The organism is Comamonas testosteroni, assembly GCF_014076415.1.
GTDB lineage: Bacteria > Pseudomonadota > Gammaproteobacteria > Burkholderiales > Burkholderiaceae_C > Comamonas > Comamonas testosteroni_F.
Window position 1 is genome coordinate 450,790 of record NZ_CP043568.1, and the last position, 56,570, is coordinate 507,359.

Annotated in this window: 49 protein-coding genes (2 of these 49 only partly in view); 29 read left to right on the forward strand and 20 right to left on the reverse strand. The window is 63.3% G+C overall.

Annotated elements, in window-relative coordinates; all coding sequences use genetic code 11:
• The 3 genes in view from recC to recD are tightly spaced (each overlapping or abutting the next) and all read left to right on the forward strand, a layout consistent with a single transcriptional unit that may run on beyond the window.
• A protein-coding gene (gene recC, locus F0P97_RS02050) for an exodeoxyribonuclease V subunit gamma (protein ID WP_182285414.1) crosses the window boundary here: on the forward strand, positions 1–2,295 show its 3' portion. Its footprint begins 1,293 nt before the window's first position; 2,295 of the gene's 3,588 nt are visible here — the last part of the coding sequence; its start codon lies beyond the left edge, outside the window; the stop codon is at positions 2,293–2,295.
• Positions 2,292–6,104 carry an exodeoxyribonuclease V subunit beta gene (gene recB / locus F0P97_RS02055; RefSeq protein WP_182285415.1) on the forward strand — a complete coding sequence of 1,271 codons (3,813 nt, stop codon included), beginning with the start codon at positions 2,292–2,294 and terminating at the stop codon, positions 6,102–6,104. The genes recC and recB overlap by 4 nt, the downstream gene beginning before the upstream one ends.
• Positions 6,101–8,191, forward strand: a complete 2,091-nt coding sequence (gene recD / locus F0P97_RS02060; RefSeq protein WP_182285416.1) for an exodeoxyribonuclease V subunit alpha — start codon at positions 6,101–6,103, stop codon at positions 8,189–8,191. The genes recB and recD overlap by 4 nt, the downstream gene beginning before the upstream one ends.
• Before the next feature lie 231 nt (positions 8,192–8,422).
• On the opposite strand, the gene F0P97_RS02065 is transcribed toward recD, so the two are convergent.
• Both F0P97_RS02065 and F0P97_RS02070 read right to left on the reverse strand, forming a co-directional pair.
• Positions 8,423–8,836, reverse strand: coding sequence for a VOC family protein (locus F0P97_RS02065; protein WP_182285417.1), 414 nt, complete (start codon positions 8,834–8,836; stop codon positions 8,423–8,425).
• Positions 8,837–8,885: 49 nt separating this feature from the next.
• Positions 8,886–9,545, reverse strand: a complete 660-nt coding sequence (locus tag F0P97_RS02070; protein WP_182285418.1) for a glutathione S-transferase — start codon at positions 9,543–9,545, stop codon at positions 8,886–8,888.
• A gap of 255 nt (positions 9,546–9,800) precedes the next feature.
• On the opposite strand from F0P97_RS02070, the gene F0P97_RS02075 reads away from it, so the two are divergent.
• The 4 genes from F0P97_RS02075 to F0P97_RS02090 all read left to right on the forward strand — a co-directional run bounded on the left by F0P97_RS02075 (position 9,801) and on the right by F0P97_RS02090 (position 13,126).
• A complete protein-coding gene (locus tag F0P97_RS02075) occupies positions 9,801–10,157 on the forward strand; it encodes a DUF2946 family protein (RefSeq protein WP_182285419.1) in 357 nt (118 codons plus the stop codon).
• A gap of 139 nt (positions 10,158–10,296) precedes the next feature.
• Positions 10,297–10,812 carry a copper chaperone PCu(A)C gene (locus F0P97_RS02080; protein ID WP_182285420.1) on the forward strand — a complete coding sequence of 172 codons (516 nt, stop codon included), beginning with the start codon at positions 10,297–10,299 and terminating at the stop codon, positions 10,810–10,812.
• A gap of 127 nt (positions 10,813–10,939) precedes the next feature.
• On the forward strand, positions 10,940–11,803 hold the full coding sequence (locus tag F0P97_RS02085) for a PhaM family polyhydroxyalkanoate granule multifunctional regulatory protein (RefSeq protein ID WP_182285421.1): 864 nt from the start codon (positions 10,940–10,942) through the stop codon (positions 11,801–11,803).
• A 72-nt stretch (positions 11,804–11,875) separates the two neighbouring features.
• Positions 11,876–13,126: an FIST signal transduction protein gene (locus F0P97_RS02090; protein WP_182285422.1), complete on the forward strand. Its 1,251-nt coding sequence runs from the start codon at positions 11,876–11,878 to the stop codon at positions 13,124–13,126.
• A gap of 192 nt (positions 13,127–13,318) precedes the next feature.
• Here F0P97_RS02090 and F0P97_RS02095 read toward each other — a convergent pair whose 3' ends face one another.
• The 5 genes from F0P97_RS02095 to F0P97_RS02115 form a co-directional block, all read right to left on the reverse strand.
• Entirely contained in the window at positions 13,319–14,473 is a 1,155-nt protein-coding gene (locus tag F0P97_RS02095) for a CMD domain-containing protein (RefSeq protein WP_182285423.1), read from the reverse strand.
• Positions 14,474–14,488: 15 nt separating this feature from the next.
• Entirely contained in the window at positions 14,489–15,949 is a 1,461-nt protein-coding gene (locus tag F0P97_RS02100; RefSeq protein WP_182285424.1) for an NAD(P)-binding domain-containing protein, read from the reverse strand.
• Between the two features lie 212 nt (positions 15,950–16,161).
• Positions 16,162–17,172: a Bug family tripartite tricarboxylate transporter substrate binding protein gene (locus F0P97_RS02105; RefSeq protein WP_182285425.1), complete on the reverse strand. Its 1,011-nt coding sequence runs from the start codon at positions 17,170–17,172 to the stop codon at positions 16,162–16,164.
• A gap of 209 nt (positions 17,173–17,381) precedes the next feature.
• Positions 17,382–17,786 (reverse strand): YXWGXW repeat-containing protein, encoded by a 405-nt coding sequence (locus F0P97_RS02110; protein WP_182285426.1) that lies wholly within the window; start codon positions 17,784–17,786, stop codon positions 17,382–17,384.
• A 200-nt stretch (positions 17,787–17,986) separates the two neighbouring features.
• Positions 17,987–18,718, reverse strand: coding sequence for a helix-turn-helix domain-containing protein (locus F0P97_RS02115; RefSeq protein WP_003065639.1), 732 nt, complete (start codon positions 18,716–18,718; stop codon positions 17,987–17,989).
• 110 nt (positions 18,719–18,828) lie between these two features.
• Between F0P97_RS02115 and F0P97_RS02120 the strand changes: the two genes are divergently transcribed.
• Both F0P97_RS02120 and F0P97_RS02125 read left to right on the forward strand, forming a co-directional pair.
• A complete protein-coding gene (locus tag F0P97_RS02120; protein ID WP_182285427.1) occupies positions 18,829–19,629 on the forward strand; it encodes a hypothetical protein in 801 nt (266 codons plus the stop codon).
• Between the two features lie 105 nt (positions 19,630–19,734).
• Complete coding sequence (locus tag F0P97_RS02125) at positions 19,735–21,687, forward strand: MFS transporter (protein WP_182285428.1); 1,953 nt, start codon at positions 19,735–19,737, stop codon at positions 21,685–21,687.
• Between the two features lie 10 nt (positions 21,688–21,697).
• On the opposite strand, the gene F0P97_RS02130 is transcribed toward F0P97_RS02125, so the two are convergent.
• Positions 21,698–22,471, reverse strand: a complete 774-nt coding sequence (locus F0P97_RS02130) for a DUF3047 domain-containing protein (RefSeq protein WP_232538094.1) — start codon at positions 22,469–22,471, stop codon at positions 21,698–21,700.
• Positions 22,472–22,701: 230 nt separating this feature from the next.
• On the opposite strand from F0P97_RS02130, the gene F0P97_RS02135 reads away from it, so the two are divergent.
• The 3 genes from F0P97_RS02135 to F0P97_RS02145 all read left to right on the forward strand — a co-directional run bounded on the left by F0P97_RS02135 (position 22,702) and on the right by F0P97_RS02145 (position 25,215).
• Entirely contained in the window at positions 22,702–23,166 is a 465-nt protein-coding gene (locus F0P97_RS02135; protein ID WP_182285429.1) for a hypothetical protein, read from the forward strand.
• Positions 23,167–23,187: 21 nt separating this feature from the next.
• Positions 23,188–24,045, forward strand: a complete 858-nt coding sequence (locus tag F0P97_RS02140) for a DUF2145 domain-containing protein (protein WP_182285430.1) — start codon at positions 23,188–23,190, stop codon at positions 24,043–24,045.
• A gap of 69 nt (positions 24,046–24,114) precedes the next feature.
• On the forward strand, positions 24,115–25,215 hold the full coding sequence (locus tag F0P97_RS02145; protein WP_182285431.1) for a serine endopeptidase: 1,101 nt from the start codon (positions 24,115–24,117) through the stop codon (positions 25,213–25,215).
• 47 nt (positions 25,216–25,262) lie between these two features.
• On the opposite strand, the gene F0P97_RS02150 is transcribed toward F0P97_RS02145, so the two are convergent.
• Entirely contained in the window at positions 25,263–26,684 is a 1,422-nt protein-coding gene (locus tag F0P97_RS02150; protein ID WP_182285432.1) for a GGDEF domain-containing protein, read from the reverse strand.
• Between the two features lie 273 nt (positions 26,685–26,957).
• Positions 26,958–28,130, reverse strand: coding sequence for a tRNA guanosine(34) transglycosylase Tgt (tgt, locus tag F0P97_RS02155; protein ID WP_182285433.1), 1,173 nt, complete (start codon positions 28,128–28,130; stop codon positions 26,958–26,960).
• A 121-nt stretch (positions 28,131–28,251) separates the two neighbouring features.
• Between tgt and F0P97_RS02160 the strand changes: the two genes are divergently transcribed.
• Complete coding sequence (locus F0P97_RS02160; RefSeq protein ID WP_182285434.1) at positions 28,252–28,725, forward strand: universal stress protein; 474 nt, start codon at positions 28,252–28,254, stop codon at positions 28,723–28,725.
• Positions 28,726–28,779: 54 nt separating this feature from the next.
• On the opposite strand, the gene F0P97_RS02165 is transcribed toward F0P97_RS02160, so the two are convergent.
• The gene (locus F0P97_RS02165) at positions 28,780–29,259 is read right to left on the reverse strand and encodes a hypothetical protein (RefSeq protein WP_052084858.1); all 480 of its coding nucleotides are present in this window, start codon (positions 29,257–29,259) and stop codon (positions 28,780–28,782) included.
• Between the two features lie 38 nt (positions 29,260–29,297).
• Positions 29,298–29,822 (reverse strand): MarR family winged helix-turn-helix transcriptional regulator, encoded by a 525-nt coding sequence (locus F0P97_RS02170; RefSeq protein WP_371878512.1) that lies wholly within the window; start codon positions 29,820–29,822, stop codon positions 29,298–29,300.
• Positions 29,823–29,953: 131 nt separating this feature from the next.
• Here F0P97_RS02170 and F0P97_RS02175 point away from each other — a divergent pair, with 131 nt between their 5' ends.
• From F0P97_RS02175 to F0P97_RS02210, 8 genes are all read left to right on the forward strand, one after another.
• Positions 29,954–32,266, forward strand: coding sequence for a bifunctional salicylyl-CoA 5-hydroxylase/oxidoreductase (locus tag F0P97_RS02175; RefSeq protein ID WP_182285435.1), 2,313 nt, complete (start codon positions 29,954–29,956; stop codon positions 32,264–32,266).
• A 50-nt stretch (positions 32,267–32,316) separates the two neighbouring features.
• On the forward strand, positions 32,317–33,087 hold the full coding sequence (locus F0P97_RS02180) for an SDR family NAD(P)-dependent oxidoreductase (RefSeq protein WP_182285436.1): 771 nt from the start codon (positions 32,317–32,319) through the stop codon (positions 33,085–33,087).
• Between the two features lie 21 nt (positions 33,088–33,108).
• Positions 33,109–33,963, forward strand: coding sequence for an enoyl-CoA hydratase family protein (locus F0P97_RS02185; RefSeq protein ID WP_182285437.1), 855 nt, complete (start codon positions 33,109–33,111; stop codon positions 33,961–33,963).
• A gap of 1 nt (position 33,964) precedes the next feature.
• Positions 33,965–35,128, forward strand: coding sequence for an acyl-CoA dehydrogenase family protein (locus tag F0P97_RS02190; protein WP_182285438.1), 1,164 nt, complete (start codon positions 33,965–33,967; stop codon positions 35,126–35,128).
• A 53-nt stretch (positions 35,129–35,181) separates the two neighbouring features.
• Entirely contained in the window at positions 35,182–36,792 is a 1,611-nt protein-coding gene (locus F0P97_RS02195; RefSeq protein ID WP_182285439.1) for a benzoate-CoA ligase family protein, read from the forward strand.
• Positions 36,793–36,869: 77 nt separating this feature from the next.
• Positions 36,870–37,331 carry an acyl-CoA thioesterase gene (locus tag F0P97_RS02200; RefSeq protein WP_182285440.1) on the forward strand — a complete coding sequence of 154 codons (462 nt, stop codon included), beginning with the start codon at positions 36,870–36,872 and terminating at the stop codon, positions 37,329–37,331.
• A 2-nt stretch (positions 37,332–37,333) separates the two neighbouring features.
• Positions 37,334–37,726 carry a RidA family protein gene (locus tag F0P97_RS02205; protein WP_182285441.1) on the forward strand — a complete coding sequence of 131 codons (393 nt, stop codon included), beginning with the start codon at positions 37,334–37,336 and terminating at the stop codon, positions 37,724–37,726.
• A gap of 179 nt (positions 37,727–37,905) precedes the next feature.
• The gene (locus tag F0P97_RS02210) at positions 37,906–38,577 is read left to right on the forward strand and encodes a GDSL-type esterase/lipase family protein (RefSeq protein WP_182285442.1); all 672 of its coding nucleotides are present in this window, start codon (positions 37,906–37,908) and stop codon (positions 38,575–38,577) included.
• Positions 38,578–38,615: 38 nt separating this feature from the next.
• On the opposite strand, the gene F0P97_RS02215 is transcribed toward F0P97_RS02210, so the two are convergent.
• From F0P97_RS02215 to F0P97_RS02225, 3 genes are read right to left on the reverse strand one after another with little or no spacing between them, the layout of a single operon-like run.
• Positions 38,616–39,818 carry a phospholipase A gene (locus F0P97_RS02215; protein WP_182285443.1) on the reverse strand — a complete coding sequence of 401 codons (1,203 nt, stop codon included), beginning with the start codon at positions 39,816–39,818 and terminating at the stop codon, positions 38,616–38,618.
• A 50-nt stretch (positions 39,819–39,868) separates the two neighbouring features.
• Positions 39,869–40,297: a hypothetical protein gene (locus F0P97_RS02220; protein ID WP_182285444.1), complete on the reverse strand. Its 429-nt coding sequence runs from the start codon at positions 40,295–40,297 to the stop codon at positions 39,869–39,871.
• Positions 40,298–40,306: 9 nt separating this feature from the next.
• Positions 40,307–42,379, reverse strand: a complete 2,073-nt coding sequence (locus F0P97_RS02225; protein ID WP_182285445.1) for an ATP-dependent helicase — start codon at positions 42,377–42,379, stop codon at positions 40,307–40,309.
• Between the two features lie 228 nt (positions 42,380–42,607).
• Between F0P97_RS02225 and F0P97_RS02230 the strand changes: the two genes are divergently transcribed.
• The 5 genes from F0P97_RS02230 to F0P97_RS02250 all read left to right on the forward strand — a co-directional run bounded on the left by F0P97_RS02230 (position 42,608) and on the right by F0P97_RS02250 (position 45,884).
• Positions 42,608–43,396: a hypothetical protein gene (locus F0P97_RS02230; RefSeq protein WP_182285446.1), complete on the forward strand. Its 789-nt coding sequence runs from the start codon at positions 42,608–42,610 to the stop codon at positions 43,394–43,396.
• A complete protein-coding gene (locus F0P97_RS02235; protein ID WP_182285447.1) occupies positions 43,393–43,959 on the forward strand; it encodes a GTP-binding protein in 567 nt (188 codons plus the stop codon). The genes F0P97_RS02230 and F0P97_RS02235 overlap by 4 nt, the downstream gene beginning before the upstream one ends.
• Complete coding sequence (locus F0P97_RS02240) at positions 43,956–44,357, forward strand: roadblock/LC7 domain-containing protein (RefSeq protein WP_182285448.1); 402 nt, start codon at positions 43,956–43,958, stop codon at positions 44,355–44,357. Before F0P97_RS02235 ends, F0P97_RS02240 begins: the two co-directional genes overlap by 4 nt.
• An 89-nt stretch (positions 44,358–44,446) precedes the next feature.
• Positions 44,447–44,806 carry a hypothetical protein gene (locus F0P97_RS02245; RefSeq protein ID WP_182285449.1) on the forward strand — a complete coding sequence of 120 codons (360 nt, stop codon included), beginning with the start codon at positions 44,447–44,449 and terminating at the stop codon, positions 44,804–44,806.
• A gap of 127 nt (positions 44,807–44,933) precedes the next feature.
• Positions 44,934–45,884, forward strand: coding sequence for an AEC family transporter (locus F0P97_RS02250; RefSeq protein WP_182285450.1), 951 nt, complete (start codon positions 44,934–44,936; stop codon positions 45,882–45,884).
• Positions 45,885–46,082: 198 nt separating this feature from the next.
• On the opposite strand, the gene F0P97_RS02255 is transcribed toward F0P97_RS02250, so the two are convergent.
• The 3 genes from F0P97_RS02255 to hemE form a co-directional block, all read right to left on the reverse strand.
• A complete protein-coding gene (locus F0P97_RS02255) occupies positions 46,083–47,204 on the reverse strand; it encodes an asparaginase (protein WP_182285451.1) in 1,122 nt (373 codons plus the stop codon).
• Between the two features lie 195 nt (positions 47,205–47,399).
• Positions 47,400–49,586, reverse strand: coding sequence for a replication restart helicase PriA (gene priA / locus F0P97_RS02260; protein WP_182285452.1), 2,187 nt, complete (start codon positions 49,584–49,586; stop codon positions 47,400–47,402).
• A gap of 657 nt (positions 49,587–50,243) precedes the next feature.
• Positions 50,244–51,359, reverse strand: coding sequence for a uroporphyrinogen decarboxylase (gene hemE / locus F0P97_RS02265; RefSeq protein WP_182285453.1), 1,116 nt, complete (start codon positions 51,357–51,359; stop codon positions 50,244–50,246).
• Between the two features lie 216 nt (positions 51,360–51,575).
• Between hemE and F0P97_RS02270 the strand changes: the two genes are divergently transcribed.
• The gene (locus tag F0P97_RS02270; protein ID WP_182285454.1) at positions 51,576–52,442 is read left to right on the forward strand and encodes a GNAT family N-acetyltransferase; all 867 of its coding nucleotides are present in this window, start codon (positions 51,576–51,578) and stop codon (positions 52,440–52,442) included.
• Positions 52,443–52,504: 62 nt separating this feature from the next.
• Here F0P97_RS02270 and F0P97_RS02275 read toward each other — a convergent pair whose 3' ends face one another.
• Positions 52,505–53,020 (reverse strand): hypothetical protein, encoded by a 516-nt coding sequence (locus F0P97_RS02275; RefSeq protein ID WP_182285455.1) that lies wholly within the window; start codon positions 53,018–53,020, stop codon positions 52,505–52,507.
• Between the two features lie 348 nt (positions 53,021–53,368).
• On the opposite strand from F0P97_RS02275, the gene F0P97_RS02280 reads away from it, so the two are divergent.
• Complete coding sequence (locus F0P97_RS02280) at positions 53,369–53,755, forward strand: VOC family protein (RefSeq protein WP_182285456.1); 387 nt, start codon at positions 53,369–53,371, stop codon at positions 53,753–53,755.
• Positions 53,756–53,785: 30 nt separating this feature from the next.
• On the opposite strand, the gene F0P97_RS02285 is transcribed toward F0P97_RS02280, so the two are convergent.
• Complete coding sequence (locus F0P97_RS02285; RefSeq protein ID WP_182285457.1) at positions 53,786–56,074, reverse strand: protein-disulfide reductase DsbD family protein; 2,289 nt, start codon at positions 56,072–56,074, stop codon at positions 53,786–53,788.
• Positions 56,075–56,278: 204 nt separating this feature from the next.
• Between F0P97_RS02285 and F0P97_RS02290 the strand changes: the two genes are divergently transcribed.
• Positions 56,279–56,570 carry the beginning of a Bug family tripartite tricarboxylate transporter substrate binding protein gene (locus tag F0P97_RS02290; protein WP_182285458.1) on the forward strand. It continues 683 nt past the right edge of the window, so only the first 292 of its 975 coding nucleotides appear in the window; it begins with the start codon at positions 56,279–56,281; its stop codon lies off the right edge, out of view.

Below are 56,570 nucleotides of genomic sequence, written 5' to 3' on the forward strand. Positions count from 1 at the left end.
GTCATGCTGCCGTCGATTGAAGAAGCTGCACCCGCCATCCGCGCCGTGTTCGGTCAGTACGGCCGCCACGATGCGCGCCATATCCCGTTTGACATTGCCGACGTGGGCGCGCGCGCCAGCAGCCCGCTGGTGACCGCGCTGCAATGGCTGCTCAAGCTGCCTCAGCAGCGCTGCCGCCTGAGCGAGTTGTGCGATCTGCTCGATGTCCCCTCCGTGGCGGCGCGGGTGGGGCTGGCGGCCGACGATCTGCCCCAGCTCACGCACTGGATGGCCGGCGCAGGCATTCGCTGGGGGCTCAACCATGCGCAGCGCGCCCAGTTGGGCCTGGCGGCCTGTGGTGATCCCAACAGCGCCTGGTTCGGCCTGCGCCGCATGCTGCTGGGCTATGCCAGCGGGCCGGCGCTGCAGGCCCCCTTCGACGATGCACAGGCTTTTGCCGGCATGGAGCCCTATGACGAAGTGGGCGGCCTGACGGCCGAGCTGGCCGGATCGCTGGCCAGCTTGCTGGGGCGCATGCTGCAGTGGTGGCAAACGGCTGCAACGGCCGTGGCTCCCGAGGTCTGGGCCCAGCGTTTTCGCAGTCTGATGGATGACTTCTTTGTCGCGCAGGGCGATGAGGACCAGGCCTTGTGCGCCGCACTCGACACGGCCCTGGTCGGCTGGCAGTCCGCCTGCGAGCAAGCGGGCTTCGATGCCCTGATTCCGCTGGAAGTGGCGCAGGAGGCCTGGCTGCAGGCCCTGTCCGAGCCCGCGCTCAACCAGCGCTTTCGCGCCGGCGGCGTGACTTTTTGCACGCTGATGCCCATGCGCGCCATTCCCTTCGATGTGGTGTGCCTGCTGGGCATGAACGATGGCGACTACCCGCGCCGCGCCATGCGCGTGGACTTCGATCTGATGGCCTTGCCCGGCCAGCAGCGCCCCGGCGACCGCGCGCGCCGCGACGATGACCGCCAGCTGATGCTGGATGCCTTGCTGTCGGCCCGCAGCAAGCTCTACATCAGCTGGGCCGGCCGCCATGTGCGCGACAACAGCGAACAGCCCCCCTCGGTGCTGGTCTCGCAGCTGCGTGACTATCTGCGCCAAGGCTGGCAGGGCGAAGGCAGCGCAGGCCTTTGCGCCAGCGAGCGCGGAGATCTGCTGCTGGCCCAGCGCACCCGCCAGCATCCTTTGCAGCCTTTCAGCCGCCGCTATTTTGAACAGGCTTCGGGGCTGTCGACTTTCGCGCGCGAATGGTATGGCGCGCATGAAGAGCGGGAGGCGCAGTCGCTGCCTGTCGTGGCCGCATTCGAACCTGACCCCGAAGTACCGCTGACGCTGGCACGCCTGACGGAATTTCTGCGCCATCCTGCACGCAGCTTTCTGCGCAACCGCCTGCAGGTACGCTTCGAGCAGGACGAGGAACTGCTGGAGGACGACGAGCTTTTCAGCGTCGATGGTCTGACCGCCTACGGCCTGATTCAGCAACTGCAGCAAGGCGTGCGCACGCAGCTGGCGCATGATGCGGCGCTGGACGTGGGTCTGCAGGTGCAGCGCCAGGTGCAGCGTCTGGGGCGTGCCGGCGTGCTGCCGCTGGCGGGTCTCGGCAGGCGCGAGGCCGAGGCCTTGCAGGTCCAGGCCACGCCGTCGCTGCTGGCCTGGCAGCAGCAGATGCGGTTATGGCCCCATGCGGCGCCGCGCGAGCGGCTGTTGCTGCACTGCGATGCGGTCACGTTGGATGACTGGGTGGATGGCTTGCAGGAGCGCGAAGAGCCGTCCTCGGATGCGGGCCACAGCCGTTGCTGGTTTGCGCTGGAGCCGCGCACGCTGCTGAACAAAAAAGGCGAGCTGCAGGCCTACAAGCTGCTGCCCATCTATGTGCGCAGTCTGGCGCTCTCCAGCACGGGCACCGACACGCTGATGGGCGTGATCGCACGCGACACCCTGGTCTGGGTGCAACCGCTGGAGCCGCAGGCGGCCACGCAGCGCTTGCAAGCCTTGATGCAGCTGTGGCTGGCGGGCCAGAACGAGCCCTTGCCGTTGCCTCTCAAAAGCGCCATCGCAGCCGGCCTGGACGATCTGAGCGCCGCAGCACAGGCCTATGAGGGCGGCTACATGCTGGGCGGCGAATGCGAAGACCCCAGCTGGGCGCGCTGCTACCCCGGCTGGGAGGCGCTGACGGCCGATCTGCGCTTTCACGCCCTGGCCAAGCAGGTCTATGGCCCGCTGCATGACTGGCTGGCCGCGCAGGTGCACACCGAGAGCCTGCCCCTGATACAGCGTGCAGACCAGAACGAACAACCAGGAGAGCTGGCATGAGCACGCCCGCCAACCCCATGAAGCCCGACAGCCAGGCGCTGCAGCCCCTGCATTTCCCGCTCTGGGGCTCGCGTCTGATCGAAGCCAGCGCGGGCACAGGCAAGACCTGGACGATTGCCGCGCTCTATCTGCGGCTGGTGCTGGGCCATGGCGCAGAAAATGGCTTTGCCCGCGCCTTGATGCCGCCCGATATTCTGGTCATGACCTTCACACGGGCCGCCACGCGCGAGCTGTCGGACCGCATTCGTGACCGCCTGATCGAGGCCGTGCAATGCTTTCGCGGCGAGGCCGAACCGGCTGCGCACGACAGCTTTCTGCGCGATCTGCGCGATGCCTATGCCGAAGGCAGGGAGCGCGATACCGCCGCCTGGCGGCTGGATATGGCTGCGCAGTGCATGGACGATGCCGCCATCCACACCATAGATGCCTGGTGCCAGCGCATGCTGCGTGAGCATGCCTTCGACAGCGGCAATCTGTTTGATGAAACACTGGAGGCCGATGAAAGCCAGCGCCAGACCGAGGCTGCACAGGATTACTGGCGCCAGCAGTGCTATCCGCTGTCGGGCGAGCTGCTGGAGACGGCGCTGCAGGTCTGGCCCGATGTGCAGGCCCTGGTCAAGGATATGCAGTCGCTGCTGCGTGAAGACATCGCCGCCACGGCGGGCGCCGGGACCTTGGGTGAATGCATTGCACAGACCCAGGCGGAGCGTGCGCAGCGGTTGCGGGCACTGGCCGATGGCTGGGACGCCAAGGCCGGGCGCATGCTGCGCTGGATCGAAGGCGAGCTTGACGGCCGCGCTGCGCTGTGGGACAAGCGCAAGCTGCAGGCCCGCTACTATCAGGGCTGGTTCGACAGCCTCATCGTCTGGGCGCAAGACCCCTTGAACCGGTCGCTGGAACTCAGCGATTCCGCCCGCAAGCGCCTCCGCCCCGAGGGGATGGCCGAGGCCTTCAAGGGCTCGACCATGGACTTGCTGCTGCCCACTGAATTTTCCGAGCTGGAGCAATTGCTTAAAGCGTTGACCGAGCTGCCGTCGATCAAGGTGGCGCTGCGCCTGCATGCTGCAGTCCATGTCCAGCAGCGCCTGCTGTGGCTCAAGCGCCAGGCCGGCACTTTCGGCTTTGCCGATATGCTGCAACGCCTGGACGCTGCCCTGGCCGGAGATAACGGGCCTGCGCTGCAGGCCGGCATTCTGGCCCAGTACCCGGTGGCGCTGATTGACGAGTTCCAGGACACCTCGCCGCTGCAATACCGGCTGTTCGACCAGATCTACCGTACGGCAGACAACCGCGCGGACAGCGCATTGCTGCTGATTGGCGACCCCAAGCAGTCCATCTACGGCTTTCGTGGTGCGGATATCTACAGCTATCTGCAGGCCAGGCAGGCGACCGAGGGCCGCCACTATGTGCTGGACACCAACTTCCGCTCCACCGAGGCGCTGGTCGATGCGGTCAACCAGTGGTTTGTGCAGGCTGAAGTGCGCGAAGGCGAGGGCGCGTTCATGTTCCGCGCAGGGCAGAGCAATCCGCTGCCGTTCGAGAGCGTCAAGGCCAATGGCCGCAAGGAGCGGCTGATGCAGGGCAGCCAGCGCATGGCAGCGTTGACCATCGCCTGGGATGGCAGCAGCGAAGAGCCGCTGAGCAATGACGACATCCGCCGCCGTGGGGCGGAGTTCTGCGCCAGCCAGATCGTGCAGTGGCTGATGGACGCTGCAACTGGCTTTGCCGAGGGCGACCAGCCGCTGCAGCGCCTGCGCCCGGCCGATGTTGCGGTGCTGGTGCGCACTGGCAAGGAAGCCACAGCCGTGCGCCGCGCGCTGGCGCGGCGCAATGTGGCCTCGGTCTATCTGTCCGATCAGGACTCGGTATTCGCCAGCAGCGAGGCGCAGGATCTGCTGCTGTGGCTGCGTGCCGTGGCCGCCCCCCTGGACGGACTGGCCGTGCGCGCCGGCCTGGCCACGCCCATGATGGGTCTGTCGTTTGACGAGCTGGCCTGGCTGGCCAGCGATGACGAGGCCTTCGATGCGCGCAGCGAGCTGCTCAAGGAGCTGCACAGCCTCTGGCTGCGCCTGGGCGTGCTGGCCATGCTGCGCCAGACGCTATACCGCTTTGAATTGCCGGCGCGCTGGCTGCAGGATATGGGCGGCGAGCGCCGTCTGACCAACTATCTGCACCTGGCCGAGCTGCTGCAGGGCGCGAGCGCCCAGCTGGAGGGCGAGCAGGCGTTGATCCGCTGGCTGGCCACCCAGATCGAGAGCCCGGGCGCGGCCGGCGATGCGCAGATCGTGCGGCTGGAATCGGATGCCGATCTGGTCAAGGTCGTCACCGTGCACAAGAGCAAGGGGCTGGAGTACCCACTGGTCTGCCTGCCGTTTGGCGGCAGCTTCCGGCCTGTGGACGGCAAGGCGGCCTATCTTTCGCTGCCCGTGCAGATCGATGGCGCACCCGCGCGCGAGCTGGTGCTGGACTACGACGATGCACAGTTGGCGCAGGCCGACAAGGAACGCCTGCGCGAGGATCTGCGCCTGCTCTATGTGGCGCTGACCCGTCCGCGTCATGCGCTGTGGATGGGGCTGGCCCCCATGAAGCGCGGCAACAGCAAAAACTGTGCGAACGAACAGGGTGCGGCGGGCTATCTGCTGGCCGGAGCTGTTTCGCAGTCCGCAGCCCGCTGGCGCGCCAGCATCCAGGCCCTGAGCGAGCGTTGCACGCAGATCGCCGTGGTGGATTTGCCGGCCGAACTGCCCGTGGCCTCGCGCTATGTTGCCGCTCAGGCCTTGCCCGCCCTGGCCGCCGCGCCGGTGTACGAGGCGCAGTTCGACCGCCGCTGGGGCATTGGCAGCTTTTCGTCGCTGACCCGCGCCATGGCCGCACCCAGCCTGCCGGTCCTGCCGGTGGCCGCACAAAGCCCTGCCGAGGACGAGCGTGCGCTGCAGGCCCAGGAGGCCGGTGAAGCTGCGCTGGATCTGGGCGTCATCAACGAGGTCATGACCACCCTGCCCACCTTGACCAGATTCGCCGCCGGTGCGCGCAGCGATGCGGCGGTCTGGCACCGCTTCATGCGCGGCCCGGTGGTGGGCAATTTCCTGCACGACCAGCTGGAATGGCTGGCTGCCGAGGACTTTGCGCTGCAGCCCGAGGATGATCCCGACAACAGCGAGCCCCTGGCGGCCCGTCTGCTGCGCCGCTGCGAGCGCGCGGGCCGCAAGGAGCAGGCCGCCGATGTGCTGCAGTGGCTGCGCGCCGTGGTGCACCAGCCGCTGGCGCCGCTCGGTGTCTCGCTGGCCCAGCTGGGCGGAGGTGATGCGCTGTTGCCCGAGATGGAGTTCTGGCTGCCGGCGCGGCGCCTGTCGGCACCGCGCATCGACGCGCTGTGCCGCCGGCACATCCTTGCCGGCCAGCCGCGCCCGGCGCTGCCCGAGCGCGAGCTGCACGGCATGCTGATGGGCTTTGCCGACCTGGTGTTTCATCATGGCGGTCGTTACTGGGTGCTGGACTACAAGACCAACCACCTGGGCCAGGACGGCGCGGCCTACGCACCTCAGGCGCTGGAGCAGGCCATGCTCGAACATCGCTATGACGTGCAGGCGGCGCTGTATCTGCTGGCTCTGCACCGCCTGCTGCAAAGCCGCCTGGGCGCGGCCTACGACCCCCGGGAACAATTGGGCGGCGCGCTCTATTTCTTCCTGCGTGGTCTCGATGGCGAGGCCGCCGGCATGCATGTGCTGAAGCCGCCGCTGGCGCTGCTGCAAGGGCTTGATGCGCTGCTTGGCGACTGCGAGCAAGAATCGAAGGAGGAGCAGCCATGAAGGGCCGCCGCAAAGCCGATCTGCAGACGCTGGACCTGTTTGCCGCCCCCGTGGATGGGGACCGGATTGCGCCGGACACCACGGACTGGCTGGCCGCTCTGGAGCGCCTGGCAGATGCCGGCCTGCTGCGCCGCCTGGACAGCGCCCTGGCGGCGTTTGTGGCAGCGCAGGACGCCGAGGCCGGGCCCGCGCTGCTGGTGGCCACCGCCGTGCTGGCGCAGATGGAGGGGCGCGGCCACAGCTGTCTGCCCTTGCAGGCGCTGGCTGGCGATCCCAATCAGATTCTCGCCTGGCCCAAGGAGGCCGAGCGACTGCAGCATTCGCTATGGGAGCAATTGCCCGGCCGGCTGGCCGACTGGCTGCAGGCCCTGCGCCGCAGCCCCGTGGTGCGTGTCGTGCAGCCGGGTGCGGTAGCGGCAGACCGAGGTCAGCCGCTGGTGCTGCTGGACGGCGCTGCGCCCTTGCTGTATCTGCGCCGCTACTGGGACTACGAGCGCAGTGTCGCCGCGCATATGGCGCAACGCACGGCGGCCGATGCGGTGGCGCTTGACGAACCCAGGATCCGCGACTGGCTGGGACGGCTTTTCACCGCGTCTGCCGTTGCCGCGAATGCGGTGGACTGGCAGAAGCTGGCTTGCGCGCTGGCGCTGCGGGGGGGCATGTCCGTCATCACCGGCGGGCCGGGCACGGGCAAGACCTATACGGCCGCCCGCCTGCTGGCGCTGCTGTTTGCCACGGCGCCGGATGCCGCGCAGCTGCGCGTTGCGCTGGCTGCGCCAACTGGCAAGGCGGCGGCGCGGCTCAAGCAGTCCATCGACAGCTCGCTGCTGGAGCTGAAGGAGGCGGTGGGCCGCGAGCTGGATCTGGAAGCCCTGGTCAAGCGCATGGGGGCGGCACGCACCCTGCATTCGCTGCTGGGCGCAAGGCCCGACACGCGGCGCTTTGCCCACCATGCGGGCAATCCGCTGGATGTCGACGTGCTCATCGTCGATGAGGCCTCCATGATCCACCTCGAGATGATGGCCGCGCTGCTGCAGGCCCTGCCGCCCACGGCGCGCCTGATTCTGCTGGGCGACAAGGACCAGCTCGCCTCGGTGGAGGCCGGTGCCGTGCTGGGCGATCTGTGCCGCGATGCGCAGCGGGGCAATTACGCGCCGGACACCGCGGCCTATGCCGGGCGCGTGACGGGCCAGCGCCTGCCAGAGCAGTACCTGGCGCCAGCCAGGGCCTTGCCGCTGGCCCAGCACACCGTCATGCTGCGCGAGAGCCGCCGCTTTGGCGGGCCTATCGGTCAGCTTGCACAGGCCGTGAATGCCGGCGATGCACCTTCTGCCATGGCGCTGCTGCGCATGCAGACCCAGGCCGGCCTGCATGCCGAACTCTGGGCACGTGAAGGCGGTGAGGTCGAGGCCGTGGTGCGCAGCGCCGTGCAAGGCCGTGGCAGCATGGCCAGCTATGCCGCCTACGCCGAGGTGCTGGAAAGACATGGTCAGGGCAAGGGGCGCGGCTTTGCCGCCGAGGCCGATCACCAGCAATGGGTGAGGGACGTGCTGGCCGCCTTCGACCGCTACCGCCTGCTCTGCGCCATGCGCGATGGCAGCTGGGGCGTGGCGGGCCTGAACCGCGCGGTGGAGCAGGCATTGCAGGCCATGGGCGCCATACGCAAGGAGGGCGAGTGGTATATGGGCCGTCCGGTGATGGTCACCCGCAACGATGCGCAGCTGGGCGTGTTCAATGGCGATATCGGCATGGCACTGCCCAGCTTTGCCGACCCGGCGCGGCTGCGCGTGTACTTCATGCAGGGCGAGCATCTGCACCATGTCAGCACGGCGCGCCTGGCCCATGTGGAGACCGCATTTGCCATGACGGTGCACAAGAGCCAGGGGTCGGAGTTCGAGCACACGGCGCTGGTGCTGGCCGCGCAGGGCGGCAATGTGCTCAGCCGCGAGCTGGTCTACACCGGCATCACGCGGGCGCGCAAGGCGTTCTCGCTGTGGACCGAAGTGCCCGGCCTGTTGGTGTCGGCGATGGGCAGTCCCACGCAGCGCAGCAGCGGTTTGCTGGGATTCATGGAGCGTGCTCAGTAGCCTATGGGGGAGACTCTGTTTTGATAGCCGCTACCGCAGTTCAGGTAAGCACTGGAGGCTTGTTTCGCTCAAGCTGTACAGGTTTCCCATTTGGCCTGGCTCGAAGTGATGAGCCTGTGACGCCGGCGAAGTCCAAGCGCGAGACGGCCAGCAAGGGCCGCCCCGCAGCCAGGGGTGTCGCCCCTCTTCGGGGGAAGGCGCGGGGCCGCCCAGGCGAAGCGGCTCAGGGGATCAGTGTTCGTAAACCGCTTCCCAGTTGGCAAATCCCTTGACCTCGATCGGGTTGCCGCAGGGGTCGGTGAAGAACATCGTCCACTGCTCGCCGGGCTCGCCTTCGAAGCGCACCTGCGGCTCCAGAATGAAGGCCGTGCCAGCGGCTTTGAGGCGTTCGGCCAGGGCCAGCCAGTCGGGCTTGAGCAGGATCACGCCCAGGTGGGGCATGGGCACCATATGGTTGCCGACCTTGCCGGTGTTGCTCACGGCAAAGGGTTTGCCCAGGTGCAGGGAGATCTGGTGGCCGAAGAAGTCGAAATCGACCCAGGTGTCGGTGCTGCGACCCTCGCGGCAGCCCAGCACGCTGCCGTAGAAGCGGCGGGCCTGGTCAAGATCGGTCACGTGGTAGGCGAGATGAAAAGCGCTTTGCATGATGGAGCCGAGCGTAGCATCACCGGATCGAGCCAGGCGCCCAGGCGCATCAGCGCGCAGCCTTGGCCTGTATCCGTGCCATCAGTTCCTCGGTGTTGCTCTTGCGGTCGGCGTTGACCTTCTGCACCGTGGGACGTTCGCCCATGCGGGCCAGATAGTCGCGCACCGGCAGCTTGGCCAGCAAATCGCTGCCGCCCACGATCTTGCAGGCGCTGCTGACCAGGGGCAGGTGCACGATGGCGCTGCAGTCGGCCAGCGTGAAGCTGTCGCCCGCGATGAACGGGGTGTCGAAGCGGGCCAGCTTGGCGAAGGCTGCAATGTTCTTTTTCAGCTGCTCCAGCGTCTTGTCGCGCGCGCCGTCACTGATCTTGCCGCCGAAGAAGGCCTGGGGGTAGAGGTTGCGCGCCACCAGCTCCAGGTGCAGGTTCAGATAGACGCAGAGTTCGCGGACCTTGGCGGCAGCAAAGGGGTCCGAGGGCAACAGCGGCACCTTGCTGGACAGCGTTTCCACATATTCGATGATGGCGTCGGACTCGCTGATGGCGCCATGCTGGGTGCGCAGATATGGCACCTTGCCCAGCGGCGATTCCTCGGGGTTGGTGCTGCCCAGCCAGGCGAGTTCCTCCGCGAAGGGAATCTGCTTTTCCATCAAGGCCAGCTTGACCTTGTTGTAGTAGTTGCTGGCCGAAAATCCGCACAAAGTCAGCATGCTTGTCTCCTGATCGGTTGCTGTGAATAGGTCACGACTTACGCAAAACGGGTCCAGCCAAGACGACTGCCTTGGGAGGCAGGCCGATGCTGCATTCTTGTTTGCGTCAGTCCCATAGAGATAGGTATCCGTGGCCACGCTATCGTAGAGGCAAGTGGTGCAAGCCCTGCGTCGCCAACCGGATAGCGGGCCAGCTCCTACAATCGCCCCATGCATTGGCGCGCACACCCTCCTCGGCACGAACCGGCAGCCCTTATGGCGCGCTGGGCGCTGGGGGCATGGTTCTGCGTGCTGCTGGTCAGCATGATCACGCCCTGGGCGCGCGCCACGCCGCCTGCCGGCTGGGAGGCTGTGTGCACGGCCAGCGGCAGCACACACTGGGTGCCCAGCCCCGCCAGCGACGATGCCGCCACCCCGCATGGACTGGATTGCGCGCTGTGCCTGCCGCTGCTGGCGCCGCCGCCAGCGCAGCAGCCAGATCCGGGCAGTCACCGTGCCATTCTCGATGCCCTGCCTTGGGCCGATGTTGCTCGCAGAGCTTTTGTCTCCACCCTGCCGCCCGTACGCGCACCGCCCTTTGAGACTCTGAAAAACATAGCTGAGGGCGCTTGATGGTCAAGCGCTTCAGATCGATTTGAGATTGATACGACTTATGCCAATCAGGCTCAAGCAAGGGCTTCGTTTCAAGAAGACCATCTTGATGCACCCTTGTTTGCGTAAGTCCAGACTGAATTTGAATGGAGATGGTTTCATGAATATGCGTCGTTTTACCGTGATGGCCCTGGGTTCGCTGGTCGGTTCGCTGCTGGTTTCCGGTGCCGCCTGGGCCCATGCCGATGCTGCCCATGTCAAGGTTGAAAATGCCTGGGCCCGCGCCAGCGTGGAGGGTCAGCAGGCCTCGGGGGCCTTTATGCGCCTGACGGCCCAGGAGCCGCTCAAGCTCGTGGGCGTGGAAACCACGGCTGCTGCAGTGGCCGAGGTGCACGAGATGAAGATGGAGGGAGACGTGATGCGCATGCGCGCCATCGAGGCGCTGGATCTGCCCCAGGGCGTGGCCGTGGAGCTCAAGCCCGGTGGCTATCACCTGATGCTGCAGCAACTCAAGGCCCCGCTGGTCAAGGACAGCCAGGTGCCCGTGACCCTGGTGTTCAAGGATGCCAAGGGCGCAGTTTCGCGCCTGAGCCTGCAGTTGCCGGTGCGCGTGGCAGCCCCTGCGGCGGCCGGTGCCGGGCATCAGCACATGGGCCATGGCGCGCATCAGCATTGATGACTTGAGCCAGGGCTGCGGCCTGCTCCCTTGTTTGCTGCGAACATCGCAAGTGCAGTAAGCTAGTTCCGCATCCGGCCCTGTCCGGATGCGGATTCTGGTATCCATCCCTGCAGTGGAGAGCACTATGAGCGGCGACGCATCGGCATTTGGTTTCGGCAAGTTCATTCCTGGCTTTGATTTTCTGCAGGGGCTGGCGCAAAGCGCTGGCGCTGCGGCCAACCCCATGGGCCGTGTGCCGCAATGGGTGGCTCCCACCGTCAGCGTGGAAGAGGTTGACAAGCGCATTGCCGAGCTGAAAGCCGTGCAGTTCTGGCTGGAGCAAAACAGCCGCGCTCTGGCCGCCACCATCCAGGCGCTGGAAGTGCAGCGCATGACGCTGTCCACGCTCAAGGACATGAATGTCAGCATGAGCGAGCTGGCCAAGTCCTTTCCTTTCCCCGGTGCAGCGCCGGTAGAACCCGCAGCGACTGCCAATACCGGCTGGCCCATGGGCAGCGCCACGGCCAAGGCTGCGGTAGCAGAGCCGTTGGCAAGCCCTGTGCCCGAGCCTGAAGCACAGGCTGCGGCCCAAGAGGAGCAGATCCATGCCGAGGCTCCTTCTCAGGCTGCCTTGAGTCAGGCCATGCAATGGTGGGGCGCGCTGACCCAGCAGTTCCAGCAGATTGCGGCCAAGGCCATGGCAGAGCCCGTTCCGCCCGAGACCCTTGCCGCTGCCCAGCGTGCGACCGAGATGGCCAGCGGTTTTGCCAAGTCCACCATGGAAAAGGTGATGGCGCAGGCTGGCGGCTTTGGCGCTGCAGGTGCAGCAAAGAGTGCAGCAAAGAGTGCAGCGGCAGCCGAGCCCAGGCCTGCACGCAAGGCGGCGGCCAAGACCGGTCAACCCCAAGCGGCAGCCGGCAAAACGGCAGCCGCTAAAAAAACTGCTGCCAAGCAGCCTGCTGCTAAAAAGACGGCCGCCAAAACCTCTGCTACCTCGCGCAAGCCCTGAGCAATCCCTTCCCGCTAAGGTGGAAAATCGTGGTTGCAAGGCATCTACGCTCCAGCAAGAACAGGAGGGCTTATGTCACTGTTTCCCGTCGCTCATGCCAGCCATGAAGACTGGCGCGCTGCGACTGAGCAAGTCGTGCTGCAGCTGCGTGGGCAGTTGCTGCGCCAGTCACTGCAGCCGCACCGGCTGGGTCTGGTCTATATCGCGCAGGGGCTGGTGCCCCATGCGCAGCCCCTGTTGGCGCTGCTGGCGCGCGAGTTGCCCCAGGTCACCGACTGGGTGGGCAGCTCCGGTCACGCCGTACTGGCCATGGAGCACGAGTATTCCGAAAGCTCCTCGCTGGCGGTCATGCTGCTGGATCTGCCCGCCGCCCATTACCGCGTCTATTCCGGCGTGGCACCGCTGGCGCAAAGCGGCGCCGAAGCAGGATTCGAGGCGCATTCGGCCCTGGTGCACTCCAGCATCGATCAGCCCGATCTCGCTGAGCTGCTGCTGGAGCTGTCCGAGCGCATCAGCACTGGAAATCTGTTCGGGGCGCTCAGCAGCGAGCAGGGCGTGCAGTTTGCCTGCCGCGCGGAAGATCTGCCCCGGCTGAGGGCGCAGGCCAGCGTCGGTATCTTTCATGCCGGCTTTTCCGGCGTGGCCTTCGATGCCGACGTAGCCTGCATTTCAAGACTGGCCCAGGGCTGCGCGCCTTTGGGTGCGGGGCTTGCGATTACCGAGGCCAGAGGCCCGGTGGTGCTGGAGCTCGAAGGCGAGCCTGCCTTGCCACGACTGCTGCAGATGCTGGATGTGGAAGCCAGCCCCAGCGCCGGCGGCGGCTGGCAGGCTGCGTTGTCGCAGCTGCGCAAGACCCAGGCCGCGATTGCACCGCTGGGCCGGGGTCTGGAGCGCGGCGCGCTGACCGACGAGGCCCAGGTGCTGCATATCGTGGGGCTGGACCCGGTGCGCCAGGGCGTTGCGCTGTCGTCGCCCGTGGAGGCCGAGCATACGGTGATCTTCTGCCAGCGCCAGAGCAGCGCGGCCCGTCATGAACTGATGCAGATGGGGGCGGCCCTCAAAGATGCGCTGCAGCCCGACTTTGCCGATGCCGGCCCCGAGACCATGGCCGAGGCGGCCCAGCCCCAGCACATACGCGGTGCCATCTATGTGAGCAGCAAGGGACGGGGCAGCGAGCTGTTTGGCGGCGCCGATGCCGAGCTCAAGCTGCTGCGCCATGCGCTGGGGCCTGTGCCCCTGATCGGCCTGGTGGCCGAGGCACAGCTGATGGATGCACATGTGCATCAGCTGGCCGGCGTGCTGACGGTGTTTACCGGTAGGTAGCCCGAAATTTGATAGCTGCTAGCGCTTGATAAAAATGGCTTTCAAAATCAATTGGCTCTGAAGTCATGCATTAACTAGCGCAAGCAGCTATCAAAAAAGAGAGCCGCCCCAAAAACTGGCGCGGCCTGAAATCAGCGATGCGGAGCAAGAGCCTCGTCGCGGCGATGGCATCGTCCCCCTCGGCAAAGCCGCTCAGGGGGTGGAATACAGTTCCACGCCCAGATTCAGCATCAGGCGATTGGCCCAGCCGAACAGTGCGGCCGAGTGCAGCATGTCCAGGATTTCCAGATCGGACAGACCTGCATCACGCAGCGGCTGCAGATTGTGTTTGCCAAAGCTGCCCGGCGTACGCGTCAGTGCCAGCGAAGCCTGGATGATGGCGCGCTCGCGGGCATTGGTGCCGGCGGTGTCGGGCTCGTCAAACAGCTGGGCCATCACATCGTTGCGCTTGGCCAGCTGCTCGAAGCGCTGGGCATGCACCGAAGCGCAGTACACGCAGCCGTTGGAGCGAGAGACGGCAGTTGCCGCCACTTCACGCTCGGCGCGGGACAGGCCGCCGGGCGCATACATGATGGCGTTGAAGGCCTGGGAGCGCTCCAGCAGCACCTGGGGCTGGCGAGCCAGCAGCAGGTAGAAGTCCATGCTTTTGGCCTTGGGGTGGCTGACTTCCAGCACATGCTGCTGCTCGGGCGTGGCGGTGTCGGGGTCCAGCACCTGCAGCCAGGCCTTCCAGTCCAGTGTCTCGCTGGTAAAGCCGTTGCGGCGCAGCGGCTCGCCGGGCGGAGGCAGATTGGCGGGGTGGACAAAGGGCGCGGCATCGGCAGGCTGGGCGGCAGGCGCTTCGGTCGCGCCGCCCAGCTCGCCCATGGCCTTCACACCCGCCAGCAGGCGGGCCTGATAGGCCACAAAGCCGATCAGCTGAGCCAGCAGCACGGTGTCGTTGAGCGACAGACCGGCGGCCGGAATGGCCAGCAGCGCTGCCTGATCGCTCTGGGCCGGGTTCAGGGCCAGCGTGCGCACAAAGTGCAGCATGGCATCCATGCGCGCCTTGCCAGTCTGGGCGCCGGGCTGGTCGAGGATGGCGCGCAGCTCGGGCGTGATGGCTTGGCCCAGGGCCTCGGCGCGCGCACGGTATTCTGCTTCGAGCACGTTCACGCCGCTGACACGGGCCTGCTCGGCAGCCAGCACCAGGCGCTCGGCCTGGGTCAGCGCGCTGTCCAGCTGATTGCCCAGCAGCAGGTCTTCGCAGGCCTGGGTGGCCAGAGCGACTTTTTCGCGCTCGTGGCGGGTGGTGAATGTGGGGCTGCCTTGCTCGAGGCCGGCCAGTCGGTCTATGGTGTCTGTCATGCGAAGTCTCGTGATTTAGGGTTGCAGCTGGCGGATGCGCGCAGCGCTGTCGGCTGCGGTCCATTCCGTGCCGTCCAGCTCGGGCTCGGCATAGGCCTTGAGCTTGTCGAAGTGCTGCTCGATATCGTCCAGATAGAACAGCGAGGCCAGACCTTGTGCGAGTTTGCGCGCCCCGTCGCTGATGGCGGGAATATCGCCCGACACCGTGCCGTGCGAGAGCGCAGCGGGGTAGCAGAAGCAGTGGATCCGGTCGAGACCGGGAAGGTCTCCCTGGAACTCGAACAGCGGCCCCAGATCGGGCGATGCGGACAGCTCGGCATCCTCATCGGCGGCCTCGGGCGTGAAGCGGCTGTTCCACAGCTTCACGTGCGGCGCGATGTCGGCAAACTCGGGACGCAGGCTCCAGTCGATGGCAAAGCCCGTGGAGACGATGAGAAAGTCCAGCAGGAAAACGCCGGCCGAGGTCTGCACCTGCAGCTTGTCGCCCGCTTTCTCCACGCCCTGCACGGCGCAGCCCAGATTGAAGAAGGCGTTGTCATGGCGCGAGACGCGCAGCGTGCTGCCGTGGGGCGGCGGCACCTGCTGGGCGTTGATGTAGTGGCGGATGCGCCATTTCCAGGCATCGGGCAGCAGATACTGGCCGTGGGTCAGACCGGGCACGCCCGAGCCTTTGGACTTGTTGATCAGCGGCAGCTGCTGGCGGCGGATCAGCATGTCCACGCTGGCTGCGCCGTTTTCGAGAGCCGTCGCTGCGCTGTCCATGGCCGAGGCGCCGGCACCGACCACGCCCACATGCTTGCCGGCCAGCGTGGCGTAGTCCATGGCGTCCGAGGAATGGGCCCAGAACTTCCTGTCCACGCCCCGCATGAAGGCAGGAACCGTGGCGCCGCCCAGGCCGTCGCGGCCCGTGGCCAGCACCAGGCGGCGGGTCTGCCAGGTGGCGATCACGCCATTGGCCTTGACATCGACTTCCACCACGCCATCGGCCTGCGGGCGCACGGCTATGACTTCATGGCCGTTGCGCACATCGGCGTTGGTCACGCGGCGGTACCAGCGCAGATAGTCCATCCACTGCAGGCGCGGGATCTTGTCCAGCGCCGTCCAGGCGTCCAGACCGAACTGGGCGATGAACCAGGCGCGAAAGGACAGGGCTGCAACTCCCATGGCGGGGCCGGTCAGCTCCTTGGGCGAGCGCAGGGTTTCCATGCGCGCCGTGGTGGCCCATGGGCCTTCGAAGTCCGGAGCCGACTTGTCCAGCAGCACGGGCTTGATGCCGACCTGCTGCAGCGCCATGCTGAGCGCGAGACCGGCCTGACCGGCGCCGATCACGAGCACGTCATGCACCGGCAGCCCCTTGCGCGTGGAGGGGAGAATCCAGGCCTTGGCAGGCCAGCCCAGAGTGACGAAGTCGTCACGCAGGCGCTCTTCCAGCACTGCAAGCCCCGTGGCGGCTGTCGTAGGAGTTGAAATTGACATAGCTAAAACCCAAAAGCGCCTGAGGCTTGAGCCGCAGACGCATCAAACAAACACCGATAACTTAACACTGCTTGAACTCGAAGCAGGACCAAGCGAGAGACACCTAGGAAGGGCCTGGGCGGCCCCGCCGCCCCGCACCGAGGGTGTCGTTGCTCTCCCTTAGCGCGCAGTGCGTAGAGAGAGGGGGAAGCGGCAGGGCCGCTCAGGGGGTGTTAGTCAATACTTATCTTGGCATCCTTGACCACCTTGGCCCATTTGATGCGATCTTCATGCACGGTCTTCTTGAACTGCTCGGGTGTCTCTTCGCGGATGGTGTTGCCCTGGGAGACAAAGCGCTCGCGCACCTCGGGTTGCTTGAGCACGTCGTTGACCGCCAGGTTGAGCTTCTTGATGATCACCGGGTCCGTGCCCTTGGGCGCGAAGATGCCGAACCAGATGGAGCTGTTGAAGCCCTTGGTGCCCGGCAGGCCGCTGGCGGCAATGGTGGGCACTTCCTTGACGGCTTCCACGGGCTTGGCCGTGGTCACGCCCAGCAGGCGCACCTTGCCGGCCTTGTAGTGGCTCAGCACGGTCTGTACCTGGTTCATGATGCAGCAGGTCTCGCCGCGCAGCACCGAGGTGATGGCTTCGGGGCCGCCCTTGTAGGGCACATGCACCATGTCCAGGCCCAGACGCGAGTTGAACTCTGCGAACGCCATATGGGTGCCTGCGCCATTGCCGGTGGAGGCGTAGTTGTACTTGCCGGGATGGGCCTTGACCTCGTCGACGAACTCCTTGAGGTTCTTGACGTTGATCACATTGGGATTGATGGTCAGCACATTGGCCACGTCCACCAGCGGTGCGACGGGCACAAAGTCGGCCTCCACGTCGAACGGCAGCTTCTTGTACAGCGCGGCATTGCTGCCATGGGTGGCGGCAGTGCCGAAGTAGATGGTGTAGCCATCGGGCTTGGCGCGGGCCACAAACTCGCTGCCGATATTGCCGGCTGCGCCGCTCTTGTAATCAATGATGACGGGCTGGCCCAGGATCTTGCCCAGCGGCTCTTGCGCCACACGACCGATCACATCCACACCCGAACCTGCGTTGAAGCCCATGATCATGGTGATGGGCTGGTGCGGATAGCTGGCGGCGCCGGGGTCGGCTGCCTGGCTGGCCAGAGGAAACAGGGCGGCGGCCGCCGCTGTGGCTACAAGACCGGAGATGGAACGGGGCAGCAAACGCATGATGGGACTTGTCCAGAGGAACCTTGAATGCCGTGAATTGTGTCCGTAATTTAATGATTTGCTTCTATATGCTTATGCAGCATTAAGCTTGTGGGGTTAATGCAAAAAAGCCCAGGTCTCTTGCGAGACATGGGCTGAAATCCGCTGGAAAGTGATGACTCGGAGGGCCAGCGGAGGGAGCGATCAAGGCTTGAAGCGTCAACAGGCGCTTAGCGACGATACGGGTTGTGGGGGTTGCGGTCATGGCGGTTGGGCACGCCGTCACCGTCCCTGTCCCAGCGGCTGGCCCGGTAGTCCCAGCGGTTGCCGTGCTGCACCCAGGCGGGCTGGCGGTACACATAGCCGGGGCGGTTCTGCACCCAGTGGCCGGCGCGCCAGACATGGCGGTGGCCGCGCGGCTCCCAGTAACCAGGGGCCCAGACATAGCCGCGGCGCGGAGCGGGCACGGCTTCATAGCGGACCGGGGGCGGTGCGTTGAACTGCACGTTCACATAGGCGCCCTGGCTGGCGCCCGCCCAGTAAGCGCTTTGGGCCTGTGCGCTGCCGGCAAAGCCCAGCAAGGCGAGTGCGCCTGCGGCAGCGACGGTTTGGATGGTGTTGCGGATTGTCAGCATATACGCCTCCTTCATGGGTAGCGGGCTGTCTGTGGGTCCAGGCATCCCTTGGGCTCCATGTTGGAAGGCCAGCGTCAACCGTGGGTTGCCGCTGTGCGAAGTCTTGCAATCTTGTGTGTCTGTTTGGTGAAGAATGTATAGAACAGGCAGATAACGCAGATGCAGCAAGCGCATTTAGCTACATATTTGAGAGTGGCCGTCTACCGGCGCAAGGCCGCAAAGGCGGGCAACTCCCATTTGCGCATGCCCAGCACCAGGGTGTAGCCCTCGATCTTGTTGGGCCCCAGGCGCTGATCCTGCAGATGCTGCTGCGAAAAGTCCTGACCGATGCGCTGTATACGCTCCACGAAGCTGGGCGCCAGGCTGGGGGCGATGGAGCCATGCACCAGCAGCATGGTCTCGTCCTCGCCGGCAAAAGTGCCGCCGAAGTAGTCCAGCACGGCGTTCTCGCGGAAGAAGTCCATCACCGGGCCGTTGGTCTGCCAGCGGAAGGTCTTGGCCAGGCGCAGCTTGTAGCGGTTGCCGGGACGCAGCTCGATGATGCCGATGCGGTCCAGCTGTGCCAGATAGCCTATGCCCTCGGGCTCGCTGATGCGGTAGGTGGCGACGATCTGCTCCAGCGTCCATTGGCTGAGCACGCAGATGGCCGTGAGCAGCAGCTTGCGGTCGGCAACCACGGCAATCTCCTGCTCGCGCGTGATCTGTTGCAGCAGCGGCCGGCTGTCGGCCACATTGCGCGCCAGATCGGCAAAGTCCAGGTGCAGGGCGCGGCAGATCTCGTCGATGCGCGACAGCGGCATGTCGCCCTTGGCCAGCATGCGCTTGACGCTGGATTCGGCCATGCCTATGGCCTGTGCCAGGTCGGCATAGGTCATCTGCGCGGCCTTGAGTTCTTTCTTGATGGCGGTGACGAGATCGGCGGTCGTGCTCATGGTATCGGTTGGTAGTACTGGCAGTGCAGCGATATGGGGCAAGTTTAGAAGATTGATGCCGCTGCTTCGGCTGATTTCCATACTGCGCGGCAATCACACAAGGAAGCGCCATGCAACTGCATACCTCATCGATCACGAACGTGGAAATGACGAGCCCCGAGACCTCGGGCACGCTGGAGCAGCGCTTTGCCTTGTTCGGGGGCATGGCCTTGCTGTTCACGCTGGCACTGCTGATGCCCGGCATGGCCCAGCCCGAGCACTATCACGCCTTTGCCGACCAGCGCGGCTGGCTGGGCCTGCCGCATGCAGCCGATGTGTTGAGCAACCTGGGGTTTGTGCTGGCCGGACTGGCGGGCGGGCTTGCGCTGTGGCGTGCCGACTATCAGAAGCTCAATGGCACGGCGCGTGCCCTCTGTGCTCTCTTCTTTGCGGGCCTGCTGTGCTCGGGGGCGGGCTCGGCCTGGTATCACTGGGCGCCGCAGGATTCGAGTCTGGTCTGGGACCGGCTGGGCATGAGCCTGGCTTTCGCCGGCTTGCTGGGTCTGGCGGTGCAGACGCGCATTGACGACATCAGCGCCTGCATCACTGCCGGAGTATTGCTGGTGGCAGCACCCGCCAGCGTGGCAGTCTGGGCGCAGACCAGCAATGTGCTGCCCTGGGTGCTGGTGCAGGGCGGCGGCATGCTGACTCTCCTGTGGCTGGCCTTTGTGACGCCGCGTCGTCACGCACTGCCCGTGGAGCTGGGCTGGGTGATCGGTCTGTACTTCGTGGCCAAGCTGCTGGAGTTGTCGGACGGCGATGTCTTCGATGTGACCGCGCACGCAATCTCCGGCCACAGCCTCAAGCACTGGGTGGCCGCCGCCGCCGCATGGCCTGTGCTGCGTGCCTTGCAGCAGTGGCGCGAGTCGTAATATTCATAGCGGCTAGCGCATGTTCAACAAGCGCCAGCGGCATAAAACCTACAAAAAAATCCGGGCAAGTTGGCACAATGCCAGCAGCGCCACAGGGAGAGATCCATGAATTCCACGCCGACCGTCCATACGGCCGCCACTGCACAGCAGCATGCCCACCCCAACCAGTTTGCCCTGCTGGGCCAGCGCCGCTTTGCGCCGTTTTTCTGGACGCAGTTTGCCGGTGCGGGCAATGACAATCTCTTCAAGTTCGCCTTCACGGTGATGGTTACCTATCAGCTCAGCGTCTCGTGGCTGCCGCCTTCCATGGCGGGCCTGGTGATCGGTGCGCTGTTCACCCTGCCTTATCTGCTGTTTTCGGCCACTTCGGGCCAGCTGACCGACAAGTGGGACAAGACCCGCATGTTCCGCCTGGTCAAGAATCTCGAGATCGGCATCATGCTGATCGCGGCCTGGGGCTTCATCCAGGCCAATGTGCCGGTTCTGCTGCTGTGCGTGTTCCTCATGGGACTGCACTCCACGCTGTTCGGCCCCGTCAAGTTCGCCTATCTGCCCCAGGTGCTCAACGACCGCGAACTCACGGGCGGCAACGGCATGGTGGAGATGGGCACGTTTGTCGCCATCCTGCTGGGTCAGGTCGCTGGCGGCCTGCTGATCGCCGTGCCAGAGGTCGGTCATATGCAGGTCGCCATGGCCTGCGTGGCCGTCGCGGTCGTGGGCCGCATCTGCGCGCAGTTCATTCCTCACGCACCGGCCACCGATCCGGGCCTGATCATCAACTGGAATCCGTTTACCGAAACCTGGCGCAACCTCCAGCTGGCTCGTCAGCAGCCCGTGGTGTTCCGCTCGCTGCTCGGCATCAGCTGGATGTGGTTCTTTGGTGCGGTGTTTCTCTCGCAGTTTCCCAGCTTTGCCAAGGAGGTGCTGCATGGCGACGAGCATGTGGCATCGCTGCTGCTGGTGATCTTCTCGGTGGGCATAGGCATCGGTTCGCTGTTGTGCGAGGTGTTCAGCCGTCGTCAGGTGGAGATCGGTCTGGTGCCGCTGGGTGCGATTGGCATGAGCGTGTTTGCGATTGATCTGTTCTTTGCCACGCGCGCGCTGCCGCCGTCCGAGCTGATGGGCGTGAGTGCCTTTTTTGGAGAGGCCAAGCACTGGCGCGTGATGCTGGATCTGGGCCTGCTGGCGCTGTCGGCGGGCATTTACAGCGTGCCCATGTATGCGCTGATCCAGATGCGCAGCCAGCCCACGCACCGCGCGCGCATCATCGCAGCCAACAATATCCTGAACGCGCTGTTCATGATCGCCTCGGCTGTGCTGGCCGGCGCCCTGCTGGCCGCAGGTTGCAGCATTCCACAGGTGTTTCTGATCACCGGCATCGCCAATGCCATCGTGGCGCTCTATGTGTTCCTGCTGGTGCCCGAATATCTGCTGCGCTTTGTGGCCTGGGTCATTACCCACTTTGTCTACCGCTTCAAGGTGCGTGGCGACGAGCATATTCCGCACGATGGCGCGGCCGTGCTGGTCTGCAACCATGTGAGCTTTGTCGATGCCATCTTGCTCATGGCGGCCAGCCCGCGCCCCATTCACTTCGTGATGGATCACCGCATCTTCCAGGCACCGGTGCTGGGCTGGTTGTTCAAGCTGGCCAAGGCGATCCCGATTGCGCCGCACAAGGAGGACCCCGCGACCTATGAAGCCGCGTTCGCGCGGGCCGCAGAGGTGCTGCGCGAGGGCGATCTGCTGGCCATCTTCCCGGAGGGCGGCATCACCTCAGACGGCCAGCTGCAGCCGTTCAAGGGCGGCATCATGAAGATTCTCGACCATGCGCGAGACGACGGCCTGCAGGTTCCCGTCATTCCCATGGCGCTCACCAATCTCTGGGGATCCTACTTCAGCCGCATCGAGTTGCGCGGCGGCAAGAATGTGGCCATGGTCAAGCCGTTGCGCCGCGGCCTGTTCAACCGGGTGGGGCTGGAAGTGGGCGAGCCCGTGGCGGCTGCCGCTGTCACGCCGGCCCTGCTGCAGCAGAACGTGGCGGATTTGCTCAGGCGTTGAGGCTGGACGATCAGGGCAGGAGTCGGATATCACCCATGTAGGCAAGTCCTTCGCCATGGGGGTTGTCCGAGTCCGCCGATACGGTGATGCCGATGATGGTGGGCATGGTCTGCGACTCGTCGCCAAAGGCGTGCATATAGTCGGACGTCAGATTGCGCTGCTCCGTCACCCACTGGCCTTTGTGCGTGCTGCCGCTTTGCAGCACGATATAGCGCATGCGATGCGTGAACGCGTTGTGCATGACCGTCCCTGCGGGCTGCTTGTTGTCCCAGACATAGCACAGCGTCTCGGCCGGAATATCCTCTCCGGTGCTGATTCTGCCCAGACGCAGCTTTGCCCGTTCGCCAAAGCTCAGCTGCGATTTGTCAAAGTCGAAGGACACACAGAGCTTGAGCGCCGCATCGTCACCGGCTCTGGTTTTGATATCGGCCTTGTCGATCAGCTGATCCACGCGCCAGCGCCACTGCAGCTGCAGATCGGGCGAGGCAGTCAGGTGCAGCGTGTGAACCATATTGCCGTAGGCGTCCTGTGTGCTCACGCGCAGCACATGCCCGCCATCCTGATCCACCACATTGAAGGCCGTCGGGTTCTTGTTGGGCAGGGTGGCAAAGTGCCAGGGCCCGCCCAGCGGGCCCGGCGGCATCTGCGAAAAAGCGGGAATGCTGCTGCCCTGCGCCAGTGCCGAGACAGCTAGCGCGGACATGGCCGTGGCGAGCACCGCCGCAAGCCGGCTTTGCCGGCGTGAAGGTTTGTGCAGGGCGAAGGTCTGAGAGTGAAGCCGCATGGATTGCCTGATGATTTTTGAAAGTTGTGGGCGCGGGAGTGAGGCAAGATGCACAAGCTGCAGCCGGTTTGAGAGCTGGCAGCGGGCGGTGAGTATCGATTTGCGATACCGCGAGACCTGCCGCTTGCTGATTTTGACAAAACACAGGGCCGAAGTTTCGGGCGCGTGGATGATTCGTTCGTCGCCGCACAGAAATTGCGGCCCATTTCAACAACCACCGGGAGCCATTTGTGATCAACGTCCTGACCTTTATCCGTCCTCTTCGCAAAAGCCTGTGCGCCCTGGGCGCGGCCTTTGCCTTGCTGGGCGGCAGTGCGGTCCACGCCCAGAGCGAAGCCTCTCTGGTGCTATCGGCCCTGCCCGTGGCATCGGTGGTTGCAGCGGTATCGGGTGGCGCTTCGGAGGAAGTCGTGGCAATACCCCTGTTTCTGTCGGCCGCTGGTGCATCCGTGATCGTTGAGGCCGTGGAGAGCAGTGCCACAGGCGTGACCTATGTGCTCAAGAATGTGGCAGACGGCACTTCGGCCGTGGTCAAGGTCTCTGGCCAGGCCGCAGGCGCCCTGTCGGTCGGCGTGGGCACGGTGGTGCAGACCAGTGCCACGGCGGCCGGCGTGATTCTGTCCACGGCAGGCAAGGTGCTGGCCTTCATCCCCAACGAAATCGGCAAGGCGCTGATGCACAACGAGCGTCTGTAATTCAAGAAGCTGGAGGCTCGCATGATCAAGGAACCGAAAAGCGTTGTACAAGCCATGGCGCCCGCTCAACGCACCGGCATGCCCATTCCCGGCCCTGTGGTGCTGGCGCTGGGCGCCGCGCTGATTGCCTGGGCGGGCTCGGCCCAGGCCGGTCGCAGCTGTGAGGACCGTCCGCTGACTGCCGATGTCATGGCCAAGGGGCTGAATCTGGCCGCGCGTACCGCCAAGGCGCTGGATGCCGAGTTTCAGAAGAACGGCACCCAGGTCGTGCTGCTGGCGCGCCAAGGGCAGGACTTGAGCAAATACGATCTCAAGTATTCGCACTATGGCTGGGCTTACAGAACACCCGCCGGCCCCTGGCGCGTGGCGCACAAGCTCAACGAGTGCGGCACGGCATCCGGCCATATCTACCGGCAGGGCCTGGGCGAGTTCTTTCTTGACGATATGTGGCGCTACGAAGCCGCCATTCAGATCCCGACACCGGCGGTGCAGCAGGCCCTGCTCAAGTTCCTGAGCGCTCCCACGGTACTGCGCCTGCAAAACGAACCCTACAGCATGGTCAGCTATGTCTGGAGCAGCAAGTACCAGCAGTCGAACCAATGGGCAACCGAGACGCTGGCCGCGGCCATGGAGCCGGCGACGATTCAGAACCGCGCACAGGCTCAGGCCTGGCTGCAGGCCAGGGGCTATGAGCCCGGCGCGCTCATCATTCGCGCGTTCTCGCGACTGGGGGGGCGCATGACGGCAGCCAATATCGCGTTTGACGATCATCCGAATGAAAAGCGCTTTGCCAGTCGTATAGAGACGGTGACGGTGGACTCCGTGACCCAGTGGTTGCAGCGCACGCAACTGGCTTCGGCCGTGCGCACCGTGCAATGAGCTTGAGCCTTGTTGGCTTCAAGATCTTGCTGAATATGCGCATGGCGCTATGTTTTTGGAGTAGTTGAAATGAGCAAGTCTCTGCGTTTGCCCGAAAAATGGTTTCGCCGCGGTCTCTGGCTGGTCGCGTTGGTGTTTGCCTTTTTCCTGATCGGTCTGGGTGGGCTGGTGGTGGGCAATCTACCGCAGCCCAATCGCTCGCTGGAGGTGGAATCCTTTATTCCGCAGGCCGATGCACAGCGCGTGCAGGCCGAAATCGACCAGGCCCGGAAGATTGCAGTCGTGACCCAGAAGGCACTGGACAGGGCTCAGCTCAAGTTCGACGCCGAGCGTGCGCGCTACCAGTCGGCGCGCGACACCTTTGACAACTGGGTGGCGACCCGCCGGGCCACGGAGCGCCCCGAGCAGGATGCAGAGCTGGTGGCGCGCAGCAAGGCTCTTGATGCGCTCAAGCAGGCCGAAGACATGGCCCGTCAGGAGCGCGAGAAAGAGGCTCAGACCCATCTGGAAGCCAACCAGGCCGTCTCCAATGCCGAAGCCGAGATGAGCAGTCTGCGCGAGCAGGCCTATCCTCAATACGAAGCTGCCATGCGCTCCAGCGAGCTGCGCGTGTTTCTGTTCCGCCTGGCCATCACCTTGCCTCTGCTGGGAGTGGCGGGCTGGTTGTTCGCCAAGAAGCGCAAGAGCACCTGGTGGCCATTTGTCTGGGGCTTCATCTTTTTTGCACTGTTCGCCTTCTTTGTCGAGCTGGTGCCCTATCTGCCTGACTACGGCGGCTATGTGCGCTACATCGTAGGCATTTTGGTGACGGTATTGCTGGGGCGCTATGCCATTCTGGCGCTCAACCGCTATCTGGAAAAACAGAAGCTGCAGGAGTCCCTGCCGGAAGAACAGCGCCGTGAGGAGCTGAGCTATGACGTGGCGCTGGAGCGTCTGTCCAAGAATGTGTGCCCGGGCTGCGAGCGCCCAGTGGATCTCAAGAACACCGAGATCGACTTCTGCCCCCATTGCGGTATCGGCCTGTTCGACCATTGCGGCAGCTGCAATACCCGAAAGAGCGCGTTCTCACGCTTTTGCCATAGCTGCGGCACTGCGGCGGGGAAGGTCTTGCCGCGTCTGGATGGGGCGCCGGCGGCTCAGCCGGCGTCCGGGGCGAATGAGGTGAGATGAGTGCTGGCCGGGCAATCCGGCCGCTGGGAGCAGGCCGCGTGTCGGGCTCAGCAAAGCTGTGAACTGACGCGATCGCGCCCGGTGGCCTTGGCCTCATACAAGGCCTGGTCTGCCTGCAGTAGCAGCATGTCCAGGCTTTGATGGGCTTGCAGGCTTGCGGCATGGACCAGGCCAATGCTGACCGTGGCACTCATCGTCTTGTCATTCATGGGCACGCGCAGCTCCCGGATGGCACGGTTGATGCGTTTGGCGATCTCCTGCGCAGCGGTTGCGTCCACCTTGGGCAGGGCCACGGCGAATTCCTCGCCTCCCATGCGGCCCACGATGTCCTGAGCGCGCAGCACCTGACTCAGGGTCTGGCTGAAGCTGCGCAGCAATTGGTCGCCTCCCGCGTGGCCGAAGCTGTCGTTGATCTGTTTGAAATGGTCGAGATCCAGCATCAGAATGGCGAAGGGCTGGCCATCCTGTCGGCAACGCTCCAGTATTCTTTGTCCCTGTTTCATGAAGGCACCGCGTGCCAGCATATCGGTCAGAAAGTCGTGGTTGACGGCATGGCTGAGCTTTTGCATCAGCTCGTTGCGCGCCATATGCGATCCTGCCACCGCAAGTGGGCCCAGCACCAGCATGCATAGCCCCACGCGAAATGACAAAGCCTCCAGAAAATGTGCGGGTGTGAATTCAAGCGTGCCGAGTGAAATGAAAATGATGTTGCTCAGGCAAAGTGATGCCGTGATCAGCGTCAGACTGAAGATGCGATAGCTCAGCGCGCACCATATGAGAGCCGGCAGCGAGAACGCCAGCGAGCCTGGACCTTTGATCCAGTAGCTGATGGCTTCCAGCGCAATGACAGACAGCAAAGGCAGGATGCGACGCAAGGGGGAGGGCTCGCCCAGATGCCCAGCCGGCTGCTTGCGTGTCGGCCAGGCCAGGATAATGGGCAAAAGCATCATGTAGTTCAGCCATTCGCTGCTCAGCCACATGGAAAAGGCCTGCCAGTGCGGCGTCCCGAAAACGGCGCTCAGCACCGGAGTTCCCAGCAGGGCGGCCGTCAGTGCGCCCAGGCCGCTGCCCACAAACAGCAGCAGGGCGGAGGACTGGCGTTGCATGAACAATGTGGCGTGGCGCTGCCTGTGCATCAGCGCCCAGGCTGCGCCCACACCGGCCATATTGGCGATGCTCAGCAGGATTGCCACATCGAGCCGGCTGCCTGTGAGCAGATCGGCTGCGATATAGGCGGCAGAAACCGCCAGTACCGAGCTCGGGCGCAGCCAGTCAGGGCGGTGCAGCAAAAAGCCCAGCAACAGCGCGTTTGCGGGCCAGATCGCCGATAGAAATCCCATGGGGCGCCCCAGTATGCCCAGCAAGGAGGCCAGAAACACCAGGCTCCCAAGCCCGAGCGCCGCTGCCCATGTCCTGGGGGCAGCGGTCTGCAGCAGCGGCGTTGGCTTGGGTGCGGAGGCGTCGGTCATGGGAGAGGGATCGCGAGCGTTTCGTGGAGTTTTCTTCAGGGGCTCTTTGCGAATTCGATATCAATCGCCAAAAATGCCTGTTGTTGACGTCAAATGTTGTGGTTTTAACAAAGACATACAGGAAAACGATTACCGAAGCGGTTTTGTAGCGCGCAATTGACGATGTTTTTCATTTGACGGACTCCAGGCAAGCCGGAGGTCGCCGCTGAATGAAAAAAGCCAGAGACTCGCTCTGGCTTTTTGGCGGTTCTGCTGCGGCAGACGATGGGTGGCTCAGACCCCGCGTGCGCGGTCGGCCTTGAATTGGGCGCGGAACTCGGCAAAAGTGCCTGCGTCCAGTGCGTTGCGGATTTCCTGCATCAGGTTCAGGTAATAGTGCAGATTGTGGATGGTGGTGAGCATGGGACCCAGCATCTCGCCGCAGCGGTCCAGGTGGTGCAGATAGGCACGGCTGAAGCCTTCGCGGCCGCCATCGTCCCAGCTCACGCCGCTCTTGCCCGCGCAGGCGTGGCAGGTACAGGTGGTGTCTATGGGCTGGTGGTCCACCTTGTGACGGGCGTTGCGGATCTTCAGATCGCCGTAGCGCGTGAAGATGGTGCCGTTGCGTGCATTGCGGGTAGGCATCACGCAGTCAAACATGTCGACGCCATCGGCCACGCCTTGCACCAGGTCTTCGGGTGTCCCCACTCCCATCAGGTAGCGCGGCTTGTTGGCGGGCAGCAGATGCGGCGTGTGGGCCATGATCTCCAGCATTTCGTCCTTGGGCTCACCCACGGAGACGCCACCCACGGCATAGCCGGGGAAATCGATTTCCAGCAGACCCTGTAGCGATTCCTCGCGCAGATTGGTGTACATGCCGCCTTGCACGATGCCGAACAAGGCATTGGGGTTTTCCAGGCGCTGGAACTCCTCCTTGGAGCGCTTGGCCCAGCGACGGCTCATCTCCATGGACTTGCGCGCTTCGGCTTCGGTGGTCTTCTTGCCGTTGGTTTCGTAGGGCGTGCACTCGTCGAGCTGCATGACGATGTCCGAATTCAGAATCGTCTGGATCTGCATGCTGACCTCTGGCGACATGAACAGCTTGTCGCCGTTCACGGGGCTCTGGAAATGCACGCCTTCTTCTGTGATCTTGCGCATCGCACCCAGCGACCAGACCTGGAAGCCCCCCGAGTCGGTCAGTATGGGCTTGTCCCACTTCTCGAACTCGTGCAGACCGCCAAAGGACTTCATGATGTCCAGGCCAGGGCGCATCCACAGGTGGAAGGTGTTGCCCAGGATGATCTGTGCGCCCATTTCTTCGAGGCTGCGCGGCATCACGCCCTTGACAGTGCCATAGGTGCCCACGGGCATGAAGATGGGGGTCTGGACCTTGCCGTGGTTAAGCGTCAAGGTGCCACGGCGCGCGTGGCTGGTCGGGTCGGTCTTGAGAAGGTCAAACTGCAGCATAGCCCGCTATTTTCCCAGATGCCCGCAAGCACTGCTGCAATAGCCGATGCTTGCCCCAGATTCGCAACCCGTCTTTGCAGCCTGGGCCTACACTGGTGCGCAAGACGAACAGGAGGTTGCCATGCTCAAGATCATGATTGCGGTGGATGGATCGGATGTCGCACTTGAGGCCGTACGCCACGGCATCAAGCTTTTGCAGAGCGGACTGGATGCTCACTTTGTGATAGCTCATGTGCAGAAGGAGGCCACGCTGCTGGAGCTTGCAACCACAGATTCAGATCTGATCGCCAACGCCAGCATCGAAGCCGGCATGGATCTGGTTGCGCCTGCACAGGATCTTCTCAAGGAGGCAGGGGCCTCCTATGAGGTGGAGATCAGCCTGGGCGAAGAGGCCAATACCCTGATCGATATTGCCGAGAGCAATGAATGCGATCAGATCATCATCGGTGCCACGGGCCAGAGCGGCCTGGGCAGCATTCTGATCGGCTCGGTCTCACGCGAGGTGGCCAGACACAGTCGGCTGCCGGTGACGATTGTGAAAATGCCCGAAGTGACCGAGGCGGATGACAGTTCCGCTGAAGAGGCTGAATCCTGATTTGATGGCGCTCTGCGCTTGATCTGTAAGAGCTGGCGGAGATTTGAGTGGAGATCAGGCCGCCCGGCGCTGCTGGCCGGACTCCCGTCTTTGCCAGCTGCTGCGGCTGCCTGCACGATGGGCTGCAAATTTGCCATGCGGCATGTTTGCCAGACGCGTCAGCATCCAGCGGCAATAGCCTTGTACGCTCAGGCATTTGTTGATTTCTTCTTCGGGCAGCGGGCCGGAGACCACGACCAGCCGGTTTGCGCCTTCCCAGTCTCCTGCCATGCGCAGACGGCGCTGCGCTCCCATGGCCCAGGAGTGAATGCGGGTGGGGTGACCATGCTGGTGCACGCGACCGGTGATGCGGTCAAACGCGATGGCGACCAGCTCGGTCTTGAGGCGATAGGGGCGCTCTCCCGTGATGGCGTTGGGTGCATCACGCATGTCGTAGAGATAGTAGAACCCGGACTTGAGCCGATATCGCAGATGCAGTAAATCCATGAACCATGCCCCCCAAGCCTGTGTCACGCAGGACTGCGTGCAGGGCATTCTCCATGAAATTGTCACAAAACGGTGTTTTTTCGGGATCACGCACCTTCTGACAGGCTCAGCACCTGTCTGAGCTTGCCCAGTTGTTCGTACAGATGGCTGGCGCTTTCGCTGTCCAGCGGCGCCAGCAATTGTTCAAGCCATTGCTCATGGGCGGTGGCCATGGCCTTGAACTGCTTTCTGCCGGTGCGCGTCAGCCGCACGATCATGGCACGTCGATCTTCTTCGTCGGCCACACGCTCCACCCAGCCTTCGGCCACCAGCTGGTCGGTCAATCCGGTCACATTGCCCCCGGTCACCATCAGATATTCCGACAAGGTCTTCATCCGCAGCCCTTGGGGAAAGCGGCTGAGCTGGGCCAGATAGTCAAAGCGAGGCAGGGTGGTGCCGAACTCCGTGCGCAGCTGGCTGCGTATGACTTGTTCGATCTGTGTGCTGCAGGTGAGCAGGCGAAGCCACAGGCGCACGGCCTGGTGGTCGGAGTCGGACAGGCCGGCCTCGCGGCCAGGCGCCTCGGGCATGTCGATGGAAAAATCCGAATTGTGTTGGGGCATGGTTGGCATGGTGCGCAAACTGGCGTGCTTTGGGTTCAGGGTTTGGCCGGATTTTAGTAAAAAGTTCATGCATTAATAATTTATGTATAAAGTAATTTTCAATGCGTCATTTCTCAACGTGCCAGGAAGGGATTGTTGTCATGAAAATCGTCTGCATAGGTGGCGGCCCCGCCGGCCTGTATTTCGCGCTGCTGATGAAGCAAATGAACCCTGCGCACGAGGTGACGGTGGTGGAGCGCAACCTGCCCTATGACACCTTTGGCTGGGGCGTGGTGTTCTCCGACGCCACCATGGACAATATGCGCGACTGGGACCCGGTGACAGCCGCGCAGATCGAGCAGGCTTTCAATCATTGGGACGATATCGAGTTGCTGTTCAAGGGGCGCAAGATTCGCTCCGGGGGGCATGGTTTTGTGGGGATTGGCCGCAAGCATCTGCTCAATATCCTGCAAGCGCGTTGCGAACAGCTGGGTGTGAACCTGGTGTTCGAGACCGATGTGCAAAGCGACGAGGACTATCCGGATGCCGACCTCATCATTGCCTGCGATGGCGTGAACTCGCGCATCCGCAGCAAATACGCCGACATCTTCAAGCCCGATATCGTCACCCGCCCCAATCGCTATATCTGGCTGGGAACGAACAAGGTCTACGAGGCATTCACCTTTGACTTCGTGCGCACGCCGCATGGCTGGTTTCAGGCGCATATCTACAAATTCGACGACAAGACCTCGACCTTTATTGTCGAAACCACGGAGGAGTGCTGGAAGGCCAGCGGCCTCGATGGCGCCAATCAGGAACAGTCCATCGCCTTCTGTGAAAAGTTGTTTGCGGACAATCTGCAGGGCGAGAAACTGATGACCAATGCCCGCCATTTGCGCGGCTCGGCCTGGATCAACTTTCAGCGCGTGGTCTGCGATCAGTGGTGGTTGAAAAACCGCAAGGGCAGCCATGTGGTGCTGATGGGCGATGCCGTGCATACGGCACATTTCGCCATTGGCTCAGGAACCAAGCTGGCGATCGAGGATGCGATCGAGCTGGCGCGCCAGTTCAGGCAGCGGGGTGATGCGGCTGCGCATATTCCCGAGGTGCTGGCGGCCTATCAGGAAGCGCGTCGCGTTGAGACGTTGCGCATCCAGAATGCGGCCTGGAATGCGATGGAGTGGTTCGAGGTCTGCGGTCAGCGCTATTGCGACCAGCTGGAGCCCGAGCAGTTCATGTACTCCATGCTCACGCGCAGTCAGCGCATCAGCCATGAAAACCTGCGCCTGCGTGATGCGCAGTGGCTTGGCGGCTATGAGCAATGGCTGGCCGAAAGAAACGGTGTCGCGGTCGATGTCAAGGCGCCGCCGCCCATGTTCCTGCCCTATACCCTGCGCGGCATCACGCTGAAGAACCGTATCGTGGTCTCTCCCATGGCGCAGTACTCTGCGGTTGATGGCGTGCCTGGTGAGTTTCATCTCGTTCACCTGGGTGCGCGTGCGCTTGGCGGCGCCGGTCTGGTGTTCGCCGAGATGGCCTGTGTCAGCGCCGAGGGGCGCATCACGCCCGGCTGCCCGGGTACTTATAGCGCTGAGCAAAAGCAGGCCTGGAAACGCATCAGCGACTGGATTCACACCAACACCGATGCCAAGTTCGCCATGCAGATCGGCCATGCGGGTGCCAAGGCCTCGACGCGGCTGGCCTGGGAAGGTACGGATCTGCCGCTGGAGCAGGGCAACTGGCCCGTCATGGCAGCGTCGGAGCAGCAATATCTGCAGGGAGTGAGCCAGATCTCCAGGGCCATGACTCGCGCCGACATGGATGAGGTGCAGCAGCAGTTTGTGCATGCTGCGCAAATGGCGGCCGACATAGGCGTGGACTGGCTGGAGCTGCACTGTGCGCACGGCTATCTGCTGTCGGGCTTTATCTCGCCGCTGACCAATCAGCGCAGCGATGAATATGGCGGCAGCCTGGAAAACCGCTTGCGCTACCCGCTGGAAGTGTTCAAGGCCATGCGCGCCGTTTGGCCGCAGGACAAGCCCATGTCCGTGCGCATCTCTGCCCATGACTGGGTGCCGGGCGGCATCACGCCCGAAGATGCGGTACAGATTGCCAAGGCCTTCAAGGCCGCAGGTGCTGATCTGATCGACTGCTCATCGGGGCAGGTCAGCAAGCTCGAAAGGCCGGTGTTTGGCCGCATGTATCAAACCCCGTTTGCAGACCGCATTCGACAAGAGGCGGGTATTGCGACCATGGCCGTGGGCGCGATTAGCGAGGCCGACCATGCCAACAGCATCATTGCTGCAGGACGTGCCGATCTGTGTGCGATTGCCAGACCGCATCTGGCCAACCCGGCCTGGACGCTGACCGAGGCCGCCAAGATAGGCTACACGCCTATCGTCTGGCCCAAACAATACTTCCAGGGTAAGCGCCAGATGGAAACCTTGTTCGAGCGCGAAAAGGCCTTGAAATGAAGCATCCCCTGAGCCGCTGCGTGCCAGTTTCCTGAGCGATGGAGAACTCAATGACAGGCGATCTGAACGATCAACATGCGCTGGTGACGGGCGCGGGCCAGGGTATTGGCGAGGCGATTGCACGCCAGTTGCTGGTGCAGGGCGCTCGCGTCACGGTGCTGGGGCGTCGCGCCGAGCCGCTGCAAAAACTGGTGGAAGAACACCCCGGTCAATGCAGGATGGTGCTGGCCGATGTGGCGGATCAATCACAGGTGAAAACGGCGTTTGAAAAGGCAGTGGCTGCGCAAGGTGCCATCAGTATCCTGATCAACAACGCAGGTCAGGCCGGCAGTGCACCGTTCATGAAGATGGATGCCGCGCATTGGCAGCAGATGCTGGCGGTCAATCTCAGCGGCACCATGTACTGCATCCAGCAAGTGCTGCCGGCCATGTCGGCATCGGGCCGGGGGCGCATCGTCAATGTGGCCAGCACGGCAGGACTGGTGGGCTATGCCTATGTCGCGGCCTATGTGGCGGCCAAGCATGGCGTGGTGGGCCTGACACGAGCCCTGGCGCTGGAGTACGCCAAGACCGGGATCACCGTCAACGCCGTCTGCCCCGGCTATACCGAAACCGAGATTGTCAAAACCAGCATTGACCGCGTGGTGGCCAAGACCGGCCGCACACCAGAGCAGGCAATGGCCGAGTTCGTCAAATCCAACCCCCAAGGCCGCCTGGTACAGCCGCACGAGGTGGCTGACGCCGTGCTGTGGCTGTGTGGTCGAGGCGCATCAAGTATTACCGGGCAAGCCATAGCCGTCGCTGGTGGCGAAGTCATGTGACCCGGATTTTTGGAGACAGACATGAGCGAATATGCAATCGATCCAGCGCTGCAAGCTGGCAATCACAAGCTGCTGGCGGGCTATAGGGCCACACATTTCCAGTGGCAGGTGCAGGATTGCGTGGCAACCATCACTCTCAATCGTCCGGAGCGCAAGAATCCGCTGACGTTTGATTCCTACGCCGAGCTGCGCGACCTGTTTCACCAGCTCAAGTGGGCGCAGGATGTGAAGGCGGTGGTGCTGGTCGGCGCCGGCGGCAACTTCTGCTCTGGTGGCGATGTGCATGAAATCATCGGTCCGCTGGTCGCGCTCAAGGCCCCCGAGCTTTTGATGTTCACCCGCATGACGGGCGAACTGGTCAAGACCATGCGTGCCTGCCCCCAGCCCATCATTGCTGCAATCGATGGCGTATGTGCGGGTGCTGGGGCCATCATGGCCATGGCCTCGGACATGCGCCTTGGCACTGCGCGCAGCAAGACCGCATTCCTGTTCAACCGCGTGGGGCTGGCGGGCTGCGACATGGGGGCCTGCGCCATGCTGCCGCGCATCATTGGCCAGGGCCGTGCGAGCGAGCTGCTCTATACGGGACGCAGCCTGGGTGGTGAGGAGGGCGAACGCTGGGGCTTCTTCAACCGTCTGTGCGAACCCGAGAGCTTGCTGGCCGATGCGCAGAAGCTGGCCGCCGACCTGGCTGCCGGTCCCAGCTTTGCCAATGGCATTACCAAGACCATGCTGCACCAGGAATGGGCCATGACCATAGAGCAGGCTATCGAAGCCGAAGCCCAGGCCCAGGCCCTGTGCATGCTGACCGAGGATTTCTCGCGTGCCTATCACGCGTTCGTGGCCAAGCAAAAGCCAGTCTTTCAAGGAAACTGATATGGCAGACACCAGCTATCTGAAATGGCCTTTTTTTGAAGCCCATCACGCTCGTCTGGCCCAGTCGTTGGATGCCTGGGCCAGGCAGAACATTGCGCATGCGCATGGCCCCGATGTGGATGCCGAATGCCGCAAACTGGTCAAGGCCCTGGGCGAGGCCGGGTGGCTGCGGCATGCAGTTGCTGGTACGGCCTATGGCGGCGCGGGGGAGCAGATCGACACCAGAGCCATCTGCCTGATCCGGGAGACTCTGGCGCGCCACGGCGGGCTGGCCGACTTTGCGTTTGCCATGCAGGGTCTGGGCTCGGGGGCGATCTCTCTGGCGGGCAGCGAGGAGCAGAAAAAGCGCTATCTGAGCCTGGTGGCCAGGGGCGAGGCGATTTCCGCTTTTGCACTGTCGGAGCCCGACGCCGGCTCGGACGTGGCGGCCATGGCCTGCGAGGCCAGGCTGGAGGGTGATCACTATGTGATCAACGGCGAGAAGACCTGGATCTCCAACGGCGGCATTGCCGACTTCTATGTCGTCTTTGTGCGCACCGGCGAGGCTGCGGGTTCGCGGGGCCTGTCGGCGCTGATTGTGGAGGCCGGCACTCCGGGCTTTGAGATTGCCGAGCGTATCAACGTCATCGCACCGCACCCGCTGGCGCGTTTGACGTTCTCGAACTGCCGCGTGCCTGCCTCCCAGCTCGTTGGGGTGGCCGGCGAGGGCTTCAAGGTGGCGATGCGCACGCTCGATGTGTTCCGTACCTCGGTGGCCGCCGCATCGCTGGGCTTTGCGCGTCGTGCCATGGATGAGGCCTTGCAGCGCGTGACCAGCCGCAAGATGTTCGGCGGCGTGCTGGCTGATTTTCAGCTCACCCAGGCCAAGCTGGCGCAGATGGCCACGCAGATCGACAGCGCGGCGCTGCTGACCTATCGCGCAGCCTGGTTGCGTGACCAGGGCGAGAACGTGACACGGGAGGCCGCCATGGCCAAGATGACGGCGACGGAAAACGCCCAGCAGGTGATTGATGCCGCCGTGCAGATCTGGGGTGGCCTGGGCGTGGTCAGCGAGCAGCCCGTGGAGCGCCTTTACCGGGAGATTCGCGCCCTGCGCATCTACGAAGGCGCGACCGAGGTGCAGCAGCTCATCATTGGGCGTGACCTTATCAAAAGTCATAGCTGATGGCGCTTTTGTATCAAGCGTTTGATCCTATTTTTGACTGAAAGATCGGAATCATGTCGTACACCGCGCATATCGATACCTTTGCTGCCGACAACCTGCCGCCACCCGAGCAGCAGCCCGAGTTCATTTTCGAGCTGCCCGAGCTGCGGTTCCCCGAGCGCCTTAACTGTGCCGTGGAGCTGCTGGATAGACATGTGAGCGAAGGGCGCGGCGACCGTTTGTGCATTCAGGCCGAAGGCCTGCGCTGGAGCTATGCGGATCTGCAGCTCAAGGCCAATCGCATCGCCAATGTGCTGACGCAGGAGCTGGGACTGCAGCCCGGCAATCGCGTGTTGCTGTGCGCACCCAACAATCCCATGATGGTGGCCTGCTGGTTTGGCGTCATCAAGGCTGGGGGCATTGCCGTGGCCGCCATGCCGCTGTTGCGGGCCAAGGAGCTGTCCACCATCATCGACATAGCGCAAATCAGCCATGCGCTGTGCGATGCGGCGCTGCGCACCGAGGTACAGGGTGCACAGGAAAGAACCAGCACGCTCAAGGCCGTGCGCTATTTCAACAGCGTGGAAGCCGATGCACTGGAGCGTCTGATGGAGCAGGCGGGCGATGACTTCCAGGCCGTGGAAACTGCCGCGACCGATACCTGCCTGCTGGGCTTCACCTCGGGCACCACGGGCGTGCCCAAGGCCACCATGCATTTCCATCGCGATGTGATGGCAGTCTGCGCCTGCTGGCCCGTGCATACGCTGCGTGCCAATGCCGACGATGTGTTCATAGGCAGTCCGCCGCTGGCATTCACTTTCGGGCTGGGCGGGCAGGTGCTGTTCCCTATGTCCATCGGAGCCAGCATGGCCTTGCTGGAGAAAGCCGGCCCCGTGCAATTGGTCGATGGCATTGAGCGATTTGGTGCCAGTGTGGTGTTCACGGCGCCTACGTCCTACCGTGTGATGGCCCAGCAGGGCGAACGCATCCGCCGCACCCGGCTGCGCAAATGCGTGTCGGCGGGCGAGGCCTTGACCGCCTCCACACGCGCGCTGTGGAAGGATGCGACCGGTATTGAAATCATTGACGGCATCGGTTCTACCGAGATGCTGCACATCTTCATCTCGCACCGCGAAGAGGAGGCTCGTCCCGGTGCCACCGGCAAGGCCGTGCCCGGCTATCGTGCCAAGGTGGTGGATGATGGGGGGCTCGAGGTGCCGCCCGGCACCGTGGGCAGGCTGGCCGTGCAGGGGCCAACGGGATGCCGCTATCTCAACGACAGCCGTCAGGCCAAGTATGTGAGCCGGGGCTGGAACCTGACGGGCGATGCCTATCTGATGGATGTCGACGGCTATTTCGTTTATCAGGCACGCACCGACGACATGATCATCTCGGCCGGATACAACATCGCTGCGCCTGAAGTCGAAGAGGCCCTGATGCTGCACGGCTCTGTGGCGGAATGCGCGGTGATTGGCGTGGCCGACAGCGAGCGAGGCCAGATCGTCAAGGCTTTTGTGGTGCTGCGTGCCGGCCATGTGGCCAGCGATGCCATGGTCATGGAGCTGCAGGATTTTGTGAAGAGCCAGGTCGCTCCCTACAAATATCCACGGGCTGTGCAGTTCGTCGATCAACTGCCGCGCACGGCCACGGGCAAGTTGCAGCGCTTTCGCCTGAATCAACCCTGATTGCTATGTTTCTTAAAGCTGCATGCGCCTGATTGAAAAGCGCTGCAGGCAGATTTTGCTGAAGGAATTGTTTGGGTATGAATGAAGTGGCAATGGCTTCAAAACGCTTTGTGACGCAGGTGCCGATTCGTTTTGCGCACTGCGATCCGGCGGGCATCATCTTCTTTCCCCAATATCTGGTGTTGTTCAACGGGCTGGTCGAAGACTGGTTCAACCAGGCGCTGGGCCTGAGCTATGCGGACATGCTGCACAAGGACAAGGTGGGCCTGCCCATCGTGCATCTGGAATGCGACTTTCGTGCCATCACCCGCATGGGCGAAACCGTGAGTCTGGGCCTGTCGGTTGCCAAGCTGGGCAATCGTTCGTTGACGCTCGATGTGGATTGCAGAGGTCCTGAGGGACAGCTGCGCGTGATGGCGCAGAAAGTGCTGGTCTTCACCAGTCTTCAAACCCATCAGGCCATCACTGCGCCGCAACATATCCGCCACGCAATCGAGCGTTGGCAAAGTTCATTCAATCCAACAGAAAACAGGAGTTGAACATGCAAGTACTGCTGCCTCCGGGCTGGCCTCGGCCCAAGGGATATGCGAATGGCGTGGCCGTCAGCGGCCGCCAGATCTATGTTGCCGGCATGATTGGCTGGGACGCCGAGGGCCGGTTTCATACCGACGATCTCGCGGCGCAGGCGAGACAGGCTCTGCACAATATCGTCGAGGTGCTGCAGGCAGGGGGAGCCAGGCCTGAACACATCGTGCGCATGACCTGGTATATCACCGACAAGAAGGAATATCTGGCTCAGCAGGCCGAGATCGGCAAGGCCTATCGCGAGCTGATTGGTTCATTCAACGTAGCCATGACGGCCGTGCAGGTGGCGGCCTTGATCGAGGACCGGGCCAAGGTGGAGATCGAGGTGACTGCAGTCGTGCCCGACTGATTGGCAATCTGCGCATGCATAGCCGCTGGGCCTTGGGCGCAGCGGTTTTCTTACGGCTGCTGCTTTGCAGTTTTACCGTCGTGCAGCGCGGTCTGCATTGGGGCGGCGGAGGCTGAGCTATCCTCGCGCCCAAGGAGCTGCCTTCCAGCCCTTGCAAACCCGCTGTTTTGTGAGATGCCATGAAACCGATATTTGACCCGTACCGACGCCATGTTCTTCAAGGCATGCGTGCCGCAGCATTGCTGACGGGGGGCGCCATGCTGCTAGGTGCCTGTGGCAAGAAGACACCCAAGGCCGCTGTCGTTCCTGTCGGGGCTACCGTGCTGGCGCTTGGAGACTCCTTGACGCAAGGTGTCGGAGCCAATGCAGATGCCGGCTACCCCAGCCTGCTGGCCGAGCGCACGGGTTGGAAGGTGGTGAATGCCGGTGTTTCTGGCGAGACCAGCAAACAGATTGCGGACCGCCTGCCGGGGCTGCTCGATGAGCACAGGCCATCTTTGACGATTCTGTGCGCTGGTGGCAACGACTGGCTGCAGCGCAGGAGCGAGCAAGTCGTGCAAGGCGAGATCACGCGCATGCTGCAGCTGTGCAAAGCCAGGGCGACGCCCGTGCTGCTGGTGGCCGTGCCGGAGCTGAGCCTGGGTGCGGCGTTGACGGGGCGCATGAAGGATCACGCCATCTACCAAACCTTGGCCAAGGACAACCGGGTGGCATTGCTGCCCGATGCCTGGAGCGAGGTGCTGGGCAATAGCGCCTTGCGCGCCGATCAGGTACATGCCAATGCCGCAGGCTATGCGCGGTTTACCGAACTGCTGGTGGCTCAAGCCCGGGCTTCTGGTTTTCTGGCGTAAATCACGGCTCGGCCCGGCGGCAGAGAGCGAAGCCGGCTTCAGAAGTCCAGCAGGCTCAGGCCCACGCTGAGTACCGTGCGCTTGTTGTTGTAGTCGACCAGGCTGTCGCCATAGCCGCTGAACAGCTGAACATGCAGGCGCAGATTGCTCTTGCCGCCGTTCCAGCCTTCGCCCAGGGTGCGCAGCCACTCGATGCGACCGGAGCCCTTGCCCTGGCCCAGCGAGCCTCGTGCGGTCAGGCCCAGGTAGTTCTGCTCGTTGACGTTCCAGCCCAGCTTGACTTCGCCGCGACCGATGTAGTCCTGGATATGGGGGTTGTCGTCCTCGAGCGCGCTTTCCTTCATGCGCTGCCAGGCTTTCAGATGCAGCTGCAAGCGGTTGCCCAGCTCGGCCCCGGTCATCAGATACCAGCGGTTCCAGCTGCGCGACAGCGGGTTGCTCTGGCCGTTCGACTGATGCGCTATGCCTATGCCCGAGTAGCGCCAGCGCCAGCCTAGCGGAAGCTGGGCGTCCGTCGGGTAGACGTAGAACACCTCGGGCTCGTGGTCGGTGGTGCGGAAGGGGCGCGAGATATCGCCATTGAACAGCTGCCAGTAGGACTGCTGGGTATAGCCAAACCACAGCGAATCCTTGCCCGACGAGGTGGGACCGGTCAGCAGGCCGGAGGCAATCTTGGTACGGGCCGAGAGCTGCAGACGCATCTCATGCTTTTGATAAGGCTGCTCGGTCGCAAAGCCGCGGCTGGGCGAATAGGGCTGCTGATTGACCTCGTCGCCGACGACCACGGAAACGGACATGGGGCGGTAGCCGCGGAAGTTGAAGGTGCCGCAGTCCGTGCCGGGCTCCAGTTCGTAGTAGCGCGAAACCTCGGTGTAGCGAGGATCGCGACAGCCGCCGTTGGTGGGAGAGAGGCCCAGGCCGCTGTCGGAGCCGGCCGTGATTGCCACCGCTGAGCTGGCTGGTGCGGCGTGGTTCGCCGATGCAGGGTCCGGTACTGCTTGTGCGCTGGCCGCAGGGGCACTCCAGCTGGTAGCGGGTGGAGCAACAGCCGGGCTTTGCTTGATTGCCCAGGCGTCAAAACATGCCAGACGGTCGGTGTTGCTGGTGGTGGCTGCGCATTGCTGCCAGTTTTCGGGGGAGGGTAGTTCTGTGCTTTTGGCGGTAGCTGGGTTCAGGCCGCCGACCAGCGCAAGGCCGATGCTCAGGGTCAGGGGGTGCGGGGTAAAAAAGCGAATACTCATGGAATCAATCAATGCACAGGCCGGTTGCGGTTGGCAACACCCAGCCCTGCTCAGGGTTGGGCCTTGCGCATGATGAACGCACGTGGTGGAACATTTTCTCCCTCCTGGTAACTGCCGTGAATTTCTGTACCGCAGCTGCCGTCGACCACCTCGCCCAGCCAGGTGCCGGTGATGCGTGAGCCGTCTGCGCTTTCTTCTAGAGTGACCGTGCCCTCATTCACATCGCCCACCATGGGGTGGCTGCCCCCGGGGCGGCTGATGCTGCCCTTGACATTGCCTTCCCATTCGGGATGCGGGCCCAGCACCATGCGGGCGGTTTCTTCGCTGCCGGAGACGGAGCCTGTCCATTCGCCTTGCAGCTGCTTGTCGCTCATCTGCCAGTCTTGCGCGCAAGTGCTGGCGGGCTTGGAGTCGAGCTGCGCGCAAGCGCTGATGGAAAAAGCGCTGGCAGCTATGAAAATCAGAGTTCTCAAAGTCATCTCGGGTCTTCAGTTGGCGGCGCCCGGCGCCGCCTGGTTCTTGCGTGCGGCAAATTCCTCACGCAGCTTGCGCAGCTTCTCGCGCGGGTCTTCCTTGGCCGTGGCCGCATCGAGGCCCATCTCCTTGATGAAACGGCTGGGCTGGCAGGCCACCATCTCGCGGCCTTTCTTGCGGCGCTTGGTCCAGCTCACGGCCAGCGTGCGCTGGGCGCGGGTGATGCCCACATACATCAGGCGGCGCTCTTCCTGCAGCCGTGCTGCCGTTTCATCGCTGACCTTTTGCTGCTTGCCGTCGTCGTCGTCCAGCTTGAACGGCAGCATGCCCTCGGTCACGCCGACCTGCATGACATGGGGCCATTCCAGGCCCTTGGAGGCATGGAGGGTGGAGAGCACGACCATGTCCTGCTCCTTCTCGCGCTCGCTGATGGTGGACAGCAGCGCGATGTTCTGCGAGACCTCCAGCAGGCTCTTGACCTCGGTCTGGGGGCCGGCGCCTGCGGCATCTTCTATCTGACCACCGGCGCGCTGGGCCATCCAGTCGCAGAACTCCAACACATTGCTCCAGCGCGCGGCGGCGACAGACTCACTGTCTTCGCTGTCATACAGATACTGTTCGTAGCCAATTTCCTTGAGCCAGTCGATCAGGAAGCTGCGCGAGGCTTCAAAGCCCAGGGTGTGGCGGGCGCGGTATTCCAGGTCGTTGATGTAGCGGCCGAATTCCAGCAGGCTTTCGAAGGCCTTGCGCGGCAGCGCCTCCTCCAGCATCGCATTGAACAGCGAGCCGAACATGCTGAGCTTGTGCGCGGCAGAGAATTCCCCGAGCTTGCCCAGCGTGGTGTGACCGATGCCGCGCTTGGGCGTGCCTATGGAGCGCAGAAAGGCGGGGTCGTCGTCGTTGTTGATCCAGAGACGGAACCATGCGCACAGGTCCTTGATCTCGGCGCGGTCGAAAAAGCTGGTGCCGCCCGAGACCTTGTAGGGGATGTTGGCCTTGCGCAGTGCCTTCTCGAAGGGTTTGGCCTGGTGGTTGGCGCGGTAGAGGATGGCGAAGTCCTTCCACGCGGGCTGCGGGTTCATATTGGCGCGCAGGCCCTGAATGCGGGCCACGGCGCGCTCGGCCTCATGCTCTTCGGTGTCGCAGTCGACGATGCGCACGGGTTCGCCCTCGCCGAGTTCCGAAAACAGTGTCTTGGGAAACAGCTTGGGGTTGGGGCCGATCACATTGTTGGCGGCGCGCAAGATGGCGCTGGTGGAGCGGTAGTTCTGCTCCAGCTTGATGACCTTGAGCTGCGGAAAGTCCACGGGCAGCTTCTTGAGATTGTCCAGCGTGGCGCCGCGCCAGCCGTAGATCGACTGATCATCGTCTCCCACCGCCGTGAAGTGGGCGCGCTCGCCCACCAGGAATTTGAGCAGCTCGTACTGCGTGGCATTGGTGTCCTGGTATTCGTCCACCAGCACGTGGCCCAGCAGGCGCTGCCATTTCTCGCGCACCTCGGGGTGGCCGCGCAGCAAGCGCATGGGCATGCCGATCAGGTCGTCGAAGTCCACGCTCTGGTAGGCGGTCAGGCGCTCTTCATAGCGCTGCATGATGAGAGCGGTGCTGCGTTCGTTGTCGTCCTGTGCCATGGCCAGGGCCTTGCGACTGTCCCAGCCCTGATTCTTCCAGCCGCTGATGGTCCACTGCCACTGGCGGGCCGTCGCCACATCGGTGGTGCCGCCCGCGCAGTCCTTGAGGATGCCGGTGACGTCGTCGGTGTCCAGAATGCTGAACTGAGGCTTGAGACCGAGAATGTGGCCGTCCTCGCGCACCATGCGCACGCCCAGCGAGTGGAAGGTGCAGATCAGCACCTCCTTGGCCTGGCGGCCTATCAGACCTGCGGCGCGTTCGCGCATTTCCGCGGCGGCCTTGTTGGTAAAGGTGATGGCGGCAATGCGGCGTGGCGCCAGACCGGTTTCGATCAGACGGCCGATCTTGTGCGTAATCACACGGGTCTTGCCCGAGCCGGCGCCTGCCAGAACAAGGCATGGACCTTCGGTGTAATGCACGGCCTGGAGCTGAGCGAGGTTGAGACCAGCAGACATGAAGCAGAGTGACCCATCATCAAAAACAAGGACTGGGAGCATACCGCTTCGCTGTAAAGAGCCCTGATGACAGCGCTCACAACTGACAAAAATCAGGGACTCAGCGAGCGTTTCACCTACACGTGCGCTCTCCTGTTACTTGAATAATTGTTGTAATAAGGTGTTAGTTGTGTAGCGTGAAGATTGCATTGTTCCGGCCTTGATCCCGATAGCGCCAGCGAATTTTCGATGGTTGAGGGATTCATGGTCTTTTCCTCAACCCTCAGGGTGTTGTGCATGGCGAGAACCATCGGTGAAGTGAGCTTGGCCGCAGAACTTTGGACGCCTGCCGTGCAGCAGCGCTTTGAAGCGCTGTTCGCAGTCGCCGCGCGCAGTTCGCTTTCCGGCTGGCGTCAGGTTCCGCGCCATGCGGCCGAAGTGCTGGTGATTGAAGGGCTGGAGAGCCTGCTGGCCAGGGCAGAGGCGAGAGCTCCTTGCGTGGTCTATCTCGGCGGCGAGCCGGCCATGCAGCCGCTGGGGCGTTCTTCCCAGGGCTGGGTAGTACATCTTGATGTGGACTTCACGTTGTCCGACCTGATCGACATGCTCGATCGTGCCGCGGTTTTCCTCATGGACTGGAGGGCCCGGCACAGGGACGGTGAGCCCCTGTCGCCGCAGCGTGCCTTGCAAGAGCTTCAGTTGCAGGGAGTCGACTGTACGCATTGCTTTCAAATCAAATCCTGGGTTGCTTTGCCTGGCAGCGACAACAGCGCGCAGAACATGCGCGTGCTGGCGCTGCTCGCGCGTGGGCCTATCGATGCCAGATCGCTGGCGGAGCACGCCGGCATTGAGATATCGCAACTATCGACCCTGCTGTCCCTGCCTCAGGTTCAGGCAGTCCTGCGCTGCAGTCTGCGCGGCTCCGAGGAACCCTCTGCTGCGCAGAAATCAACTACCCAGAAGCAGCCGGCCGCTTCCGTGACGCGTCAATGGCTCAGCAGGCTGACGGGCTGGATTACCCGTGGAGGACGTACATGACATCTTTCATGCCCATGCAGCCTGGTCAGGGCCTGCTGCGGGTGAGTCTTCTGGGGCCCATGGGCATCGGCAAGACCACGGCGCTGCGCAGCCTGTGCGGGGAATTCATGGCGGGCAGCGATGTGCGCAACCTGGACAAGGCGACACACGGCAAGGAGTTCACCACGGTAGGGGCGGAGTTTGGCGAGATCGACCTGGGCTCTGGCGAGCGATTGCAACTGGTAGGCAGCCCCGGTCAGGATCGTTTCGATTTCGTGCGCCGCTGGGTGCTTTCTGCATCGGTGGGAGCGCTGCTGATGGTGGACGTCAACGATGTAGGCGCGGTGGACTACGCCTGCGAGATGCTGACGGGGATCGCAGAGCTGGATCAGGCGCCATTGATGGTCATTCTGAGTTGCCGTCCCGCCAGCGGAGCAAGGATGGAAGCATTCAGCTCGGCCCTGGTTGCCAAAGGCCATGACCTCACCCCGCTTGTTGAGGTCGATCCACGCGATCGCCAGCAGATGCTGGATGCCCTGAGCGTGCTGGCATCGCTGCTGTCCTTGCAAAGTCAGACGCTATGAAGACCCATACCTCCCTCGTGATTCCGCCACATGCCGTGGAGGCAGGTCAGGAAATCCTGGCGCGCGTGGTTGCCCCGGTGGCGGGCGTCCACATCGCCTTGCTCTGTACCCCAGACGGTTTCGAGATTGCTGCGCTGCGCATTCGCAGCGAACTGCCGACCGAGCGACTGTCGGCCATGGCGGGCTCGCTCATGGCCATGGCCAAGGCCGTGGCCAATGAGATCGGACACAGGGATTGCAAGCGCCTGACTTTCGAGACGGAGTCGGGCACGGTGGTCTTCCAGGCGGTGAACGGCTCCTTCCCGGCCGTTCTCTGCCTGGTGGTGGATCAGAACGCCTTGCTGGGTCGCGCGCTCTGGGCGGCCGGTGAGGTCGCCACAGGGTACCTGCCCTCTTGATCACAGGTTCACTGGAGTTCTGAGTCTGAGTGGGTGCGCATCTGGCGCACGAGTTCCTTGTCTTGCTTTTTTTCTCAAAAGGTGGATTTATGGCCTCTATCCAGGATTCTCTGAACGCTCTGATGACCACAGACGGTGCTGTCTGTGGCGCTCTCGTGGACAGCTCCAGCGGCATGCTGATGGGCAGCGTAGGCGGCGGCGTGGACATGGAGCTGGCTGCGGCCGGCAACACCGAGGTCGTGCGTGCCAAGATCAAGACCATGCGCATGCTCAATCTCAACGACCAGATCGACGACATACTGATCACTCTGGGCAAGCAATATCACATCATCCGTCCCGTGGCCGCCAATGACGGCGTGTTCTTCTATCTGGTGCTGGACAAGGCTCGTGCCAACCTGGCGCTGGCGCGCCGCAAGACTGCAGATGTGGAAAAGGAACTCAGGCTCTGACGCGCTGTCCTTGTACCTGTCACAGCAGCCTGCCTTGCGCAGGCTTTGTTCTTGGGTAGGTCTGCACTGAAAAACTTTCATCGAAGGCCGTGAGAGGGTTGGAGCCGGGCGCTGTCACAATTTGCCGGTGCTGTCCGTTCTACTCATCACCTTTCCCTTCTTTGCGCTGGTGGCCTGCGGCTTTGCCGCCACATGGCGCGGCATTCTGCCCCAGGCCGCGATCCCCGGCCTCAATGCTTTTGTGCTGTACTTCGCGCTGCCCTGCATGCTGTACCGCTTTGGCGCGCAGACACCGATTCATCAGCTGCTCGACATCAACGTCACCCTGGTCTATCTGCTCTGTGCAGCGCTGATGGTGGGCGCGACCGTGCTGCTGACACGCGCACGCCTGGGCTGGAACGATGCCGCATTCGGCGCTTTGGTGGCCGCGTTTCCCAACACCGGTTTCATGGGCGTCCCCATGTTGGCGGCGCTGCTGGGCACGCAGAGCGCGGGCCCGGTGATCGTGACCATGGCCATCGACATGGTCATCACCACCTCGGCCTGCATTGCACTGTCGCGGCTTGATCTGGCGGGAGGGCAAGGAATCTGGCTGGCGGTGCGCAATTCGCTCAAGGGCATGGCATCCAATCCCATGCCCTGGTCGATTCTGCTGGGCGGTCTGGCGTCGGCCATGGGCTGGGTATTGCCCGGTCCGGTGGACAAGACCGTGGCCATGCTGGCTGCCGCAGCTTCGCCGGTGGCATTGTTCACCATAGGAGCCGTGCTGGCGCGCTCGCAGATGAACAGCCACGAGCGCGTGGCTGCGCGCGACTATGTGCCGATTGCGCTGGCCAAGCTGGTCGTCCATCCGCTGCTGGTCTGGGCCGTCGGACTGGCCGCAATCTCCATGGGCCAGGGGCTCCAGCACGAAACCCTGGTGGTGCTGGTGCTGCTGGCGGCTCTTCCCTCGGCCAGCAATGTGTCGCTGCTGACCGAGCGCTACGGCGCCCACAGCGGCCGCGTGGCGCGCATCATTCTGGTATCGACCAGCCTGGCTTTCCTCAGCTTCTCCGCCGCCGTGGCGCTGATGACCTGATCCAAAACAAGAGCGGCTTGCACAAGACCAGCCAGTGCAAACCGCTGTTTTGGCTAAAAGCCGTAAATCAAACACACACCTCAACAAAGAGACACCGAGCAAGGGCCTAGGCGGCCCCGCCGCCCCGCAGCGAGGGTGTCGTCCCCCTCCGGCGCTCAGCGCCGAGGGGGAAGGCGCGAAGCGCCTCAGGGGGAGTGTTCAATACTCCCAGAACATCCGCTGCAGTTCCTTGGTGTTGGCGCCCTTGGTCAGCGCCAGCATGGTCAGCAGGCGTGCCTTTTCGGGGCGCATATCGTGGGCGACCACCCAGTCGTACTTGTCGTCGGGCTGCTCGGCATTGCGCAGCACAAAGCCGTAGGGAACGCGTGACGAGCGCACGATGAGCACGCCCTTGCCGCGTGCATCCTGCAGCGGCTTGACCATGCGGTCGGCCACCGAGCCATTGCCGGTGCCGGCATGGACGATGGCCTTGGCACCGGCATCGACCAGGGCATTCACGGCCGTGGGCTGAACGCTGCCGTAGGCATAGACGATGTCCACCTGAGGCAGCTTGTCGATGTTGTCGATGTTGAACTCGGAGTTCATGGTGTGGCGCTTGACGGGGGCGCGGAACCAGTAGTTCTTGCCCTCGACGACCATGCCCAGCGGGCCCCACTGGCTCTTGAAGGCACCGGTCTGGATGTTGATGTCCTTGTTCACATCGCGGGCGGTGTTGATCTCGTCATTCATGGTGACGAAGACCCCCTTGCCCCTGGCGTCCTTGGAGCCGGCCACGCTGACGGCATTGACCAGATTCAGCGCGCCATCGGCGGACAAGGCCGTGCCCGGGCGCATGCTGCCGACCACGGCAATGGGCTTGTCGGTGTGCACGGTCAGGCTCAGGAAGTAGGCCGTCTCGGCCAGCGTGTCCGTGCCGTGGGTGATGACAATGCCGTCCACATCGGACTGCTTGGCCAGTTGCGAGACACGCTTGGCCAGGGTCAGCAGATTGTCGTTGGTAAAGCTCTCGGAAGCGATCTGGAACACCTGCTCGCCGCGCACATTGGCGATCTGGGTCAGCTCGGGCAGGCCGGCCAGCAGCTTGTCCACAGGTACCTTGGCGGCCGTGTAGGTAGCGCTGTTGACGGTCGAGGCACCGGCACCCGCAATCGTGCCGCCCGTGGCCAGCACCACCACATTGGGCTTGGCCGCCTGCGCCTTGGCCGCCTGCGCGGCCGCAGGCGATGCATCCTGCGCCAGGGCTGCGCCGGGGGCGGACAGAACGCCCAGAACGGCAATGGTGGCGGCCAGCAAGGACTGGCGGAAGACTTGTTTTTGCATGAAGTAGTGCTCCGTGATTGAATGAAGCGGCCTCTTGTGGAGCCGAGCTTCACACAATGCAATAGCCATGCCGGTTTGCCCATTCGCGCAAATCCCGATGGATTTGCCAAGCGTCTGCGGTTTATATAAATTGATAGCTGTCAGCGCTTATGGGTAAAGGGCTGAAGAGCTAAAAACCTTAGACTTCAGACGACTTTAGATGCTGAGCGGATCCACATCCACCAGCCAGCGCACCAGCGGCCTGTGCTCGGGCAGGGTGCGCAGCCAGTGCAGATACTGCTGCCAGGCATTCAGAAAGCGCAGCAGGGCGCTGCGGTTGCCGGCTTCCAGCAGCATCTGGGCGCGCTCCACATTGGCCACGCGCTGCACCGCCATGGGGATGGGCGGGTAGATGAACACCTCGTCCAGATAAGGCAGTTTGGCCTCTCTTGCGACCTGGGTGGCGGCATTCAGAAACGCCTGGGCGGCTTCCTGGGTGCGTGCATCGGCCCGGACTATGGCCTGGAAGGCATAGGGCGGCATGCCGGCATCCAGCCGTTCCTTGAGCTGCTGCCTGGCAAACGCCGGGTAGTCATGCTTGCGCAGTGCGGTGTAGACGGCGTTTTGCGGGTCGTGGCTTTGAATCCACATTTCCGGATGGCTGCCCTGGGCCTTCACATATTGCGCGTCGCGCCCGGCACGCCCGGCGGCCTGCATCAGCAGGCAGAAGAGCCGCTCCGGGGCGCGATAGTCGCTGGAGTACAGCGCGCTGTCGGGTTGTACGGCCGCCACCAGCGTGATGCGCCGAAAGTCATGGCCCTTGGCCACCATCTGGGTGCCTACCAGCACATCCACATCGCCGGCATGCACATGGGCCAGCTGCTGCTCCAGGCTGCCCTTGGCCTTGGTGGTGTCGGCGTCGATGCGCGCCACGCGGGCAGGATTGCCGTCGGGGCGCTGCACATTGCGCAGCAGCCGCTCCAGCTCTTCCTGCAACTGCTCCGTGCCCTTGCCCAGTGGCAGGATGTCGGGGTTGCCGCAGCTGGGGCAGGCAAACGGTACACGCTGGGTAAAGCCGCAGTGGTGGCAGCGCAGCGTGCGGTCGCCCTTGTGAAAGACCTGGTGAGCGCTGCAATGGGGGCAGTCGCTTTTCCAGTTGCAGTCGGCGCAGAACAGCACGGGGGCAAAGCCTCGGCGGTTGAGCAGAATCAGGCTTTGCTCGCCGCGTTTGACGCGCTCGGTGATGGCCTCGATCAGCGGAGGCGAGAACACGGCGCGTTTGGGCTGCTGGCCCATGTCCACCATTCTCACCCTGGGAAGGCTGGCCGCGCCTGATCCGGCCGCGCCGATGCGGCTGGGCATATGCAGGCGCAGGTAGCGGCCGACATCGGGTTCCGAGGCATGCCAGCTCTCCAGCGACGGGGTGGCGCTGCCCAGAATGACCTTGGCGCCGGTATCGCGCCCGCGCCAGATGGCCAGATCGCGCGCCGAATAGCGCGCGCCTTCCTGCTGCTTGTAGCTGGCGTCATGTTCCTCGTCGACTACGATCAGCGCCAGATGCGGCACGCTGGCAAAAATAGCCATGCGCGTACCCAGTACGATGCGGGCGCGGCCCGTGTGAGCGGCCAGCCAGCTTTTGAGGCGCTGCGGGTTGGTCATGCCGCTGTGCATGCTGACTACGGCGTCCTTGCCGTACTGAGGCACGAAGCGGGCGACAAATCGCTCTTCCAGCTGAGGCGTGAGGTTGATCTCTGGCACCATCACCAGGGCTTGGGCCTCTGGGTTGGTGTCCAGCACGGCTTGCACTGCGCGCAGATAAACCTCGGTCTTGCCGCTGCCCGTGCTGCCGTAGAGCAGGAACGGGCCTGGGTTTTGCTCAATTTGCTCGAAAACCGAGGATTGCTCGGCGCTGAGTGCGACCCAAGGCGTTGCGCTGCTGGCGTCCGGCGTGTGATCCATCGTCTCGGTGCTCGCTTGCGCTGCTTCGGTGGCTTGTGCCTTCTTGCGCTTGCCGGCTGGCGTCTTGACTGTCTTGGGCGGAGCCAGCCGCCGTGCCAGTTGTTCGGGCGACATATCGCGCAACTGAGGTGGCAAGGCGGTGACGGCAATCTCGCCCAAGCTGCGCTGGTAATAGTGCGCGGCAAAAGCCACCAGCCGTCGCCAGGCCTGGTTCAGCGGTTCTATGCCCTGCAGCAGGCCGGCAATGCTGCGTAGTTCCACCCCGTCTGGAATGGCTTCGGGGGCAGCGGGTGCATCCCAGACCACACCCAGCAACTCTCTTTTTCCCAGAGGAACGCGCGCCAAGGTGCCGGGCTCCAGCCATGCATCGCTAACGTAGCTCAACAGATCACCTACGGCGCTGTGGGCAGGGGTCTGGACGGCAACGTAAACGATATGGGACATGGAGTTGGATCAGGGGAAGGCGCTGCAGAGGCCGCGGTTCCTCAGAGCTATAGCAGATTTTGAGGCCTGCAAAGGCTTTGCGTTCTGTGGATAACTTTGTGAGAAACAATATGCGAGAAAGGCCTGGGCAAGTCCTGTTCGTGTTTTTAAGCCTGCAGGATGGTTGAGCAGTTGAAGAATTAATTTATTTAAAACAAAGACTTATATGTATTCATGAGGCGATGAGGAGCTTGCTTCGGCGGAGTGTTGGCAGGGAGTCTGCTTTGCCATATCTGTGCATAAATCAGGCGGCGAGTCACTGTCAACCGAGAAGCTCCCTAAACCTAAATGCTTTCAAACCGCGGTGCAAAGTCCTTAACTTCTCAAAAAATAGCACTAGAGCCAGCAGCCATGAGGCATGCACTTATCTTGAAGCACTCATATGTGGATAACTTCCGTCAATCGATGCCAAGGTGGATGAAAAAATAAAAAAGCGCCAAGCACTGCTGGCGCCGAATTTTTAAGGGTCCGAGATTTAGTGATTTGAAATCAATGATTTGCTGCCGCTTTGCTGCATCTCAGGCCGGCAATTGTCGTTCAATAACCATTTGATCTTATCGGGTGATTGGGCCCGTTGTTCTGCAACAAATGCCTGGGAAGGCACTCGTTGCAGGGGAATCAGCCCTTTGTGCGCAGCAGGCGCGAGTGGCTGTGCACAGCTTCGACCAGCGCGGCCACATGTTCGGGTGGGGTGAACTGGCTGATGCCGTGACCCAGATTGAAGATGTGGGTGGGGCCGGTGGTGCTCTTGTCGGTATGGGGCTTGCCAAAGCTGTCCAGCACGGCACGCGCCTGGGCGGCGACCTGCTCGGGTGCGGCAAACAGCACATTGGGGTCGATATTGCCCTGCAGCGCCTTGCCTGGGCCGCCGACCTCGCCGCCCACGATGGCGCGAGCCTTGCCCAGATTGGCCGTCCAGTCCAGACCCAGCACTTCGCAGTCGATGTCCTTCATGTCGGGCAGCCAGATACCACCGCCCTTGGTGAAGACGATGCGGGGCACGTCGCTGCCGTCCACGCCGGTGCGCTTGAGCTGAGCCAGCACGCGCTTGGTATAGGCCAGGCTGAATTCCTGGAAAGCGCCGTCGGCCAGCACGCCGCCCCAGCTGTCAAAAATCATCACGGCCTGGGCGCCGGCATCGATCTGGGCGTTCAGGTAGGCGGCCACGCTGTCGGCGTTGACTTCCAGGATGCGGTGCATCAGGTCGGGGCGCGAGTACATCAGCGACTTGACGGTGCGGTAGTCATCGCTGCCCTTGCCCTCGGTCATGTAGCAGGCCAGAGTCCAGGGGCTGCCCGAGAAGCCGATCAGCGGCACACGGCCATTGAGCACCTTGCGGATATTGGTGACGGCGTCAAACACATAGCGCAGCTTGTCCATGTCGGGTACGGCCAGCTCCGCCACGGCGGCCTCGTCGCGCACGACCTTGGCAAAGCGCGGACCCTCGCCTTCGGCGAACGACAGACCAAGGCCCATGGCGTCGGGCACGGTCAGGATGTCGCTGAACAGAATGGCCGCGTCCAGAGGGAAGCGATCCAGCGGCTGCAGGGTCACCTCGGTGGCATAGTCCACATTGGTGGCCAGGCCCATGAAGCTGCCGGCCCTGGCGCGGGTGGCCTTGTACTCGGGCAGGTAGCGTCCCGCCTGGCGCATCAGCCACAGGGGCGTGTAGTCGGTAGCCTGGCGACGGCATGCGCGCAGGAAGGTGTCATTGGTCAGGGGGGCGAAACTCATATGCCGATTGTCGCCCACTCCGGCTTTCCCATTCACCACAATCCCGAGCAGCATTTCAGCTCTCTGTGCAGCGATGGCCGTTGCCAGGGCTTGTCATGAAACCGTCATCCAAATGTCTCGTGGGCTTCATCTGCGTTTTCCATAATGACGCCACGCAGACACACCGTGTGGCACAGGCAGGCCGCCAACTGCGTCCAACACCGGAGGAAAGCAGACATGAGGCATCCCGAGATTCTTGATGCGCTGAATGGCCAGAGCATCGCGACGACACCGTCATCGGCACCCTCGCTTTCCCATCGCCCTGTCAGTCCCGCAGATGCTGCAGCGCCCGCTTTGCGCCTGCAGGTGCGCTGGGCCCGGCATCTGGACGAGGTTCGCCAAGCTCAGCGCCTGCGCTACCAGATCTTTGCCGAGGAAATGGGGGCTGTGCTGCAGACCCCCGTGGCGGGTCACGACATCGATGTCTTTGACGATTTCTGCGAGCATCTGATGGTCTGCGATGAAGAGCAGAACAAGGTAATCGGTACCTATCGTCTGCTGACCCCCGCCCAGGCCCAGCGCGCCGGCGGTCTGTACAGCGATCAGGAATTCGATCTCTCGCCCATCAACGCCTGGCGTGCGCAGATGGTCGAGCTGGGGCGCAGCTGCGTGCACGCGGAGCATCGCCAGGGCGGCGTGATTCTGGCGCTCTGGGGGGCGTTGGCCGAATTCATGCAGCGCAACCGGCTCGAAGCCATGGTGGGTTGCGCCAGCATTCCCATGCAGTACCCGGGCCTGGCCCATGGCGAAGGCCCGGCACGCATCTGGCAGCAACTGCGCCAGAGCCATCTGGCCGAGCCCGAGTTGCAGGTACGCCCCCGCGTAGCCCTGCCCGAGGAGCTGGCACATATCAGCAATGTCTCGGCTGATGCGTTGAAGGTCGAGCCGCCAGCGCTGATCCAGGGCTATCTGCGTGCCGGCGCCAAGGTGCTGGGGGCGCCGGCCTGGGACAGCGACTTCAATACGGCCGATCTGCCCATCATGATGCGCATGCAGGATCTACCCTCTCGCTACCGCCGACTGTTCGGGCGCATGAAGGCCTGAGGCGAGGACGGAATGCAAAAAGCCTGTGGTCATGCCACAGGCTTTTTTGATGGCTGGACGGGTCATGCAGCGTGGCTGGGCTCATCTTCCAGGCCTTCGGCAAACAGGCCCAGCGCTGTAACCATCAGGCCCAGCATGAGGAAGGCATAGGCTGCAATGGACAGCACCAGACTCATGCTGTAGCCCCATTGCAGAACCGAGCAGGCCCAATCCCAGGATACATAAAGCGCGCTGCACTGATTGCTGGCCGGCATGTGCACATACCAGGTGACGGCGATCCACATCAGGATCAGCATCACCACCGTGGTGCGAAGCTTGTGTGATGGCGTCTGGCCCATGTTCTTGAGCAAGACCAGTGGTATGGCTCCGCCCCAGACAAACATCATCAGCCAGCTGAAGGCAGGAACCTGCGCCAGTGCCTGTTCCAACCAGTGCATCTTGGGCATGCTGTTGATGCTGGCCAGGACGTCCCAGGCAAAGGGCAGGGCCAGACCGGCTATTGCCAGACTGGCCAGCGCCAGTGCACGCAACAGGCAAAGACGTTTGTGAGACGGCTGGTGGATAAGGTTGGCATGCATGGCTTACCTCCTGTGCAGTTCAGGCAGTCCGCAGTGGTCAACGTGTGCAAGGCTGGCAAAGGCTGGAAACTGCGGTTGCGCCTGGCTTGTGGGCCTCTCCAGTCTAGAGCTTTTGCATGGTTTGTGCCATAGGCACTGTGCGCCTGCTCGAAGTCGCTCTCTACTCCAGGCCGAAGCCATGTCAGGTATTGCCGGTTTGACCAGGGCTGGGCCGATGTGCCCAGTCGTAAAGTTGATTGCGCCAGGTTCATTGAGCTTGCCGGGGCTGGCATCTGCCCACTCCTGGGGCTAAGCTTGGTCTGCTCGACTCAGGGCCATGGCCCCGCAGCGCCGGGCAAAGGAGTTCTTATGCTGAGCCATTCTGCTGTGACGACGATGCTGCCGGTGATGGATATGGCGCGTGCTCGTGCTTTCTACGAGGAAGGCCTGGGTCTGCAGCCAGGAGAGCTGCGGCCCGATGGAAAGTTTGTCTACCTGGTTGGCGGTAGTGCACTGGCCCTGTTTCCAAAGCCTGGCGGTACCAAGGCCGAGCACACGGCCATCAGCTTCCGGGTGCCCGATATCGCTGCCAGCATTCGGGAACTGAAAAGCCGGGGTGTGGTGTTTGAGGACTACGACTTCCCTGACTTCAAGACTGTCGACCATGTCTGCGTGCTGGGGTCCGAGAAGGCCGCCTGGTTCAAGGACACGGAGGGTAACTACCTCTGTCTGCACGAGGAGGTGGTGCCAGCCTGAATTGCGTCATGCTCTGCGCGCAGCAATGGCCTAGATCTGTTTGAGTGCGTCAAGTACCTCGCTCTTGGAGAGCAGCTCGCTCATCACCACAGGCGGCTTGCTGGGCAGGTACAGCACGTAGACGGGGACGCCGCTGCGCCCCAGCGATTGCAGTGCCCGGGTGATGGCCGGGTCCTGGCGTGTCCAGTCGGCGCGCAGCAGCTGCACCTTGTGCTGCTCGAAAGCTGCCAGCACCTCGGCATTGCTCAGCGTGGTGCGCTTGTTGACCTGGCAGGTCACGCACCAGGCGGCCGTGAAGTCCACAAACACCGGCTGGCCCGAGGTCCGGGCAGACTGAACCTTGTCTGCCGACCAGGGTTGCCAGAGTTCACCGGCCTGTACCCTGACCTGATCCACAGGCTCGGCCTTGATCAGCGGCAGTGCGTAGTAGGCCACGCCAATGGCCAGCAGCAAGGCGACGGCGCCGAGGCTGATGCGGCTCTTGCCGCGCAGGCCCAGGGCCCAGATCAGCGCGGCCAGCACCAGCAGCAGCGCCAGCAGGGCCGCAGCGGCATCCATGCCGCCCTGATGGCCCAGCACCCAGACCAGCCAGACCACGGTGGCAAACATGGGGAAGGCCATGGCGTGGCGGAAGGTCTGCATCCAGGGCCCGGGGCGGGGCAGCCAGCTCACGACGGCTGGCACGAAGCTGGCCAGCAGATAGGGCAGGGCCATACCCATGCCAAGTGCGGCAAACACCGTCAGCGCCTGTGCCGCTGGCATGTCGATGGCAAAGCCCAGCGAGGCACCCATGAAGGGCGCCGTGCAGGGCGATGCGATGGCCACGGCCAGCACGCCGGAGAGAAAGGAGTCCAGCATCGGGTTGCGCGCCTGGGCACTGGCAATGCTGCTGGGCAGCAGACTGCCGAACTCGAACCAGCCGGCCAGATTCAGTCCCAGCACGGTGAACAGCGCCGCCAGCAGCGAGACCACCACGGGCGACTGCAGCTGGAAGCCCCAGCCCAGTTGCTGGCCCGCCGCGCGCAAGCCCAGCAGCAGTGCGCCGAGTGCCACAAAGGACAGCACCACGCCCGCGGTATAGGCCAGGCCGCCCAGTTTCTGGGCATGGCGGTTCTGGCCATGACCCGAAAACCCCAGTACCTTGATGGCCAGCACAGGAAACACGCAGGGCATGAGGTTGAGGATCAGGCCACCGATCAAACCGCCCAGCAGGGCCGCCCAGAGGCTGCCTGCACTGGCCGCATTGCCTGCAGGTACGGTCTGTGAAGCGGTCTTGTTGGCTTCCAGCGCTGCGGCCAGGGCCGGGGAAACGCCTGCAAGCGCGGGGGCGCTCCAGCGGCCCTGCACGGCCAGTTCGCTGCGCCAGCCAGCGCTTTCGCCCCGCTCCAGCGCGGCAGCGCGCTCGGCGGGCGGCAAGGCCAGCACCACGGCCAGCTGCGCTGCGGTTTCGCCGCGCATATCGGACAGCGGCATGTTCTCGCCCACCCAGACCTCACCGTCCCAGTGCTGCTTCCAGTCCTTGCCCGACTCTGCGGCATGCTTGAAGGTGTCAGCATTCTCGGGATAGAACTCCAGTGTCTTGCCCTTCAGGCTGGCGGGCAGTCCGGGTATGCGCAGCGTCACACGGTCGTCGGGCAGGTTCGCGCCTTCGGCCTTGCCGGACTCGACAAGGGCCTGGCCGCCCTGGCTCAGCGCCTGGGGCTGGCCGGCCTGGGCCTGCACAAAGGCCTGGCTTTGCGGGGCGCTGCTGCCCTGAACCGGGATCTGCAGCTGGAAGTTGCCGGACTCGGGAATGCATTCCACGCGGCAGACCAGCCATTCGGCGGCCAGGCCTACGTCCACCATGCCGGAGGCCGGTGCCTTGAAGTCGGCCGCGACCTTGATGGGTACGGGCAGCAGCACCGTGTCTTCATAGCCATAGTTGACCAGGGGTCCTACGCGCAGCGCATGAGGCAGTGGCCATGCAATGGGGCCAGCCTCCAGGCCCGGTGGCAGTTGCCACTGCAGCACCGTGGGCAGGCCCGAATCGCCGGCATTCTTCCAATAGGTATGCCATTCGGGCTGATGGGTGATCTTCAACCCCAGCCAGAAGACCTCGCCGGCGGTGACGCCCTCGGGAGCCTGGGCCACCAGCTCGGCCTGCACACGCGGCGTCTGCATGGTGGAGCCACCCGAAGCCGCATTCTTGAGCAGGATCTGCGCGCCGGCACCGGTGGAAAAGGCACAGAACCAGACGGTCAGCGCCAGCATCAGCCAGAGTGAAAGGCGCTGCGAGAGGCTGCGGGGTCCGGTGGTCAGGGAAGGGGCTTGAGAAGACATGGCGGACGGTGGGAGTCTGTGGCGGTGTTTTTGGTTCCCTGCACGGGGTGGCCGATTGGCAAAACCAATGCTTGCATAGGCGCATGGTATTGGACAGAAGGCGCGGGCGGACTCCATCATGGCCCGGCCAACAAGGCTCAAACAGCCCGCAGCCGGAGCCGGTCGCAGGAGTCCGTTGCCGGGCAACTACAGGAGACAAGCATTATGGTGAATACCTCACGCCGCCGCTTTCTTGCCACCTCAGCTGCCTGTGCTGCCAGCGCGCTGCCCTGGCATGCAGCCGCTGCGCCAGCCTATCCGGACAAGTCGGTACGGGTCATCGTGCCGTTTCCTGCCGGAGGCACCACGGACGTGGTGGCGAGGCTGACCATGCAAAAGCTCGGCGAAATCACGGGGCAGTCCTTTGTGGTCGACAACAAGGGCGGCGCCAACGGGGTCATCGGCTCGGAGCTGGCGGCCCGCGCCGCACCCGATGGCTACACGCTGCTGATGAACA

Coding starts and splice junctions, on each gene's coding strand:
- F0P97_RS02105 (WP_182285425.1), bottom strand. CDS start 17,172: ATGCGTTTGCTGCCCCGTTCCATCTCCGGTCTTGTAGCCACAGCGGCG.
- F0P97_RS02075 (WP_182285419.1), top strand. CDS start 9,801: ATGGCGCGCTGGGCGCTGGGGGCATGGTTCTGCGTGCTGCTGGTCAGC.
- F0P97_RS02270 (WP_182285454.1), top strand. CDS start 51,576: ATGAGGCATCCCGAGATTCTTGATGCGCTGAATGGCCAGAGCATCGCG.
- F0P97_RS02190 (WP_182285438.1), top strand. CDS start 33,965: ATGGCAGACACCAGCTATCTGAAATGGCCTTTTTTTGAAGCCCATCAC.
- F0P97_RS02130 (WP_232538094.1), bottom strand. CDS start 22,471: ATGCGGCTTCACTCTCAGACCTTCGCCCTGCACAAACCTTCACGCCGG.
- F0P97_RS02080 (WP_182285420.1), top strand. CDS start 10,297: ATGAATATGCGTCGTTTTACCGTGATGGCCCTGGGTTCGCTGGTCGGT.
- F0P97_RS02200 (WP_182285440.1), top strand. CDS start 36,870: ATGAATGAAGTGGCAATGGCTTCAAAACGCTTTGTGACGCAGGTGCCG.
- F0P97_RS02180 (WP_182285436.1), top strand. CDS start 32,317: ATGACAGGCGATCTGAACGATCAACATGCGCTGGTGACGGGCGCGGGC.
- recB (WP_182285415.1), top strand. CDS start 2,292: ATGAGCACGCCCGCCAACCCCATGAAGCCCGACAGCCAGGCGCTGCAG.
- recD (WP_182285416.1), top strand. CDS start 6,101: ATGAAGGGCCGCCGCAAAGCCGATCTGCAGACGCTGGACCTGTTTGCC.
- F0P97_RS02165 (WP_052084858.1), bottom strand. CDS start 29,259: ATGCCCTGCACGCAGTCCTGCGTGACACAGGCTTGGGGGGCATGGTTC.
- F0P97_RS02210 (WP_182285442.1), top strand. CDS start 37,906: ATGAAACCGATATTTGACCCGTACCGACGCCATGTTCTTCAAGGCATG.
- tgt (WP_182285433.1), bottom strand. CDS start 28,130: ATGCTGCAGTTTGACCTTCTCAAGACCGACCCGACCAGCCACGCGCGC.
- F0P97_RS02240 (WP_182285448.1), top strand. CDS start 43,956: ATGAAGACCCATACCTCCCTCGTGATTCCGCCACATGCCGTGGAGGCA.
- F0P97_RS02150 (WP_182285432.1), bottom strand. CDS start 26,684: ATGACCGACGCCTCCGCACCCAAGCCAACGCCGCTGCTGCAGACCGCT.
- F0P97_RS02255 (WP_182285451.1), bottom strand. CDS start 47,204: ATGCAAAAACAAGTCTTCCGCCAGTCCTTGCTGGCCGCCACCATTGCC.
- hemE (WP_182285453.1), bottom strand. CDS start 51,359: ATGAGTTTCGCCCCCCTGACCAATGACACCTTCCTGCGCGCATGCCGT.
- F0P97_RS02195 (WP_182285439.1), top strand. CDS start 35,182: ATGTCGTACACCGCGCATATCGATACCTTTGCTGCCGACAACCTGCCG.
- F0P97_RS02275 (WP_182285455.1), bottom strand. CDS start 53,020: ATGCATGCCAACCTTATCCACCAGCCGTCTCACAAACGTCTTTGCCTG.
- F0P97_RS02280 (WP_182285456.1), top strand. CDS start 53,369: ATGCTGAGCCATTCTGCTGTGACGACGATGCTGCCGGTGATGGATATG.
- F0P97_RS02140 (WP_182285430.1), top strand. CDS start 23,188: ATGATCAAGGAACCGAAAAGCGTTGTACAAGCCATGGCGCCCGCTCAA.
- F0P97_RS02185 (WP_182285437.1), top strand. CDS start 33,109: ATGAGCGAATATGCAATCGATCCAGCGCTGCAAGCTGGCAATCACAAG.
- F0P97_RS02065 (WP_182285417.1), bottom strand. CDS start 8,836: ATGCAAAGCGCTTTTCATCTCGCCTACCACGTGACCGATCTTGACCAG.
- F0P97_RS02120 (WP_182285427.1), top strand. CDS start 18,829: ATGCAACTGCATACCTCATCGATCACGAACGTGGAAATGACGAGCCCC.
- F0P97_RS02170 (WP_371878512.1), bottom strand. CDS start 29,822: ATGCCAACCATGCCCCAACACAATTCGGATTTTTCCATCGACATGCCC.
- F0P97_RS02125 (WP_182285428.1), top strand. CDS start 19,735: ATGAATTCCACGCCGACCGTCCATACGGCCGCCACTGCACAGCAGCAT.
- F0P97_RS02070 (WP_182285418.1), bottom strand. CDS start 9,545: ATGCTGACTTTGTGCGGATTTTCGGCCAGCAACTACTACAACAAGGTC.
- F0P97_RS02175 (WP_182285435.1), top strand. CDS start 29,954: ATGAAAATCGTCTGCATAGGTGGCGGCCCCGCCGGCCTGTATTTCGCG.
- F0P97_RS02215 (WP_182285443.1), bottom strand. CDS start 39,818: ATGAGTATTCGCTTTTTTACCCCGCACCCCCTGACCCTGAGCATCGGC.
- F0P97_RS02095 (WP_182285423.1), bottom strand. CDS start 14,473: ATGACAGACACCATAGACCGACTGGCCGGCCTCGAGCAAGGCAGCCCC.
- F0P97_RS02235 (WP_182285447.1), top strand. CDS start 43,393: ATGACATCTTTCATGCCCATGCAGCCTGGTCAGGGCCTGCTGCGGGTG.
- F0P97_RS02285 (WP_182285457.1), bottom strand. CDS start 56,074: ATGTCTTCTCAAGCCCCTTCCCTGACCACCGGACCCCGCAGCCTCTCG.
- F0P97_RS02100 (WP_182285424.1), bottom strand. CDS start 15,949: ATGTCAATTTCAACTCCTACGACAGCCGCCACGGGGCTTGCAGTGCTG.
- F0P97_RS02145 (WP_182285431.1), top strand. CDS start 24,115: ATGAGCAAGTCTCTGCGTTTGCCCGAAAAATGGTTTCGCCGCGGTCTC.
- F0P97_RS02225 (WP_182285445.1), bottom strand. CDS start 42,379: ATGTCTGCTGGTCTCAACCTCGCTCAGCTCCAGGCCGTGCATTACACC.
- F0P97_RS02205 (WP_182285441.1), top strand. CDS start 37,334: ATGCAAGTACTGCTGCCTCCGGGCTGGCCTCGGCCCAAGGGATATGCG.
- F0P97_RS02160 (WP_182285434.1), top strand. CDS start 28,252: ATGCTCAAGATCATGATTGCGGTGGATGGATCGGATGTCGCACTTGAG.
- F0P97_RS02110 (WP_182285426.1), bottom strand. CDS start 17,786: ATGCTGACAATCCGCAACACCATCCAAACCGTCGCTGCCGCAGGCGCA.
- priA (WP_182285452.1), bottom strand. CDS start 49,586: ATGTCCCATATCGTTTACGTTGCCGTCCAGACCCCTGCCCACAGCGCC.
- F0P97_RS02220 (WP_182285444.1), bottom strand. CDS start 40,297: ATGACTTTGAGAACTCTGATTTTCATAGCTGCCAGCGCTTTTTCCATC.
- F0P97_RS02090 (WP_182285422.1), top strand. CDS start 11,876: ATGTCACTGTTTCCCGTCGCTCATGCCAGCCATGAAGACTGGCGCGCT.
- F0P97_RS02115 (WP_003065639.1), bottom strand. CDS start 18,718: ATGAGCACGACCGCCGATCTCGTCACCGCCATCAAGAAAGAACTCAAG.
- F0P97_RS02230 (WP_182285446.1), top strand. CDS start 42,608: ATGGTTGAGGGATTCATGGTCTTTTCCTCAACCCTCAGGGTGTTGTGC.
- F0P97_RS02085 (WP_182285421.1), top strand. CDS start 10,940: ATGAGCGGCGACGCATCGGCATTTGGTTTCGGCAAGTTCATTCCTGGC.
- F0P97_RS02245 (WP_182285449.1), top strand. CDS start 44,447: ATGGCCTCTATCCAGGATTCTCTGAACGCTCTGATGACCACAGACGGT.